Here is a 57,251-nt window from a genome sequence, read left to right as displayed (position 1 = left end):
TGCCATAGAAAGAAATAGTCTTTAATTTTTCCAGCAGCGGATAGGTGCGCTGGCATAATTCATTGCCTTTCGTCACTTCTTCGCCGATATTCAGCAGGCCGACCTGCGGCTTATCTATGCCCAGGATGTACTTGGCATAATGGGATCCCATGATAGCCGCTTCTACGAGATGTTTCGGCTTGCTGTTGGAATTGGCTCCCGAATCGAGCAGCACTGTAATTCCCTTTTTGGAAGGAATCGGCGTAGCGATACAGGGCCGTTCTATGCCGGCGATCCGCCCCAGTCCCAGAAGGGCTGCCGTGACAGCCGCCCCCGTACTACCCGGAGCTACGACGGCCTCACACTGTCCGTCCCGTACGAGTCGTGTCGCCACGACAATAGAGGCATCTTTCTTTTTACGGACTGCCTGCACGGGATGTTCTCCCATTTCGATTACTTCACTGGCATGGACAATAGACAGGCGGTCACTTTCTTTCGCGTCATATTGCTGCAGTACCCTCCGTATTTTCTGTTCATCCCCGACGAGTACTACATCGTATTTATATTCGCGTACGGCGTGAATTGCTCCCAGAACGATTTCTTCTGGCGCATAATCCCCGCCCATAGCGTCTACAGCTATTTTCATTACTCTATCTCCGTTATTCCAAAGACTCTACGATAAACTTTGCCCGGAATACTTCTTTGGCATTCTTGCGTATCTTCACCCATACATAATATTTCTGATCTCTCTGACGGATGACTTCAGCCCGTGCGACGAGCCGGTCCCCGACAGTTACGGGCTGCTTATATTTTAAGTTGGCAACGGCGATGATACAGACCGGAAGATTCAGGACGGCTTTTGTAAGGGAATCCGCCTGGGCATATAAATACCGTGACTGTACGACATGTGCTGCATCCACCATGTCTTCAGTAGCCATCATAATGGATATCGCATCTTTACCAACATTGCATTCAATCAGGTCCCCCATGACATCTGTTCGGTGTTGCTGGGCCTGTGCTGCTTCGGCGCGCTTTTTTATGCGCATGCGAAGCTCTGGTATCCCCAGGGCCATCCGGTCCAGCCGGATAGTCGCCACGCTGACAGAAAATTCTTCCGCCAGTTCCTCGTCATTGATGAAGGGATTTTCCTCAATGCGGCGGGACAGGAGAGCGTGTCTTTTTTCTCTGGCTATACGAACCATTCCATCACCTTTATGTAAATTATGACCAAGTATTAATAGTACATACAACAGAGATTATATAATGTTTCTTCTTCTTTTGCAAGCAAAATAAAAGTATGCTTTCGTCATTATCCGCACTGAATCTGAGAAAGCATACTTCACACCCCTTTAGTATTTATCAAAATCCATCTTATCCAGAATATTACGAAGTTCAATCAATTCGTCTTTTGTCAGGGTAATCCCTTTGGTCATGGCCTGATAATCAGGATCCCACGAGCGAAGGTCGAACTTGGGCGGCCGATTGTTCCAACTGATATAGGTCAGCTGTTTGTGCCAGCCATCCTTATTTTCTGATAAGGTCCCGCAAATATCTTCAATATTAAAATTCAATTGTGCCATTTCTCTGCCTCCTGTGCGAGAAGCTGTCCTGCATGCTTCTTATATTAATATAACTATATATGCAATTATTTTATATGATATAGCATCTGTTGTGTTTCGTCAACCAAAAGTGCCCCCCATAAACCGTTTTACTCATGGTTCTTTTTCCCTTTGAGCAGACCGCCCTGGGTCTCGCGTATATCAAATATCGTAATAAACGCCCGCGGATCTATCCGTTTTACCACGTCCTGCATTTTGGTGATTTCCAGACGGGAAACGACGCAGTACAGAATCAAGGTCTGCTTCCGCGTATACGCTCCTTCTCCGTGCAGGAGCGTTACAGCCCGTCCCATATCCTGGGTGATGACCCGGGCCACTTCGTCATGCTTTGCCGAAACGATGAACAGTCCCTTCATTTCATCGAGACCGTTCACAACGACATCGATCATCTTATAGGCAATGAAATAGGCTACCAGCGAATAGAGGGCACTGTCTACGCCAAAGACAAAGATAGCAGATCCTAAAATGAACAGGTTAAAAAACATGACGATTTCCCCGACGGAAAAGGGAGAAATCTTTTCAGTGATGATGGCCATGATTTCCGTGCCATCCAGAGAACCGCCCCAGCGGATGATCAGCCCTACGCCGAGCCCCATGATGATACCGCCGAAAATAGTCGATAAAAAGGGGTCATCCGTCATGGGGGACAGATGGAGGAAACTGCTCCACAGCGAGAGGCAGAAGACGGAATAGAGCGAAAAAAAGGTAAAGCGCAAACCGATTTTACGGTAACCGATGACGAAGAAGGGAATGTTCAGGGCGACGATAAACACACTGAAGGATATGCCCGTCACATGGGCTGCCATGAGGGCAATCCCGACGACGCCACCATCGATGACATTATTGGGTACCAGGAACACGTGAAGGCCGCAGTTATATACCAAGGCTCCAAAAGCCAGTCCTATAGCGCGTAGTACGTATTCAATCATGAAAGACCTCCCAGGGATTTTATATACCGCTGTCCGATGATCCAGGCCACAAAGTCATCGACCGGTTCCGGCGGATATTGCAGGGACAGAGGGACCAGACGGCGCCAGCCATGGCGGGGCGTATACTGCCAGTACAGCTTTCGCCCCTCTACAGTAGTAAACTTTTCGTCGATGAGGGAAAAGGTCACATCTGGTGCTTCTTTGCGTATCCATTCTTCGGCAACGGGCTGAAGATAACGGTGGTTCGTACCATTTCCCATGACAATATGCGTAAAAGCATACTTTTTATACATCTCCCGCAGATGACAGGAAAGGTCCCCGGTAGGTATGATCTGACGGCAGACCAGGCTGCCATCGGTGCCAAGGACCGCTGTCCCCGTCTTTTCTGATCCGGGATCGATTGCTAAAATCATGAATCCTGCTCCTCTCACGGTGTCCCATAGGACCGGACGGCTATGTCGATGTTCATCGGCCCCGCCGTGTAAATATCCGTACGGGCTACGGCCCGCAGGATGATATCGCCATCGCCACAGGATTTAATCCGCTGGATCGTATCGAACATTTCCGTTGCCGTCAGCGACCCCACGTTACCTGTCAGCGGGTCGGGCAGGATGCCCTTGCCGACGGCTTTCTGATTGACTTCATGGAGGAAGCGGAAGACGATGTATTCGGCACTGCCATTGACATCGGAAGAGCGGAAATGTTCTTCATAGACGATTTCATTTTTATGATAAATGAGCTGGTTATCGAAGGTTTCCAGATGGACCAGCGCCGGTTCCCCGAGGATGATATTGCCCGCAGCCGTAAGGCGGATCAATTTACTGCCCCTGGCGGCATGCAGCGTCTGGACCGTCTGGTCGATTTCATCCTGCGAAATATAGAGCACGACGGCATTTTCATTGGTGATGCCCAGTTGTTCCCGGATGCGGGTATTGGTCTGGGCCAGCATTTCTCCCAGAGAAGCCCGGATCTTACTTTCATCGGCATTGGCATCGACGACTTTGCTGGCCAGGACTTCACCGACGCGGAACAGTACCTGCCCTTCCCGTATATCGGTCATTTTATCGTTCAGTAATTTTATGCGTTCATCGAGCAGGCCGATGGTGTGATTCATGCGTGCCTGCGTCGCTTCCAGTTCTTTATTTTCTGTGTTAAGCTGCGTATTGCGGGCCATCATTTCATCGCGGGCCACCTGAACGATGGTCAGTTGACGGCTCACATCATCGCGGGCGGCCTGGGTCTGCTCCAGATCCAGCTGTGTCACCCGTATGCGGTCGTTGGCATCGGCCAGCTGCTGTTCCTGATGACGGAGCAGGTTTTCGTTGGCTGCCAGGAGATTGTTCTTTTCTTCCATTTCCAGTCCCAACTCCCGGGCCTGCTGCAGCAACCGGTCCCGCTGCTGTTCCAGTTCGGCCTTCTGCAGCTGCAGCTGGTGCATCCCGAACAGGGCGATGCGGACATTCTGCGAAAGGACCGACATGACGCCAAGGGTAACGGCGGCAATGCTGACGCCGGTAATAATTGTAATCAGGATAGATGAGTATTTCGGCCGCATGCCAAATAATTTTATTTTTCTTTTGCCTACGCGGGAGCCGATTTTATCACCCAGATAGGCTATGACACCGCCCATGACGGCTAAAATCAGCAACATAATCCATCCGTATTCCATTGGCACACCTCCATCCTGTTTTTTATATTATACCATGATATGAATTCTGTCATGGTATTTTGCATCATTTCTGCAGAAATATATAAAAAAAGGCAGAGTGACCGGCAGCCCCAAGGCATACCAATCACTCCGTCTGATTATCTGGATTTGCGGTATACTAAAAATATACCGGCAATGCCACAGACGATATCCGGTAAAAAAGCGGCAATATACGGAGGAATCTTGCCCCCGTTCCCCAGGGCATTCCCCAGAGTCATAATCGTGTAATAAATGAAAATGACGACGACGCTGATGCCAAAACCGATAGAAGAACTGCCCCGCTGTTTCTGCATGCCCAGCGGTGCGCCGACAATAGCGCAGACCAAGCTGGCCAGCGGCATGGCAAAGCGGTTGTACATTTCCACTTTCATCTTATTCGTATTGACCGAATTCTGGTCGAGGAGCGATATCTGTTCCCGCAGTTCCCGTATGGTCATTTCATCAGGCTTCTTCTGGGATGCACTGACTTTATTCGGTTTCTGGGAAATAGGAAGTTCCTGATTTTTGAAGGTCATCGTCCGGGTTACCGTTTCCCCCACCGAAACATCGTAAATACGGCCTTCATGCATGACCCATTTACTGCCGTTCCAGTCGGCATAATCAGCTTTTTCCACCCGTACGAGCGTATCATTTTCAAATTCCTGGACGGTGATGTCCTTGAATTGTTTGAGGTCTGAATCGTACTGCCGGGCGTACATCAGGCTGTTGATATCATGACCCTTGACATCTTTGAGAATGATATGGTCCTGCGTCTTGGGGGCCACCTGATGTTTGATTTCCTGATTGATAATCGTATTATAGGCATTGTTGGCTTTCGGCACGACAAATTCGTTGAACGCTGTCGTCCCCAGAGAAATGATCAGGGCAGCGATAAAAATCGGCATGGCCAGGCGGACAAAATTCTGTCCTCCTGAACGCATGACAATGAGCTCGCTGTTGCTGGACAGGCGTCCAAAGGCCATGAGTGAGCCGAGGAGCACCGACATGGGAAAGGTCACGACGATAATCGAGGGCAGGGCCAGGACGAGGACACGAAAGGCATCCCACAGGGAAGCTCCGTAGTTGTTGATTAAATTGGCTATCCGATAGAGCGTACCCGTACCAATGAAAACAGCCGTAAAGGCGCAGACACCGAACAGGAACGGGCTGATGAATTCCTTTAATATATACTTATCTAATATTCTCATCGTTTCCCCCTGTTACATGGTAAATTCTTCGCCTAAGTAGAATTTCTTGGCTACGGGATCGTTGGCAATCATCTGTGGACTTCCTTCCAGGAGGATCTGCCCCTCGTTGAGGATATACGCCTTATCGACGATGCTCAGCGTTTCCCGGACGTTATGGTCCGTAATGAGAACGCCAATTCCCCGGTCCTTCAGATGACTGATGATATCCTGGATATCATTGACAGCCAACGGGTCGATGCCGGCAAAGGGTTCGTCGAGGAGGATAAAGGCCGGATCCATGACCAGACAGCGGGCGATTTCCACACGCCGCCGTTCGCCGCCGGACAACTGTATGCCCAGGCGGTTGCGCAGCTTGGTAATGGTAAATTCTTCCATGAGCGCTTCGGCCTTTTCCTTCTGCTCTTTCCGCGACAAAGTCGTCGTTTCCAGCATGGCCAGCAGATTATCTTCTACGGTCAGCTTGCGGAAAATCGATGCTTCCTGAGGCAGATAGCCGATGCCATAGGCAGCCCGCTTATGGATAGGCAGCCCGGTGATATCGTGGTCATCGATGTAAATCGACCCGTCACTGGGATGCTCGATGCCGACTATCATATAAAATGTCGTCGTCTTGCCTGCCCCATTCGGTCCCAGAAGGCCGACAATCTGCCCCTGGTCTACATGAATGCTGACTCTGTTGACGACATTGCGTTCTTTATACGTTTTGATTAAATCATTGGTCTGGATGTACATCGTTTCCCCTATTCTTCACTGCCCGGTATGAATACAACGGTAGAACGGCCATTAGATTCTACAGAATTATCTGCCAGGTGCACTTCTACGTCATTACCGCTGAGCTGGTTACCCTTCTGGGTAGCATATACATTTCCGGTCATGTGGATGACGCCATTATTCTGTCCCGGCGTCTGTGTATACACGGCCTTATCGCCATAGGCAGTCAGTTCTTCCGCCGGCGATTCGATATGGACATTGCCCGTACCGACTGCCCGGATTTCCTTGAACCAGCCTTCGATATGGTCGGCCCACATCTGCGAGCCCTGTGCTTCCAGATATCCATGGCCCGTTACGATGCCATGGTCCTGGTCGAGATAATATTCTACCTGATCGCCATTTACCTTTTTATCGCCATACACGCCTTTGACATTGCCCGTGGCGATGAGGTAATTGCGGTTCGTCGAATGAAGTTTGTCGGCAGTCATGTGCATGTCCGGCTGCTGGGCCGTGACGTTGCCTTCCATATCGGCTTCTGCCGTTTTCAGATTATACGTAGCCACGTTCCCCGTGAGGGTTGCCTGGTCCCGTATGATAACGACATTGCCCGTCGCTTTGGCAATCTGTGTTTTGCCATTGTATTCCAGTTTATCTGCCGTCACCGATACAGAAGGGTTATCCGCGGCAATCGTAACGGCAGCGGGCAGGAGCATGGCGCTGACCATGACAGCTGCCAGGATTTTCATGCATCGTTTCTGTTTCATGCTCTACTCTCCCTTGGTTATCTTCGCATGGCCCTGCACCGTTACCTGATCCAGGGATGCGTTGGTTTCAAACGAATCACCGCTTACCGCCGTTTTATCATGGCGCGTCAGCAGCACTTTGCCGCCTTTGATAAGCCGTGTATCCATATTATAATACACACTGCCCTCAGTCTGCAATGTATCTCCTTTATCGGTCGAAGCTTCAATAGGCTGTTTCAGCTCAATGGTTTTCTTGGCCCGGTCTACGATGCCCAGTTTCGCTGTCACCGTAAGCTCAGTCCCGTCTTTTTCCCAGATTTCGGCTTTTGGGCTGGTAAAATACATTTTCTGTGTCTTGGGATCGACCTGGATTTTCTCTGATGACAGCCGCCATACCAGACGGTCCCCGTCTTTTTCTTCGATTTCCGAACCCTGGAATTCGACCAGGTCATCGCTGCGGGGCGTATCTTCTACCTGCGTCGGCGCCGATTTCATGAACCAGTATAACATGCCGGCAAATAAAATCAAAACGACTGCCACGAGAATGGCTATTTTATTTTGTATCAGTTTCTGCCGTATGTTCACTGTCCTTCACCGCTCCTTCTTTCTGCAGCGCAATGATATCTTCCGGTTCCGTGCTCCAGCGGTGCTGGAACCAGAGCCATTCCGTAGGATGTTCTTTAATGAATTTTTCCGTCAGTACTGCCATTTTTCGCGTCATGCTGGCAATATCTTCTTCCTTGTTCCCCGTATCTTCAAAATGCATGATTTCACCGATTGCCAGATGAGTGCGATGGTTTTCATCATGAATGGTAAAGACAGGGACGATGGGAGAATGAAATTTCTGGGCAAACATGGCCGGCCCTTTCGGCGTGGAACTCATTTTTCCCAGGAATGGCTGGGGCACGCCATGAAAGCCGCCGTCCTGATCGGCCAGGAACCCCAGCAGTTTCTTCCGCTTCAGCGCCCGGGCGGCAATGATCATTTCATTTCCCCCGCGGGCGAAGACTTCCAGGCCCATGCCTTCCCGGTTTTCATTCAGAAGACGCGTAATGGACGAGTTGGCCTGGTTCTTGACGATAGTCGAAGCCGGATAGCCATACATGGCCAGTGCTCCCAGCCATTCCCAGTTGCCGATATGACCGGTAAGGATGATGACGCCTTTATCTTCTTTCATGGCTTCATCGAGGCGTTCCGGATGATCGAGGGTGACGTATTCAGAAATATTGCCGGGATTCAGGTTGGGCGTATAGAGGATTTCCAATGCTGACTGGCCCAGATTGCAAAACAATTCATCTACGATGCGGCGGGCCTCTTCTTCACTGCATTCCAGTCCCCGCACAGCCTGAAAGATGGCTCTGTCATATTGCTTTTTCATAATCCGGCTGACTAAAGGACCCAGCCTGCGTCCTAATGAAATGACTGTCGGGTAGGACAGATGACGGATTCCTCTGCCAATGGCCCGCATTACGTAATACTGCCATTCCGAAAACACGATGCAGACGCTCCTTTCCTTACTGTTTAAATTCGGCAGTGCCGGTCAGAAAATGATTCACTATATCGTCCCAGACGCCCTGGTTTTTTAAAATATACTCTACCAGCTCACGCAGCGCGCCGTATCCGCCCCGGAAGTTGGAAACGAAGGCGGCTGCCTTGCAGGCTTCTTCACAACCGTCACAGGGAGCGGCACCGAAACCGACGTTGCGGATAAGAGAAATGTCATTCAGGTCATCGCCCATGTAGGATACTTCTTCCATGGCAATACCCGTTTCCCTGCACAGCTGGCGCAGGGCCTGAAGTTTATCCCGGGCATCCTGGATAACATAATCGATATGCAGGTCCTTGGCCCGCTGTTCTACCATAGGGGATCTGCGCCCTGTAATCAACGCCGTTTTCAGCCCGGCCATACGGGCCAGGGAAATTCCCATGCCATCGCGGGCAGAAAAGCCTTTCATGGCATCTCCCGCCGGGCTGTAGTAGATAATGCCGTCGGTCAGGACGCCATCGACATCGAGGGCCAGTAGTTTTATCTGTGTCAGGTATTTCATCAGACCACTCCCTGCCGCAGCAAATCGGTCAGATGGATCATCCCGACGGCCTTGTGGTCTTTATCTACTACGGGCAGTACCGTAATAGGCCGGGGCTGATTCTTTTCCATGATGTGCATGGCTTCGGCCGCCAGCTTGTCATTGGTAATGGTGCGCGGACTTTTGGTCATCATAGCATCGACGGGCCATTGCAGGAAATTGGAACCCGTTTCCAGCCCGCGCCGTACGTCGCCATCGGTCACGAGGCCGATAAGGACTCCATCTTCATCGACGACCGATACGGCACCGAGTCCTTTTTCGGTCATCATGAACAGGGCATCCTGGACGGTGCTGTCTTCGCTGATGACCGGATTATCTTCACCTTTATGCATGACGTTTTCTACGGTCAGGAGCAGCTTGCGGCCCAGAGATCCACCGGGATGGAAAATGGCAAACTGGTCTTTCGTAAAATGATGGCACGAAAGGAGGACGACTGCCAGGGCATCGCCCAGGGCCAGGGCCACGGTCGTGCTCGTCGTCGGAGCCAGTCCCAGCGGGCAGGCTTCTTTTTCTACGGAAGCGTCAAGGATGACGTCGGAATTCTTTGCCAGTGTCGAGTTGTGTTCGCCGACGATGGCGATAACCTTTGCACCGATGCGCTTCAGACTGGGCAGCATATTCAGTACTTCCCGCGTTTCACCGCTCTTGGAAATGGCCAGGACCACATCGTCGCCGGTCACCATCCCCAGATCGCCGTGAATGGCTTCACCGGGATGAAGGAAAATAGCCGGCGTACCCGTGCTGGCCATGGTGGCGGAAATCTTCCGGGCAATATGGCCGGATTTCCCCATGCCGGTTACGACGACGCGGCCTTTGGATTCCATAATCAGATTGATGGCATTGACAAAATTCTGGTCCAGTTTGGGAATCAGGTTTTCAATGCCTCTCGCTTCCTGCTGCAATACATCTTTTGCTTCTTGTAATATATCCATGTCTTTCACCTCTGTTATTATTTCATGGCCGTAGACGCGCTTTTATCGGCAACGGCCTTGATAGCCATCATATCGCGCAGCAGCCCTTCTACCTGTGTCAGATAGAGCATGTTAGGACCATCGCAAAGCGCTTCTTCCGGATTGTCATGTACTTCCATGAATACGCCGTCGATGCCGGAACCAGCCGCCGCTCTGGCCAGGTTGCCAATGAACTGGCGCTGGCCGGAAGAATGGGTACCGGCTCCGCCGGGCAGCTGGACGCTGTGGGTAGCATCAAAGACGACAGGATAGCCGAATTCACGCATGATGGGGAAGCTGCGCATATCTACGACGAGATTGTGATAGCCAAGGGATACGCCCCGTTCGGTCAGAATGATGTTTTCATTGCCTTCGTGACTGATTTTTTCTGCCACGTTTTTCATATCCGACGGCGCCATGAACTGCCCTTTTTTGACGTTGATACATTTTCCCGTGCGGGCCGCTGCCTGCAGCAAATCAGTCTGCCGGCAGAGGAAAGCCGGTATCTGCAGGATATCGAGGACTTCTGCCGCCGGTTCTGCCTGGCTGGCATCGTGGATGTCACTGACAACGGGTATCTGTAATTCTTCCTTGACGGCTTTGAGGATTTTCAGCCCTTCTGTAAGGCCCGGGCCGCGGAACGATTTCCAGCTCGAACGGTTAGCTTTATCAAAAGAAGCTTTGAATATATAGGGAAGGCCGAGACGGCTGCAGATGGCTTTCATTTCTCTGCCGATGCGCAGCACCCGTTCCGGGTCCTCTATGACGCAGGGACCGGCCATGACGAATAGTCTGCCGTCGCCGCCAATTTGCCTGTTTCCTACCTGTACTGCTTTCATGATTGGGACTCCTTTGCAAAATATTCACGGATATGTTCCAGATCTTCCGGCGTATCGATGCCGATAAATTCTTGCTCTGTCGTGATAACTTTTATCTTATAGCCATTTTCCAAAACGCGCAACTGTTCCAACGATTCTACTTCTTCTGCCGGTGTCGGTTCCATAGAAGCATACTGCAGCAGGAAATCCCGGCGGTATGCGTAAATGCCGATATGCTTGTACGGCCGTACGGCATCATGGAAGGGATGACGGGGATAAGGAATGAGGGAACGGGAAAAATACATGGCTTCGTTCCGCTTGTTCATGACGACTTTCACCGCGCTGGGATCGTCATACTCGTCTTCTTTGAGCGGCGTCGCCACCGTCGCCATCATGAGAGAATCGTCTTCTTCAAAGGTCTGGCACAGGGCATCGATGACTTCTGGCGTGATGAGTGGTTCATCCCCCTGAACGTTCACGATGACATCGGCGTCGGGGTAATGCCCCACCGCTTCTGCCAGTCGATCCGTACCGTTGGCATGGTCTTCCCGGGTCATGACGGCATGGCCGCCAAAGGTGACGACCGTATCATATACGCGGGGATTATCGACGGCCACTACGACGGAAGATACTTTCCCGGCCTTTGCGGCCTGTTCATATACGCGCTGGATCAGCGGTTTGCCAGCAATATCCGCCAGGGGTTTGCCCGGAAGACGCGTCGAAGCAAACCGTGCGGGAATGATGCAGATAAAGTTCATGTCGTTCCTCCTATATGATTGAGAATACAGGTCTGCAAAGCTTCTTCTCCTTTGCAGATCACTATTTCTATACCCAGTACCCATAGCGGGACTTGTCGTTCCAGTATATCCGATGCCGGCAGTTTGACGGCATCTTTTTCCGTCGTTACCAGTACGGATCCGCATTGGGCGGCCTTTTCTTCCATCATCCGTATATCCGCAGCGGTATAGGGATGGTGGTCATCATAGCGGATACGGTCACCCAGATGGTATCCGCAGGCGCAGACCGTCGCTTCAAAGGAGGCGGGATTTCCCAGGGCCGATACGGCAGTTACTGTCGCCCCCACCGTAAGCTGGCTGCAGCCATGCCGGTCTTTCCGGCCTTCATACCAGTCTTTGAAGGAAATACACCAGGCCGGCTGATGAACCGCTTCGGCTACAGGGGCCGTCTCGTTATATTTCCGCAGGGTCTGGCAGATTTTCTCTTTTTCCTCGCGGCTGCATAAATCTGATTTGGTCAGGATGAAGAACCCGGCCCGCCGGAGATGTTCCATCGGCTCCCGCAGGATTCCTCTGGGAAGGAGATGACCGTTACCAAAAGGATTGGTGCTGTCGATGAGGACGATATCCAGATTCCGGGCCAGCTGCCAGTGCTGAAAGGCGTCGTCGAGGAGCAGCACCTGCGCTCCCAGCATGCGGACTGCCATCTGGCCTGTACGGGCCCGTTCCCTTCCGACCAGGACGGGAACGCCGGGAAGGCTGCGGGCCATGAGCAGGGCCTCATCGCCGCCAGCACGGGCATTTAGCAGGATATGCTCACCGTCGGACATGACCGCCGCTCCTTTTTCAGCCTGAGAGCGGTATCCCCTGTTCAGAAGGGCCGGCTTATATCCCTTCCGGCACAGCCATCTGGCCAGGTAGCACGCCGTAGGTGTCTTTCCAGTCCCGCCGGCAGTGATATTCCCCAGACTGATGACCGGGACTGACAGATGGGCCTGCTTTTCCGGGTGAGATACATAAGCTTGGTACCGGCGCCGTACGCCCCAGCCATAGAGCACCGAAAGACCGGAAAGGATTGCCAGCACAGGGCCGTCTTTCCAGCTATGGGGGGTATCTGCCATGAGATATCCCATATAGGCTGCTATTTTACTGTAGATAGACATGACATCATCTCCAGGCGTGAAGGTCATCCAGTATTTTTTGCAGTTCCGCCAGATTGCGGCGCGTCGCCCCCTGATTTTCCTGTACGATTTCAATACAGTGACGTTTCATATTTTCGGCCATCTGCCGGTCATCGACGATGCGCACACAGGTTCTGATGAATTCTTCTTCATTTTTGACCATGATACAGGCGCCGCGGCTGCTCAGCAGGTCGTAAATTTCCACAAAATTGAACATATTGGGGCCGACGACGATCGGTTTGGCATGAGCTGCCGGTTCAAGTATATTATGTCCTCCTATATGGGCCAGGCTGCCGCCGACGAATACCAGATCGCCCAGGCTGTATACCCGCCCCAGTTCGCCAATGGTATCGAGAATGACGCCTTCATAGGGACCGTCCATCTTCTTTCCTGCTTTCATTTCACTGCGTTTGGCCATGGTGATGCCATATTTCCGTCCTTCTTCCCGCACCAGGTCAGACTGGTAAATGTAGCGGGGGGCGATGATCAGACGGGCCTTCGGATGTTTTTCCCGTATGGCAGAAAAGGCCTTGTAGACGGATCCCGTTTCTCCCTTGTGGGTACTGCCGGCAATCATAATAGGATAATCGCTTTCCGAAAATCCCAGCTCAGCCAGGAATTTCTTCTTTTCTTCCGGCGTCACGATGCCATAAGTCTGATCGTATTTCGTATTGCCTGTCACGATGACCTTATTGGGATCGGCTCCGATGTCGATGATATACTGGGCGTCAATCCGGCTCTGCATACAGAAAATACGGATGGACGACAAAACATGACGGGTAAAAAAGGTAATCAACCGGTACCGGGAAACACTGCGCTGACTGATACGGCCATTCATCATCATGATGGGGATTTTCTTGCGGTTGGCTATGCGCAGAAAATTCGGCCAGATTTCCGTTTCCACGAGAACGATGATTTTGGGGTTGACGATATTAAGGATACGGCCGGTCAGGTAAGGCAGATCCAGGGGAAAATACAGGATGCCGTCTGCCCCGTCTATGATCTGATGCGCCATGCGGAATCCCGTCGCCGTGACGACAGAAACGATGATGACTTCCTGGGGATGTTCTTTCCGCATTTCCCGCACAATCGGGCTGGCTGCCACGATTTCGCCGACCGAAGCCGCATGGACCCAGATGGCGTGCCGGTCTGATATTTTTTTCTTCAGCTCATCTGGCAGAAAACCGATGCTTTGTTTGATGCGCTGATAAAATCCTTCTTCATGTATGAGGCGGTAGATGAGCACAGGAATGAGAGACGCCCAATACATGAGAAGCAGGATATTATACAGCCAGTACATCGATTTGACACGCAGGCGATTTAACATAGTTTTCAACCTTCCGCTTTTTCTTTAAACTGCACGGCATACAAATGAGCGTACAGGCCGCCTCTGGCCAGTAACTCTGCATGCGTTCCTTCTTCAACGATTCGTCCGTGATCGATGACGACGATTTTGTCGGCATCGCGTACGGTGCTCAGGCGATGGGCAATGACGACGGACGTACGGCCCTGCATGAGCCGTTCCAGTGCCGCCTGGACAATTTTTTCTGATTCCGTATCAAGAGCCGATGTCGCTTCATCGAGGATGAGGATGCGCGGATCTTTCAAAATGGCACGGGCAATGGCGATACGCTGGCGCTGGCCACCGGAAAGGGCATTGCCGCGGTCACCGACGATAGTGTCATAGCCATCGGGCAGTCGTGAAATGAATTCGTGGGCATTAGCCGCTTTGGCAGCCCGGACGATTTCATCATCAGTCGCGTCGAGGCGGCCGTACAGGATATTTTCCCGGATGGTAGCGTTGAACAGCATCGTTTCCTGCGGGACCAGGCCAATCTGCTGCCGCAGAGATTGGAAGGTCACATCGCGTACATCCGTACCGTCGATAGTCAGAGAACCACCGGTCACATCGTAAAACCGTGGCAGGAGATTGGCCACCGTCGATTTGCCGGCCCCGCTGGGACCGACGAGGGCAACGATTTCGCCCGGCTGGATTTCCAGATTAAAATCCGTCAGGGCCGGATGATCCGCATCATAGGCAAAGTCCACGTGATGAAAGCAGACATGGCCCTCTACGCGCGGAAGTTCGACAGCATCGTCTTTTTCCTTAACTTCCGGTTCCGTATCGAGGGTTTCAAAGACACGGTCCGCAGCGGCCAGTGATTTCTGGATATCACCGTAAATTTCACTGATACGGCGTACGGGATTTGCCAGGTTGATGGCATAAATCAGGAAGGCGATGAGCGCGCCGGCCGTCATTTCTCCGTTGATGACGCTCATGCCGCCGTACCAGATGATACCGGTCACGGCGATGGCGGCAAAGAACTGGATAAAGGGCGTCAGCATAGCCGTCAGCCGCGTCGTCGCCATGAGAGCCCAGAAATTGCTGTCATTCTGTACGACAAAGCGCTTGATTTCAAACTCTTCCCGGTTAAAAGAGCGGATAATGCGGATGCCGGAAATCGCTTCTTCCAGAAGGGCCGTAATATCGGCCATTTTCCCCTGGACTTTATGCCCGGCCTGGCGCAGCCGCCCGCCAAAGAAACGGATGGTAAAGACAACGAGGGGAACGATAACCAGCGTCAGCAGGGTCAGCTTCCAATACAAGTACAGCATGGAAGCGAGGGAGCCTACGAGGATGACCGCTTCCTGAACAAAGGAAATGAGGTTGCCGGCAATGGCCGTCTGCAGTGCCGTGACGTCGTTGGTCAGATTGCTCATGATATTGCCGGTCTTGCGCTTGTCGAAATACGACAGGGACAGTGTCTGTAAATGGCGGTACAAGGCCTCACGGATATCGTTGACAATTTTCTGTCCGACAAAACTCATGAGGTATCGCTGGCCAAAATAGAAAAAGCCTCTGGCAAAGAACAGTGCCAGGATTCCGATGACGATGAGGTTAAGGGTAAATACATCTTTATTAGCCAGTACCTTATCGATGACGTCCTTGATCAGCCAGGGCACGACGACGTTGCTCAGGCCGGAAAAGGCCATGCAGATGACGGCTACAACCAGTCTTTTTTTATAGGGAAGTACGAAACGTAACAGTCTTTTATAGCTTTGCCAGCTATTATATTGCTTCATGCAGTAGAATTCTCCTTAACGAATTGTAAAATAGTAGCAGCCGTGCGACGGACGGCCCCGGGCTCTCCCATTTCCCTGCGCACAGCCAGCATGGCTTCATGACGCTTCTGCCATGCCTGTTCGTCCGTCAGCAGGTGAATCATGTCCCGGGCTATCGCTTCCGGCGTCACTTCATTCTGCCAGAGTTCCGGCATGATACGGTGTCCCATGATGATATTGGGCAGGCCGATGCTCTTAATGTGTACGAGTACTTTCGACAGCCAGTACGTCAGATTCCCCACACGGTAAATGAGCAGGGTCGGAAGCCCCATGAGAGCCGTCTCCAGCGTAGCCGTTCCCGACGCAGCCACGGCAGCCGTACTGATATGCATCATATCATAGACGCCTTCTGCCGCGATGTGGACAGCCGGCCCGTCCTGGGGAATCAGGCTTTCCAGAAGGCTCCGGTCTATAGTGGAAGCTTCCGGCAGCAGGAACTGCACGTCCGGTATTTGTTCTGCTATGATGGCAGCCGCATCGAGCATGACCGGCAGCAGGCTCCGAACTTCCTGAAGACGGCTGCCCGGCATGAGAAGGATAGTCCGTTTCGACTCATCCAGGCCAAAGATGCGGATGGCTTCTTCCCGCGTCATAGACGGATGCACCGTATCGATCAGCGGGTGACCGGCATAGGCCACATGAGTGCCGATTTGTTCATACAACCGCGCTTCAAAGGGAAACAGTGAAATAGCCAGATCGGTATTTTCGGCTATGACTTTTCCCCGGCTTTTATGCCAGGCCCAAATAGTCGGAAGAATATAATAGATAACACGAATGCCGGCTTCCCGCGCCTTCTTGATGAGGCGCATATTAAATCCGGGATAATCGATACAGACTAGTACATCGGGCTTTTCTTTCCTCATCGTTTCGAGAAGAAAGTCCCGCAGGCGGAAGAAAAAGGGAATCTTGCGGATAATTTCTCCCACGCCGATAAATCCCAGATTTTTAATATCGTATACAATGCGTACGCCGGCTTCTGCCATGCGGGATCCGCCCATGCCCAGCAGTTCCACTTCCGGATCCAGCTCCTTCAGTGCCCGGGCCAGGTTGGCACCGTGCATATCCCCCGATGCTTCACCGGCTGAAAACATAATTTTCATAGAGACTCCTGTCAATACGTCTTATCAACGGCACAAATGCATATGCCCCGCCGGTCTGCCTCCGCCAGGACCTGTTCCTGTTCGACAAACAGCGTACGCCCCGCCTCAATAGCCAGAACGGTACAACCGCTCTCTATCATGCTACGGAGCGTCGTCATCCCCACGGCCGGCACATCGAAGCGCAGGTCCTGATTGGGCTTGGCTACTTTGACGACGACGGCATGGCCCCGGCCCAGCGCACCTCCACGGAGGATGCAGGCATCGGTCCCTTCAATAGCTTCCACGGCCATGACGGCTTTGTGCTTTACGACTACCGTCTGTCCTATATCCATGCCGCCCATGGCTTTGGCCGTGACAAAGCCAAAGCGGATATCATCCGATTCTTCCTCCGTCGGCGGCCGTTTAGATAATACGCCGGCACAGGGCATAAGGGGCTTCAGATACTGCGTCTGATCAACGACTTCAATACCATCTCTGGCCAGTTCATCGACGATAGCCAGCATAATCGTATCGTCTTTCCGGTTGCGCAGGCGTCCCAGTAATTTCAACGCCCGCATGTCAGGCATCTTCAGCCCTTTGAAGAGGATTTCCTTTGTCACTTTCCCTATCATCGTGACTTTATCTACATCATGACTGCGCAGTGTCTTTATGATCTTATTGAGCTTGGCTACATTGATTTCGTAGTAAACATCGGCTTCTTTTGCCAGTTCCGGCGCTACATCAGGCACGACGGCAATGACGACTACGGCATGGCCGCTCTGCTGTGCAGCCCGCATAAACGCCACGGGAAGATTGCCGATTCCGGCCAGTAACCCTACTTTTTCCATGTATATCTCATCCTTATTCTACATAATCAAAACTCATCAGTATATTATACCAAAAAAACACGTATCCTGTCATCACGATGAAGAAACACCATAAAAAAAGGGCGGCAAGGCCGAGCCTTACCTGCCCTCATACATGTTCAATCTTTGGTTCCCCGCATAATACCCCGTTCGGCATTGCGCAGGAAGCGCAGCAGATGTTCCACTTCTTCGCAGCTATCCAGCTCTTGTTCCATCTCGGCAATCGCCTGTCCCAGATTCAGTCCGGAACGATAGAGGATGCGGAAAGCTTTTTTTAATTCACGCCGTACATCATCAGACATGCCAGCCCGGGAAAGGCCGACGCTGTTGAGCCCGATGACGCGGGCAGGCTGGCCATCAGCGATGACAAAAGGCGGAATATCCTGCACGACCTTTGCCAGACCGCCAATCATGCTGTTGCGGCCAACTTTGACGAACTGGTGGACACCAGCAATGCCGCCGATGACAACCCGGTCTTCTACAGTGACATGACCGGCCAGACCGGCACAGTTGCTCATGATGACATGATTTCCTACGACGCAGTTGTGAGCTACATGGGTACATGCCTGGAAAAGGCAGTCACTGCCGATGCGCGTTTCTTCGCCTTCGCCAGTCGCTGTGCTGACCGTTACAAATTCACGGAAAACAGACCGGTCACCGATGATCAGATAACTCTTTTCACCATGATATTTTAAATCCTGTGGTTCCGATCCAATAGAACAGCTCGGGAAGAAGCGGCAGTTTTCGCCTATAGTCGTCCAACCGTCAATGGTAACATGGGCCATGACCTCCGTACCAGCCCCGATTTTTACATGAGGGCCGATGACAGCATAAGGACCTATTTTCACGCCAGGACCGATTTCTGCTTGTGGATCTATAATAGCCGTTGGATGGATCATGCTCTGCGGCATGTTTTCTTTTTCCTCGGTCATTAGAGTCACTCCTTGCTACCCTGTCTGACAGACAGGTGCATAAAAAATTATAGTAATATAACATAAAATCTGTAAAGGCCATACAAAATGTAACCGTAAAAAAAGTATGATTATATCGTGTTATCTCTTCTATCCACTTTTTTTCTGCAAATTCTGCATTAATCCGGCCTATTTCTTATTTTCTCGGTTCCTGTCCCGGCATCAGGGCAAAGAGATATTCCCCTTCTGCGCACAGAATGTCCCCTACGTGGGACTGGGCCTTGACTTTTCCCATACGGCCCTTGATTTTTACGATATCCGCCCGCATGACGATCTGATCGCCGGGACGGACGGGATGGCGGAAACGGAGTTTATCAATCCCTGTAAAGAAAGGAATGAGCCCGCGGTTTTCTTCCGGATACAAGAGGGCTACGCCGCCTACCTGAGCCATGGCTTCTGCCAGAAGTACACCGGGCATGACCGGTTTTCCCGGAAAATGTCCCTGGAAAAACTGTTCGTCAAAGGTTGCATTTTTAATACCAATAGCGTACTTCATCGGTTCGAGTTCAATAATACGGTCAACGAGCAGCATCGGATAGCGGTGTGGTAATATTTCCATGATATCCGTTACTTCTAATGTTTTTTCGATTGCCATCTGTAAATTCCTCCCTTAATTCATTTCTTCACTGATCTGTCGCGCCAGCATATTATTCAATTTATGACTCGATTTGACAGCGATGATATGTCCTTTCAAAGGCCGGCCCAGGAGAGCCATGTCCCCGATGACATCCAGGACTTTGTGCCGGACCAGTTCATCGTCGCTCCGCAACACGGACAAGCACGCTGTATCATCATAAACAATCGTATTTTCCAGAGTACCGCCTTTTCCAAGTCCCAGCTTTTTCAGCATATCCAATTCTCTGGTAAAGGCAATAGTACGGGCAAAAGCTATATCGCGGATATAGTTTTCCTTGGTAATTTCTGTATCGCTGAACTGTACTCCCAGCATCGGATGAGGATTGATAGAAGTAAAGGTAATGCGGAATCCGTCATAGGGAAGAACGGCAATGAATTTATCTTCTTCCTGCACGAGATGCTGCCGGCGCACAGCCAGAACATGCCGCGGTGTATCCAGATTCCGTATACCGGCCTTTTCAATCAGTCTGACAAAGGTCATGCTGCTTCCGTCCGCTACAGGCGGTTCAACAGAATCCATTTCTACAATACAATTATCGACAGCCATGCCCTGCAATGCCGAAAGCAGATGTTCTACCGTAAATACTTTGGCTTCTCCCCGTTCCAGTGTCGTCGCCCTCATGGTATTGGTCACATAGGCTAACTGTGCAGGTACCGATGGCCTATCTGCCAGGTCTGTCCTGACAAATACAATCCCCGTGTCAGCCGGGGCCGGGCGCAATACCATGTGGACTTCATTGGCAGCATGCAGGCCGATACCACTGTATGAAACCGGCTGGGCCAGTGTCGTTTGTACCACATTAGTCATTCCTACGCCCCTCCTTTCTGGATGCAAAATGTTTCTTTTTTATTCATACTTATCTATTATACATTATTTCAGTCATAGTGACTAGTAAAAATTTCACCCGGCCGTCTTTTAAAAAGAATCCCGTTCCTGCCGCAGAAAACGAAAGACTGCCGTTCCCTGTTGAGGACGGCAGTCTTTCGTTGCTGTGTTTATTTGATTAACTCATAGACAGAGGAAACCACAGAATTCCATGATTGGAGCTGTCCTTCTTCTCCTGTTACGACGGCCTTTCCTGAAGCAATCTGACGGGCCACCGATTCCGGTGCCGTTCCGTTGTAGGTACGGCGCTGGGCCACACAGGTTTCGATATCGAGATAATGATGAATATCCTGTTCAAAGAGCGGGCTCATGGCCTGCAGTTCTTCCAGGCTGAGCTGCTGCAGCACCTTGCCGTGTTCAATGCAGTAATGCACGGCTTTGCCGACGACGGCATGGGCTTCGCGGAAGGGCAGTCCCTTCTTAGCCAGGTAATCGGCCATATCGGTTGCATTGGAAAAATCTTTTTCCAGGACATCCCGCATGTGTTTGCCATTGACAGTCATCTTATCGATCATCGCCGCATAGATAGTCAGGGCAAACTTCAGATTATCAATGGCATCAAAAACGCCTTCTTTATCTTCCTGCATATCCTTATCATAGGCCATGGGGATTCCCTTCATCATGGTCAGTACTGCCATGAGATGGCCATAGAATCGGCCCGTTTTGCCGCGGACGAGTTCACAGATATCGGGATTCTTCTTCTGCGGCATGATAGAAGAACCGGTGCAATGGGAATCGTCAAGTTCGATGAACTTGAATTCCGAGCTGGACCAGAGAATGAACTCTTCGGAAAGACGGCTCAGGTGCATCATGAGGACAGCGGCAAATTCCAGGAAAGCAATGATATAATCGCGGTCACTGACAGCATCCATACTGTTATCATACAATTTACCGAAATGGAGTACATCGGCAACATACGGCTGGTCCAGGGGATAGGTCGTCCCTGCCAGTGCCCCCGCCCCGAGAGGCATCCGGTCGGCCATGTTCCAGGCAAACTGCAGATGCTCAAAATCACGGGACAGCATGGAAAAATACGCCATGAGGTGATGACTGAACAAGATCGGCTGAGCCCGCTGCAAATGCGTGTACCCCGGCATGATGACATCGCTATATTTTTCCGCCGCTTTCACGATGGATTGCTGCAGCTGGATGAGCAGCCCTGCCACATCGGCAATTTCCCGGCGCAGGTACAGATGCGTATCGAGCGCTACCTGGTCATTGCGGCTGCGGCCGGTATGCAGGCGCTTGCCTGCTTCGCCGATGGCATCAGTCAGCCGCTTTTCTATATTCATGTGAATATCTTCCAGCTCAATGGAAAATTCGAATTCATCATGCTCAATCTGTTCAAATATCTGTTTCAGTCCGTTTACGATAGCATCTTTATCCGCATCAGAGATAATCCCCTGACGGGCCAGCATCGTCGCATGAGCGATGCTGCCGCAGATATCTTCTGCATACATACGGCAATCAAACTGAATGGATGCATTGAATGCTTCTACATTTTTATCCGTTGCCTTCGTAAACCGGCCACCCCATAACTTCATCAGAAAATCGCTCCTTATTTGTTCTTCTTTTCGTTCTTCTGCATCATCAGAGCACGCATGGTCAGCGGCAGACCAAAGAGGTTGATGAAGCCGCCGGCATCTTTCTGGTCGTATACATCGTCTTCACCGAAGGTGACATATTCTTCACTGTAGAGAGAATAGGGCGACGAAGAACCAGCACTGATGATATTGCCTTTATACAATTTCAATTTTACCGTGCCGCTGCAGGTCTTCTGCGTTTCATCGACGAACGCAGCCAGTGCTTCGCGGAGCGGGGAGAACCACATGCCGTCGTATACGAGTTCAGCGTATTTATTGGCAACGTGTTCTTTGAAGTGATACGTAGCTCTGTCCAGTGTCAGATATTCCAATTCTCTGTGGGCATACATGATGATGGCACCGCCCGGGTTTTCATAAATGCCACGGCTCTTCAGGCCTACGAGACGGTTTTCTACGAGGTCTACGATGCCGATGCCGTTCTTGGCACCGATGGCATTGAGGGTCGTGATCAGTTCGAGAGCATCCATCTTTTTGCCGTTGACGGCTACGGGAATCCCTTTTTCAAAAGTGAGTTCGACGTATTCCGGCGTATCCGGTGCTTTTTCCGGCTGTGTCGTGACCATGTATACCATATCTTTCGGGGCATTGGCCGGATTTTCCAGATCGTCGCCTTCATGGCTCAGATGCCAGATATTCCAGTCCATGCTGTACGGATAGGGATTTTCTTCCGATTTGTAATCGACAGGAACGTTATGTGCTTCTGCATATTTGATTTCGTCTTCCCGCGATTTGAGATCCCAGATTCTCCAGGGAGCAATCAGTTTGATTTCCGGAGCCAGAGCCTTGACGGTCAGTTCAAACCGTACCTGGTCGTTGCCTTTGCCGGTTGCACCATGGGCAATAGCGTCGGCGCCTTCTTTTTTAGCGATTTCGACGAGCTTCTTGGAAATAAGCGGCCGTGCAAAGGAGGTGCCCAGGAGATACTTTCCTTCATATACGGCATCAGCTTTGACGCAGGGCCATACATAGTCTTCCATAAACTCTTTCTTAATATCCATAATATAAGCTTTGGATGCGCCCGATTTGATGGCTTTCTTTTCAATAGCTTCAAAGTCGTCAGGCTGTCCTACATCGGCACAGGCTGCAATAACTTCCGCACCGGGATAATTTTCTTTCAGCCATGGAATAATGCAGGATGTATCCAAACCACCAGAATATGCTAACACGATTTTTTTAATTTCACTCATAATCGGTTCCTCCTCTAAACATCAGCAATTTGTGTCTTTCAACTGTCTACGTGTGATAGTATACAACCATTCGCAAAAATATGCAAGTATTTTGTATAAAAAATTTTCAATAAGTTTTTTCTGGCATCAGGCTGCAGGTAAAACAAGCCCGGACAGGCAATAAACTGGCATTTTCCCCTGTGGGTATGATACAATATGACTATATCAGGAGGCTCTATGAAAAAAAAATATCTTTTCATATTTATTATCGCCTTTATCATCTGTGCTGCCTGGAACATCATCGCCGACACGCCAAAGACAGCACAGCCGGCATCTGCCAGCAAAACTGAACAGCACAGCTTCGTATCCCTGCCTGACACGGGCATAACCGAAAAGCTGTATCCTTATCTGCATTTCCACGCTGCCATGGAAGAACACCGGAAAAAAATTCCCGTGTATGTCGCCAGCGCTGCCATGCCCAAAAGTCTGAAAGAAGCCGTCGTCGCTACAGAGGACCGGCGCTTTTATGAACACGGGGCCATCGACCCTATCGGTATCGCCCGGGCAGTCATAGTGAATTTCAACTCCGGCAGGACAATGGAAGGAGGCAGCTCCATTAGCCAGCAGGTCGTCAAAAACACGTTTCTCACACAGGAACGCACCCTGACCCGCAAGGCACAGGAACTGATTCTGTCCATCCTCCTGGAACGGAATTACAGCAAGGATGAAATACTGGAAATCTATCTGAACACAGCGTACTTCGGCGCAAATGCGACGGGAATCGAGCAGGCCAGTCGCATCTATTTCAATAAAAAACCGGAATACCTGACGCTGGCCCAGTCTTCCCTGCTGGCCGGTCTTCTCCAGGCACCGAGCTATTACAATCCCCTGGAAAATTACGAAGCGGCCCGCAACCGCCAGAAAATCGTTCTGACGCTGATGGCCGAACAAGGGTATATTACAGACCAGCAGGCGCAGAATGCGTTTAAAGAAAACCTGCGTCTGGAGCGATGACATAAAAAGAACCACGCATGAAGTTTTTTCTACCATCATGCGTGGTTCTTTTTACATAGTTTGCAGTACGGAGCTTGTAGTTTATAGAAGATGACTTTAATTTTTTAGTCATCCACTGCAAACTTAAAACGGATCTGGCCTTGTACGACAGATCCGTTTATGTATGCATAATTCCGTTATGCTCATTCCTGGGGCTTATTTGTCAGATAATAGGAAATCCGGCTCAGGCCGATGGATAAATCTTCTCGGAATACGAATATACGGTCCGGCACGTTCAGGCGCAGTGGGGCAAAGGAAAGGATGCCTTTGATGCCGGCAGCTACCATCTGATCCGCTACCTGCTGTGCCACAGCGGCAGGAGTCGTAATGATGCCGATCTGGATACCTTCCCGTCGTACGACTTCTTCCATTTCTGAAATAGGCGTGACTACGACACCGCCTACATTCTGACCGATAATGCGGTGGTCCACATCAAAGAGCCCCATCGTCCTAAATCCCAGACGGCCAAAGGTCTTGTAATTCGCCAGAGCCCAGCCCAGATGACCGATACCGGCAATACCGATTTTCCAATGCTGCTGCAGACCGATGATTTCCACAATCTGCTGACAGAGTTCGCTCACATAATAGCCGACACCTTTCTTGCCAAAGGCGCCAAAACAGGTCAGATCTTTCCGTATCTGTTCCGGTGTAATTCCCAGCCGTTCGCCAAGCTTTTCCGATGAAATGATATCTATACCGGCATCCTGCAGCAACAATAAATCCCGATAATACAACGGCAGCCGTTCGATGACTGCATCGGATATCGCCTTTTTCTGTCTCATGGGCAGAACCTCCCCACTCTCTATCTCGTTACACACTGATATAAAATCAGATGAATGTGCTAACACTTCACGTTTAATTATATCTTATTGTGAATTATTTCGCAAACTTTTTTTCTCTCTTTTCCCATATTCTTCACGCATATTTGAAAAGAGGCCCAAGAGGAACCAGAGAGTAAGTGATATCTGGGTACTAAATAAATCATAGTCACTGAAGCTGCTAATAGCTACAGCCAGGATGGACGCAGCCGTCATCAGGGCCATAGCCCGGTCCTGGGGCTGTACACCACGCTTGCGTAAAAAGCGGACCGCACAGACACCCGCCCCCAAAAAGAGCCAGCCAAACGCACAGAAACCGGCAATGCCTGTTTCTGCCAGAATATTCAGGTACATGTTGTGGGCATGGAAAATGGTAATACCCGCCTGCTGTATCAATTCATTGTATACAGGATAGACGAATTTAAATGCCCCCCAGCCGATTCCCAGCAACGGATGATCTGCCACCATCTGCAACGCCGCCAGCCACATGTCCATACGCATGGATACAGACGTATCGGCACTGCTGTGATAAAAAATAGACAAGAGCCTGTGGGTGATGCCGCCATGATAGAAGGCCAGGAGGAAGGGAATGCAAAGAAAGGATAGCCAGAGCCTTTTATCCCATACGAGGCCAAAGAAGAATACAAGAGCGCATGCACTCAGCCAGGCGCCGCGGGAATAGGTCAGGATCAGGCAGAGAGCCAGCGCCGCCAGCAGAACCAGCAGGGCTGCCATTTTCTTCGGAGCGCGTTTTCTCACGATGAGCAGGGAAAAGGCCGCACTGATTGCCATGAGCAGGAATTCCGAAAGAAGATTGGGATTGTATAAAGTGGAATACATGCGCCGCCGTAAGAGGGGAAAGGCCGAATTATCGACCCATTCTTCTTCATGGAGCGTCAGCATGTGGGCATACTGGTACAGGCCAAATAGAACGACGATGGCTGCACTGGCAAGAAAAACGAGCAGAAACAGGCGCCGTTCTTCTCTGCCGCGGACAAAGACGACTATGAGGTTATAAAAAATAAAATACTGCAGCACTGTAAACAGGTAAAAGGCAACGCCAAACAGCGGCCTGGGCGATCCGGCCAGAGATACAAAAGCCAGGATAGCAAACAGGGCTGCTGGTTTAAAAAGGGGCGTATCATGCCAGGAGGCTATAGGATATTTCCATACATACCGTGCTGCCAGAATCAGTGCCAGGATAAAACAGGCTTCCATGGCGATAATCTGAAGGGGCATAAAAAAAACAGTCCCCAAAAGCGCATACACTACATGTATGCGGGCTTTTTCCTGAGAACTGCTGGCTGTCGGCAATAGAGTCGTAAGTTTCATATGTCATATCCTCCCAATTTAATTATACGGAGTTGTCAGGGAAAAGTCCAGTACAGCCCCTGCCGGGCGCACGCAGAAACACCTCCGGCAGGCATACAACAGAAACAGCCCCGGCATTTTCGTTTCATGCCGGGGCTGTCTGCGGAAAGACTCCTATGACCCATTCAGGATATCATGTGCTTTTTATTTTTTTACTTTAACCCATACAGGGTTGGATACGGCATAATGGTCTTTGCCATCCTTTGCAATGACGTTGACCCAGGTGTCGTGTTCCGGTTTTACTTTGACTTGTACAGAAACGGGATCAGTCGTATTGTCGAATGCCTTCGTTTCCACCGGTTTTCCTTCGCTTACGACCTGTACTTCTTTCAGGCCGTTGACAGCCTGTACCTTTGTTTCAAAGGTATACGTGCCATCGGCCGCTGTCTGCTGGGTCGTGCCGAACATGGACTGTTCTGCCGGGGTGAAGATAGGCCCCATAGTAACATAAGCCTTGCCTTCTGCCATGGCATTGACAAACTTACGGCCTGTCAATTTGCCATCGACGTGGGAATACATGCGGATGATACCCGGATACAGATTGGATGTCGCATCATGCTGGTCCGATCCGGCACTCAGATATTTCTTGATGCCACGGTTCCAGTAACCTTCTGCCACATCGAGAGTCCGTTTATCCATATTCTTGGCATTGGACAAATCCATTGTCGATTGCAGTTCCAGGAATTCAAAGTTTTCCGCACTGGGGTCATCGCCACCCTTGACGCCAGCACGATTGGTCAGGAAACCATAGTCGGTGAAGGGATGATGCATGACGACCAGGGCATCCCGGTCATGCCCCTGCTGGATGATTTCACCCGGTGTCAGAGACGGATCCGGACAGGGCATCTTGTCATTGACCATCAGGAAGCCCCAGTGTCCCCATCCCGGAGAAACTTCGACGTTGGGAATGAAAGGCCTTTTGTACTGATTGGCCAGTTCCCGCATAGGCTTAATGTTACCGATGTAGTCGTGATCGAGTACGAGATTCAGGTCCAGGCCGGCTGCCAGCTGTGCGGCAAAGAGTTCCGGGACAGTCGTCGCGCCATCGCCATGGTCGGCATGTTGGTGATTGTCATTGCCATACCAGCCCGCCTTTTCAGGATGAATGAGCTGAGGAATGACGAACTGATGCTGAACTGTCTGGCCGCCTTTGACAAAGGTCTTGAATTCAACCGGTTTCGATGTATAATCGGCTCCATGATATGCCGTAAAGGTGAGTTCATTTTCCGGTGCCGATACGTCAAAATCCGCTTTGTGTGTCGCCGGGTCTGTAAAATATACCGAGCCTCCCAACCCTTTTACATCCGATTTGATACCGGTGACGACCACTTTAAAATCGACAGGTTTCCCGTTTTCATCAACAGCCGTCAGCGCCGCTCTGGCACCCGGTTTTACCTGGAAATCGGCCACAGTGTTGCCTTTCAGATCGACATGCTGCACGTCAGACGGTGTCGTTCCCTGGCTCTGTACATAAATGTCGTAGCTGTCCTGCGGCAGTGTAACTTTATACTTGCCATCTTTATCGGTAATCTTCCAGACGAAAGGCTGCATGATATCTTTCATGACCTGATCGACACCATCCGATTTTATCGTCTTTTTATAAGATCCTGGCTTATTGAAGATGACATAGGCATTGGGCAGCGGTTTGCCATTGGGATCGCGGACAACACCTTCAATGACGCCAGCCTTGATAGACGGATCTTTCTGTATCTTCCGCTCGATGACCGGAGCCGTTTCCCCATTGGGAATAACCAGGATTTCGCCCGTATACGTATACGACTGGCCCGGCATGATGTCGCGGTTCACATAGACATCTTTATAGCCCGATGAACCTTTGTAGGCATTGGCATGATCGGTATTAACAGCTACGGCGTAATTTTTCCCGTACGTAACGACGAAATCCCCGTATTTCGTATTGACTTCGGGATCTTCATTGATACGTATGCCCGTTCTCTTGACATCAGGATAGAAGCCAAAGGGGCCGAACATATTCACGGCAAGGGTACTGATAGAATAGCCACTGTTCATATTCAGATAGGCATCATTCCCTGCCGGATTTTCGACGACTGTCTTCATATCAATATAATTCTTGCCATCTTCCAACGTATACTGAATCGTCACGTTCAAAGGCAGTTTATGACCTTCTGTCCAATATCTCGTCTTCGCCGTTACAGTGACTTTTTTATCGCCTTCCAGCTTGTACGTAATATCTTTTACGGGCGTATGCAGCAGGTCTTCGCCATGCCACGAACCAGTAGCTGTCCAGTAATCGTTGAGGAATTCAATGTCATTGGTCAGATCCGTCCCAAATTTCCCATCTTTCATCATGGCAATGTCCAGGATGCTGCCCGTCGTCATATTCCAGTAGTTATTGGAACCTACGGCAAAGGAAGCAGCAATCTTGTCATTGTAGATAGTGAAATCCTCTGCCTTATTAGCCATACCCTGGTCAATAGGCGTCGGGCCCTGCACCACTCCTACAGCCGCCATCGCCGTTGCCGATATACCTGCCATCAGCGCAGACATAACTAACATTTTTAACACTTTCTTTTTCCCTGATTTCATATATCATTCTCCTTTCTATGATAAAGACGTACTGGTTAAACAGATACGCATTGGGCTGGAGCCAGAAAATAATGCAATTAATACCTCATTATGACATAGACTGTATCAGCAATTCGTAAAAGACTGGTAAAAAAGTGGTAATACCACAACTATATTAATCTCTAATAAAGGCGTTGATCATCTGCCGGCCGTAGTCATTTACTTTATAATAAACCTGTAACTGACCGGCATCATCCAGTTCAAACCGCGATTCATCGAGAAGCCCATTGGCCTTGGCCGTCATCAATGCTTCCTGTACGGCATCGGGTCGAAGCATTTTAAAACTTCCGTATTCTCCTTTCAGGGCATGGATGACATCCATATTAGATGCTTCTTCTACGGTCGTCATATATTTCATGATTGCGTAATAGAGCGGTTTCATACGATCAGGCCTCCTTTTTCCGGAATGCATGGAGCGGATTGAGATTTCCGACGAGAGCAATGCCGCAGATCATGACAATAGCAGCCGCCCACTGTACCGGTGTGAGCATCCAGCCTGGCTGTCCATCGAACATACCGACGATGATCATGCAGAAGAACGGCCCCCAGAAAGAATACGCTCCATTGCAGACCATCCCGAGTGCGGCACCGCACATCGAATTGCCCTTATACCAGAAGGAATATGCCGGCATGGCACAAAAGCCGGAAATGACAAAGAAGATGATCGACCAGTCGCTCCAGGCGCCGGAAAGAAGGCGTGGAGCCAGTCCGGCACTGCCATCAATCATGCACAACAGGGGCAGCATGATGAGCATATTGGAAAGGCCGGAAACGCACTGACGGATGGTAATGCCGATATTATAATCGATGAGGGTCGTGCCAAAGCCGGCAACGGCGCCTTCAATCCCCCAGCCCAGCGCGCAGAACAGGGCAATGCCGCAGGCCATCAGCGCCGTCGGTCCCACGTCTGAGAAGGATGTACCGCCGATGACACCGGCAGCGACAAGGCAGAGGAGGATACCGCAGACCATCCGTTTATTGATTTCCTGTTTGAATACAAAATGGCCGATGATGGCCCCAAAAGACGCATTGAGAGCACAAATAGGCACGATGATGGAACCGCCCATCTGCAGTGCTGCTACATAAGCTGTAGAAGCCAGCGGGCCGCCGATGAGGGCACAAACGATCATGACCAGGCCTGGCTTTGTTTTTAACGTGCGGAAAAAGTCTCCCAGTTCGCCTTTAATGGATACATTGATAAGGGACCAGATGCCGCTCATAGTATCATTGACGGCCGATCCCAGCGCTGCCAGGCAATAGGTGATGGCAAAGGCGCTCAGGCCGGACATATTGGCGCCATACCAGTCATTACCCCAGATTCCCTTGGACATGCCTAAGGTCAGAAAAGCCGTATAGAGACCGTAAAAAATCCCAGAAAAGATGGCAAAGGTAATCCCACGCCGCTTAAACCCTGCGTCTATCTTTAATTTGACTGCCAAGGCTCTGTTGTCCATTCGCACACACTTCCTTTACTTGATATATATATTTATTGTTATATATTTCACATGTATCAATAAAAAGAATGAATTCTTTTGTTTTTTCAAAGTTCTTTCGTACATAAACAAATATTTATTATATGAATTTTGCATGATACCGGATAAAATGCAGCGGGCTAAGGTGCTAATAGCCTTAGCCCGCCCTGTGATAGATTATTCTTTTACTGTGAGGTTGTCATGAGGGAGAATCATTTCCACATCAGTATGGGGACGTGGAATAACGTGCACGGAAATGAGTTCGCCAACGCGCTGTGCAGCAGCAGCACCAGCATCGGTAGCAGCCTTGACAGCGCCGACATCGCCGCGTACCATAACCGTTACGAGACCGCCGCCGACGAGAACTTTGCCAATGAGGTAAACGTTTGCCGCTTTTACCATTGCATCAGCTGCTTCAATAGAACCTACAAGACCTTTTGTTTCGATTAAACCTAAAGCTTCTGTTGTACTCATGTTATTTTCCTCCTAATAATATATAAGATTGAATTATTTAATAATTGTTATCCTGGAACCATTTTTAAGATTCATAGCATTAGCTTCTTCCATGTCGATATGGCATTCTAATGCCGATGTTGTTGTCACTCGGATAACAACATTACCGAAAGTACCGCCACGGTCGCCATCGATATTGATGGAAACGACCTGGCCATTCGTCACGCCAAAACGCTGCGCGTCTTCAGGAAGCATATGGATATGGCGTTTGGCAATGATGACACCGCGGGGAAGGCAGATACTGCCTTTTGGTCCGATGAGCGTCAGGCCCGGCGTACCTTCCAGTTCACCGGACATGCGCAGCGGCACCTTGATCCCCAATTTAAAACAATCGGACCGGAGTAATTCCACCTGGGATTCTTTGCGGACGGGACCGAGGATGCGGACTTTTTCCAGAACGCCCTTCGGCCCTGCCAGGGTTACCGTTTCCTTGCAGGCAAACTGTCCCGGCTGCGAAATATCTTTGATCTTTGTCAGCTGGCTGCCCGGTCCGAAAAGAGCATCCTGATCCGCCTGGGACAAATGGACATGCCGGTTGGATACTCCTACGGGAATCGTATCCGGCTGTAGATTCAAATGGCTGTCCCTGACGGCTTCTACCAGCAAATCGACTAAAGCATCATATTTCCCCATTAAAACTCACCTTTCTGTTTTAGCAGCTGGAGCACTTCATTGACGACAGCGATGAGCTGGTCATCACCAGAATCCGCTGCTCCGGCAGCCGTTCCACAGCTCGTTGCCTGGCCCGCATACGGTACGGACGGCTTGACTTCGCGGATACCATAGGCTACGCGTTTGATATTCATCAGATGCTGCGGCGTAACGTTATCAGCCGTAGCGCTTCCACCCCAGGTACCACATCCCAGTGTAAAGGCCGGTGCCAGTCCGGTGCTGATACCCGTGCCCCCCTGAGTAGCCGGTGTGTTAACAATGATGCGGAATACCGGTTTTTCATAGAACCGGCGGACAATTTCCGGATCTTCCGTATGAATCGACATGGTGTGGCCGAGACCACAATTCTTTAAAAGGCGGATACAGAGGTCGCACGCATCCTGCCAATCACGGACCGTATAGAAGCCGAGGACGCTGGTCAGTTTTTCATAGGAAAGAGGATAGCCGTTTCCTACGCCGTCCTGTTCCCCGATGAGGACCCTTGTACCGGCAGGGATTGTGATTCCTGCCGCATCGGCAATGACCTGGGGAGAACGGCCTACGAATTTGGCATTCATAGCGTGCCCGTTTTTGAAGAGAAGCTGGCAGACTTTATCTGTTTCTTCTTTCGTCATGAAGTAGCCGCCCTGGCGTTTAAACTCTTCCACAACCTGTGTCCGGTTGCATTCTTCGACGACGATAGACTGTTCAGAAGCGCAGATAGTGCCGTAGTCAAAGGTCTTGCTGAGCATAATATCTTCAACGGACTTTTTGACATCTGCCGTCCGTTCGATATAAGACGGGCCATTGCCGGGGCCTACGCCCAGAGCCGGTTTGCCGCAGCTGTAAGCTGCTTTTACCATGGCCGAACCGCCCGTAGCAATGATCATCTTAACTTCTTCACTGTGCATCAATTCATTAGTAGCACCCATGGATGGATGGATAATGGTGCTGATTGTCCCCAGCGGTGCACCAGCTGTTTCTGCCGCTTCTGCCATGAGGCGGGCCGCTTCTATCGTACATTTCAATGCTGCCGGATGGGGTGAAAATACGATGGTATTCCGTGCTTTTAGAGCAATCATGGCATTGTAGATGACCGTAGAGGTCGGGTTGGTAGAGGGGATAATTCCCAGTACGACGCCGACGGGTTCACCGATTTCCGTAATGCGGTTGACCGTATCTTCGTGAATGACACCGATAGTCTTCATATCCTTGATGTAATTGTATACATCGCGGGATGCTACCTGATTTTTGACGATTTTGTCTTCTACCTTGCCAAAGCCCGTTTCTTCAACGGCCATGCGGGCTAATTTGGCCGCGTTTTCTTCTGCCACGCGGACCATATTCTGCAAAATGCGGTCTACCTGTTCATTGGTAAACTTGCAGAATACATCTTCCGCTTTCTGCGCCTGCCGTGCCAGATTTCTGGCTTCCTGCACGGTCTGCAGATCATAATCAAATGTTTCCAAAAAGTATCTCCCCTTTCAGATTTCCTTTAAACCAGCTGCTTCCTGCTTTCGTTATAGTAATCTGCAAGCAGGCGGAGCAAAACAGCTTTCTTCGCCCGCGACACGGCACGGCCGGTCAGGCCGATATCCGTATATTCCCGGACGAGACGCCGCAAAGCTGGGACGGGCATCTTTCTGAACACCCCGTCAAGATTCACGCCGGGCTGTACGGCCAGTGCGTCAGCCTCAGCTTTGTGGAAATTTTTAAAATCTATGTCCTCAAAAGAAACCTCAGGGGCTTCTTCTTTCGGCGTAGTATCCGTCCCCTGCCATGTTTCAGGAGACACCGTATCAGCTGCACCAGTACCGGTTTCTGCGCCGGATGCATCGATACGTTCTTCTGCCAGCGCCAGCCCTTCTTTAGACGGAACCGGGTCTGGCGGATCTGGTTTATCCGGGCCATTTGAGGGAAGGATCCCGGCTATGGCCGCATCAGGACGGGGAATCACGTGACGTGAAATCAGAAGGTCTTTACCCAGATGAAGCACAGCCGCTTCTCCTGCATCGACGGAAGCTTTGACTGCTCCTACATCACCGCTGACACAGACCGTCACCAGTCCGCCACCAACGAGGGTCCTGCCACTCAGTACCACGTCTGCTGCCTTGAGCATCACATCGGCACATTCTATAGCGGCTACCAGTCCTCTGGTCTCTATCATTCCCAAGGCATCCATTGATTTCCACCTCCTTTAACGCTCATATCATCCTGCCCAGTCTGCCGGATAGGTCGAATAAAACAATTTTACATGATCTTCGGCATTCCACACGACGGTAGCATCTTTAGGAATGAAGAGCACATCTCCCTGGCTGGCGTAATAGGTCTTACCATTAATCGTAATGGAGAGACTTCCTTCCAGGATAATATCTGTTTCTTCATATCCCGTCAGTGTCCAGGTAAAGGAAGAGTGATCGATGGTCAGGAATCCTGAGCTCATATGAGATTCAGTTTTACTGATAACTTCCCTGTATCCGACTTTTGTTACGGGATTACCCGTATCGAAGACTTCATAGGTCACAGAATGACCACGTACTACTTTGAGGCCGCTGTCATCTTTTTCTTCCCTGTACGGCTGTGCAGCCTGGCCACGGGCTAAAAGCACCTGACGGACAATTTCCGCTACCAGACCTTTATCCAGACCTTTCACACTGCCTGCTGCCGGTTTGTGTACGTCCGGTGCGGCAGGAGCCGTCTGCTTGTCAACAAAGGCAATCCCTTTGTCACGGGCATAGTCGCTGGCCGCTGCCGTAATAATGGCTCCGGGCTCTACATACAGTTCATGCTTCCCGGCTGCAGCCGCTTCTTTTACGTGACTGACACAAATCAATGGTTTCAATGTATCACCTCCTGATTCCATCTGCATAATTTATAACAACGTATCCCATAACCGTTCTGCCGGAGACGGGATGACCTCGATATCTACCAGCAGTCCGCTGTCTCTCACCAGTGCTTTTCCTGCATCGGCAGCTGCTTCTACAGCAGCTACATCACCGGTGAAGGTAAAATACGCTTTGCCACCGAGGCCGCTGCCAAGTCGGAGTTCAATGCCCTGTATATCAGCCGCTTTGAGAGCCGCATCAGCAGAATGAATCATCGACGCCAGAGAGAACGATTCGATGATTCCCAGGGCCGCCCGCTGTTCCGGCAGGGTTGTAGAAGAAATAGCCGGGAAGATACCGGGATGAACATTGGGAATAATGAAATGATCGACAATATATTCTCCTGCCGACTGGATGCCGGCATCGACCGAACTTTCTACGGCAGCTACATCACCCTGGATCAGGACAATGTACTTGCCGGGACATACGGCAGTGCAGCTGACGGCTTCTACAGCAGCAGTCTTGATCATCCGGTCGGCCGTATAAATTCCCCTGGCGATGCTGCTCAACTCTACCATACCTATCGCATTATACATGGATCGACCCCACCTTTATCTTAATGACTGAATCGGTAACTTCTGTGACTACGCCGTCCATGCTCGTATGGACGGGAGCACCGAGGCTCCCTTCACGGATGGCTCCTACCATCTGACCGGCCGTAACCGCATCGCCGGCCTGTACGACCGGTTGTGCCGGAGCACCTACGTGCTGGCTGAGCAGGATACCGATTTCATCGATATTCCATTCCACTCCCGTAAGCGGCGCCGGACCATCAAAAGAGCTGAGGCCCAGCCGGGCAATAAGGCGTTTACTGGGAACGAGCCGGTAGGAACGGGCTTCGCGGGGCTTATAATCTCTTTCTGCCGGTGTATATTTAATGCCGGCTGTGCGCATCCGGTCCTTATACCAGCTGTTGATGTTACGCGGGCTGAGATGGGCCGGACAGGAAAAGAGTTCACACAGATTGCACTGGCTGCAGAGCTGTGCCGTAAGGGCACTTTGCAGATCATCGGGCATGTACTTCATAGTTCTCATGATTTTATGGGGCTGCATGTTGTGACCCAGGAGATAGCGGGGACACAAATCGGTACACATCCGGCACTGTTCGCAGGCCGTACGGCCAATAATGCGTGCCTGCTGCTCGTTCATGCTCTTTTTCCGGATGAGATAATGGTCTTTCTTCAATATGATGTAGCCCTTGTTCTTTTTCGAAACATAGCCATCGTAGGAATTCATGATCCGGCCCATCATGGGACCGCCATCAATGACGCCATAATCATCCAGGCTGGTAATCCCGCTTTTCATGAGGACTTCGCGGACCGGCATCCCTACCGGCACTTTAAGCGTCACCGGTCTGGGAATATCGCCCTGGAGCGTCACATACGTTTCTGTTACGCTTTTACCTTCTAGGGCACGGGCGATATTGAAAGCTGTTTCGGCATTGACGACGACACAGCCAACGGAAAGAGGAATAGAACATTCCGGTACGATACGGCCTGTCAGTTCGTAGACCAGTACTTGTTCATCACCAGCAGGATAGACATCCGGAAGGATATGAATCTGTACAAATGGAGAAAAGCCCAGGGCTTCGATACGCTTTTTTAAAATTTCGATGACCTCTTTATGCTTGCCCTTGATGCCGATAATGGCCCGCTTTGCCTGTACCTGATGGCCGGCAGCGGCAAAACCGGTAATAATGGCATCGGGATACAACGCCAGCAATTGCTGGTCCACTCTCAGAAGGGGCTCGCATTCAGCACCGTTCAGTAATATGTATTCCGCTGTCGCATTCAGCTTGGCATGAGTGGGAAATCCGGCACCACCGGCACCGATGACACCGGCCTCCCGCACTTGATTTAATACGTCCAAGCGGATTCACCTCCACAATTTAAAACGTACATTCTTCATCAATGATTCCAATAATTGCCGCATCAATGGGCAGTGTATCCGGTTGAAACATCTGCCGGGCAGCACTGCCCTGGCTGACGATGACATTTTCACCAATACCGGCATTGATCAGGTCGGCAGCAATAAAACGGCGTCCTGCATCTTTGCCATCGATGACTTCTACTATCATAAATTTGATTCCGACGAGGCAGTCTGCCTTGCGCGTGGACCAAATGTTGTCAATCACTCTGGCTGCTATCATAATGTCACCTGCCTATGTTCCTGAAAGACTCTGCATATATCGGAAATTGCCGCCTCTACAGCTGCCGTATCACCAAATATGGCTATCATAACGAGATTCTGCGGGCAGCTGCCCCGGATATCTTCGACGAAGACACCGGCCGCTTTTTCTGCAATATCGGCTGCTACGACCATATCGATGAGTCTTCCCTGTACGAGTCCCACGGCATCAAAATCGCTCATATCGTGCGAAGCCGGAGAACCCTTACGCCGCATAAGGATATCTATCGTTCCCGGTGAAGGGGACTTGATGATTTTCCATTCCATAGAACCGCCTCTATTCTTCCAGCTGTTTACAATTAAGGGCAATACCGAGCGGCGTTGCAAACATGGGATTCTGTGGCTTGCGCGTCGGAAGTCCCGTCCGCTTTTCAATGATGCTTTCAATTCCCGTCAGACAACACGTACCGCCTACGAGATAAATCTCTTTCACATCATAATCCTTGATGTGGCGGGTAATGATGGAAGATACTTTTTCAATGACTGGTTGCAATATCGGCAGAATTTCACGGTGGTTTTTCTGATCCCGCTTATATAATTCGGCTTCTTCAAACGGCATCTTGTAGGCTCCCGATACGACGAGGGAAAAATGTGTGCCCCCGGTCGGTTCATCGGCCACATGTACGACCTCGCCATCTTTAAAAATCGCAATTCCTGTCGTACCGCCGCCAATATCGACGATTGCGCCGTTTTTGATTTTCAGGACGGCATTAGCGGCCGTCGGTTCATCGAGCAGATTAGTCACTTCAAACCCGGCACCTTCTACGACGTGTTTGATAGCACCGGAATCGAGATCAAACGTCCCCGGCGGCAAGGCCGCAGCGGCATACTTTAGTTCTGTACCCAGTTTCTTTTCCAGGTTTTCTTTCATTTCCCGGACGATGCGGATAGCTCCCAGATAATCCACAATCATGCCATCTTTGACAACACTGGCATATCGGTACTCTCCGGCTATAGGGCGGAAATGTTCATCAAGGACGGCGACGACAATAAAGGCCGTGCCGAGATCGACACCTGTATAGTATACAGAAGACGGTTTGGTCACCGGCTTTCTGACCACATTTTCAAACTCTTTGATTATTTCATTGCAATAGGTAAAATCTGAATTTAAAGTACTCATACTGAACCTCTCATATATTTTCCCATCATGATACAAAGGACATTGGTCAGGCTATGGAGAATGTGTATCAGCCCTTCATATACTCCCGGGCCGGCATCACCATGGCGGCTCTGTGTTTCCAGAACGAGCGGTTCCAGCATCTGCAGATATGTGCGGAGGTGATTCAGCATGAGAAGTTTGGCGCGCAGCACTTCATCTTCCGGCAGTTTTTCCAGACTAAAGGGGATGACCGTATCATCTACTTTTTCACGAAGTTCGCCTTCCGTACAATTCCAGAAGGTAAGGGCTGGCGGTATTTCTCCTTGTTCACAGGCCAGCCGGGTCCGCTGCAGCGTCCTGGCCAGTGCGGTAAAATCTTCCGCTGCCAGATGTTCGCCATGGCGGGAAAACCATTCTGCCGTCACCATGATGAGTGATTCTGCATGCTCCAGTGTATGCCACAGTTTCATCAACTGCCACGACGGCGCAGGCTCCGTTTCTTCTGCAGCCGATACTGCATCAGCTTTTCTCTCCTGTCTTTCTCCCCATGCGGTTTCACAGGGAATGCGCCGGTCTGTCAGGAATTGTCTGGCCCCCGGTGTCAGGCGGTTGTCTGTTGCCAGGTAATACGTCGTAAACGGTTCTTCATGATACAAATCCCGTAAATCCATTTCCGTTATATATCGCAATGTATCACCTCCTCTTATGTATCTCGTCAGCCGGCATGGGTAGCAGCCAGCCGTCGTTCCAACGCCGCAAGGCCAGCTCCCGTCCTGAGGGAAATAGGAAGAATGACTTCTTGTATACCACAGCGCCGGAGCTGTCTTACACACATATCGTAATTTTCCGGATGTTCATCGCATTTCGTGATTATGCCCGTAACAGGACAGGTAAAAATACAGGCAAATCCGGGAGAATATACTTCAACAGGGCGGGACTGGTCTACCAGGATCAGTATATGGGACGCTCCCTGGGATAAGGCGATGATATATTTGTACATCCAGGTATTTTCTAAATACGCACCGGGTATATCAATGGTGCGTCTGCCATAAATGGCATCCTGTGTTTTGCGCAGCGGCCGGTCCGTCTGATTCAGCCAGTTGGCCAGTGTCGATTTGCCCGACTGTCCTGCGCCTATAATCATGATGCGCTTCTTCATGTCCGTGTAATCCTGGCAGGTGTGAATCCCAATAGTGTTTCCAGTGTCGTATTTATGGCCTTCATGGCCGTCTCCACACTGGCTACATCTCCGGAAATCACCAACGAGCCCGTGAAGCGGTCCAGAAAACCGATTTCCACATCCGACGCCTTAGTCGCTATATCGGCCGCAATAATCGCTGTCTCACAGGGAGTCAGTGTGGCAATACCGATAGCCCCTTTTCCTTCAATGCCCAGCCGCTCGTAAATATCTTCGACCGGAGAGGCAATCACGTGGGCCAGTGTTACCTGTTTTCCGGGGACATATTCCTGAATAATGCGCGTCTTATTTTCAAATTCATTAGTCATAGGCACGCCTCCATCTGGCATTAATGCCTGATGACATTGGCATCCATACCATACTCTGTAATCCAGCTTTCGATGCGGTCCAGATCTTCTTTGGTCATGGATACATCTTCTTCGATGCCATAGGGTTTGCCAAGCTGTTTATACTTGTTGACTCCCAGCTTATGATAGGGCAGGAGGTCTACACCGAGAAAATTCGGTCGTCCCTGGAAAGGTTTTAAAAACTCCATGGCCCGGCGGATGACATCTTCTGACGTGTTCAGCCCTTTTATCATAGGCATGCGGACTTTGACCCGGTAACCCCGGTTTATCAGTTCTGTCAGATTGTGGAGTATCCTTTCGTTCCGCACCCCGGTCAGCATCTCATGCTGGTCTGAATCAATATTTTTAATATCGTATAAGAATAAATCATTGAACCGGGCTATTTCCAGCAGAGCATCGAGCCCGGCATACCCGCAGGTTTCGATGGCCGTATTAATGCCCAGTTTTTTACATTCCATGAGAAGATTGGCCGCAAAGGCTGGCTGCATACATACTTCACCGCCGCTCAATGTAACACCGCCGCCAGAACTCCGGTAAAAGGCGGCATCCTGCTGAATAAAATCCAACACCTCCGTCAGAGTCAGATCCCGGCCCACTACGTTGAGAGCCTGTCTGGGACAAACGCTTTCACAAGTCCGGCAGCCTATACAGTCTATATCGCGGTGTAATTTATGCTCCGGCCTGTCACCCGATTCATCTAAATAATGAATCTGTACGGGGCAGCCGGGAACACATTTGCCGCAGTGAATGCACAATTCCTGTTGGAACATAACCTGGTACTTCCGCTCCAGTCCTTCCGGATTGGCACACCAGCGGCATCGCAGCGGGCAGCCTTTAAAAAATATGATGGTGCGTATGCCAGGTCCGTCATAGATGGAATATTTCTGCATGTTGAAGATTCTTGCTTTTCGTTCCAATCTCCGGAACTGTTGTAATCTCATACTCACACTTTCCCTTCAGGAATTATCGGCCATACATTCCGGAACCTGCGGCCCGGTCCAGAAAACCGGACCGCCAGTCTTCCGGTCGTAAGGTTTAGAAATGATCCAGCATGGTACGGCTGATAATTTCATCCTGTACTTCTTTACACAATTCGACGAAGTACGCACTGTAGCCGGCAACACGGATAATCAGATCCCGGTACTTGTCCGGTTCTTTCTGCGCCTTCTTGAGCACTTCATTATCGACATAACTAAACTGCATCTGTCCATTTCCGAGAATCGACGCCGTACGCAACAGCGTAATCAGGCCGTTTTCCCCTTCCGGCGTTTTCAGTATGCCTTTGAGAAGCTTGAAATTATGAACCATGCCGATGGTCATGGCGTCACAATTCATCTTGCTGACCGACTTGATGATAGCCGTCGGGCCCAGTTTATCGGCACCCTGGGTCGGACTGATACCGTCTGAAAGCGGTGTCCAGGCCAGGCGCCCGTTCGGCGTCGCACCGGTAAGCTCGCCAATAGGAGTGTTATTGGAAATAGACAATGTACCATGACTGAACTTGGCATAGAGCATATCGAATTTATTATGTTCATCTTCCGTCCAGTTGACAATATCGGCGGCGATAGAATCGACATAATTGTCGTCATTCCCGAACTTCGGTGCATTCATGCAGTCTGTCCTCAGCTGGTCAAAGCCCTCAAAGTTGGCATCCAGTGCTTCCTTGAATTGTTCCAGTGTATATTTTTTATCATCGTATACCAGCTTCTTGATGGCAGCCATAGAATCGGCGTACGTGCTGAGGCCGGAGAAAATGAGACCTGGGCCGCTGTTGACCATAGCGCCGCCTTCAGTAACATCCAGACCTTTTTCCATGCATCCTTCGACGAGGCTGGACATGAACGGCTTTGGCGCATAATCGCGGTGTACCCGCTGGCTGATGACCGTGCCGATAGCCGAAAGGCGGATAATATGCTGAATTTGTTTTTTTACGGCTTTATCGAAATCCTCATAGGTCTTGAACTGACTGAGATCGCCCAGGTCAAGGCCCTGCTTCGTACCATGCCATCTCATGACGCCGTGGTTAAATACGAATTCAATGGCAATGGGCCACTGGGTGTAGCCTGTCGAGGTCCACTGATAAATGCGGCCTGATTTCTGTGGTTCAACACATCCCATGAGGCAGTAATCGCGGGCGTCTTCCAGGGAGAACCCTTTTGCCAGCATCATCTTGATATGCGTATCATCAAAATGGCAGGCCGGGAAGCCCATGCCGGCGCGGACGACATCGACGATTTTCTTCATGTATTTCTGCGGCGACTGATTATGAATCCGGCAGGCCAGGGATGGCTGATACATCTTAATGAAGCGGACGGCATCCATGATGAGATAAGTCAGATTGTTGCAGGCATCTCCGCCAGTCCGTTTCTGACCACCTATGGTGCAGTTTACGAAAGGCTGATAACCGGCAAAATATTTTGCCGCTGCTTCGCTGGAAAGCCACATGACTTCCGAGCATTTGATGATGAAGCAGCATAACAGTTCAAAAGCTTCTTTTTTCGTAATGCGTCCGGCTTCACGATCCGCTTTGTAGACGGGATATAAGTACTGGTCGAGACGGCCCAGGGAAATACCCGTCTGGTTTTCAGCAATGTTGAACAGAGATTCCATGGTCCATACAGACTGGAGCCCTTCATGGAAGGTACGGGGCGGATTGGCCGGTACATGGGCCATAATATCCGACAGCTGGTATAATTCCTGGCGGCGCTGGGGATTGCTTTCCTGATCGCCAAGCTGCTTGGCATAATCAGAAAGGCGTTTAGCATAGGCAAGGACACCGTCACAGACCATGATTTCGGCTTTATAGAAGTAAATTTTATCAATGTCTTTCGGCCGGTCCATATTGAGCGTCTTCAGCTTTTCAACAGCTTCCTGCCGCACGCCGTTGACACCCTTTTTTACCAGGATGACATCATAACCCGGGCAGGTGTCGCCACCGCCATTTACCTGATGATAAGACAGATCGCTGACGAAGGATTCGCCGGAAAAAGACCATACGCCGGCATCTTCATATTGTTTCTGGCATATTTCATCGAGGCTGCGGCCTTCCCAGAAGGGAAATACTTTTTCCCGCAGCGTCCGTTTATCTTCCTCGCTGATCTGGAACGGATCCTGAGGCCGGGTAGACATGGTATCCAGTTCGTCGCGGATCCAGCGCCATGCAATTTCCGGAGAAACACTGCCGGCGCGGGGACGGCCACAGGGATGACCGATGATCAGTTCATCAGGCTGAATGAGAAGCGGTGCCGTTTCGCAGGCTTTTTTAAAAGCCAGGGCGCGAAGCATCTTCAGCGGCAGGCCGGCATTGTTCCGGTACACTTCCGTCGTAACGACAGCACGCTGTACGGAAACGCTGGGCTTTACTTTCAGATAGGCCGCTTTCAGCCTTTCCAGTCGTGGTGTCAGACCGGTAATTTCTTCATCGTCATCGACAGCATTATGGAACGTCTGTGTTGCCGGAGCCGTGACTGCCACACTGGCTTTGCCGCCTGAAAGCTGCGCAGAGATACCAGCAAACAATTTCATAACTGCTTTCTTTTCTTCGGGCGACAAATGGGCCGTCGCCTGTGCAAATTTACTGGAGAATTCTTTTTCGTCCAATGTATATTCCCTCACTTTCTCTCTTAATAAGCCGCTTTATAAATAGCTATAATATCTTCCTTTGCAGGTGTACGGGGATTCGACGGCGTGCAGCGGTCTGCCAGGGCCTGTTCCGCCATCTTCCCTGTCGCAGCCATGAATTCCTCTTCCTGAATCCCCGCCGCTTTGATAGACGCTGGAATATGCAAATCTCGTTTCAGCTGGCGTACAGCCTGCAGAAAGTTGACATACCCTTCGCGGGTCGTCCGGGCAGGAAGTCCCAGGATCCGTGCCAGCTGGCCGTACTTGGCCGCAACCTGCTGATCCGATGTATCTTTGAGATTGGCATTATATTCGATGACTTTCTCCATCAAAAGAGCATTGGAACGGCCGTGGGAGAGGTGGAATGTGCCGCCGAACGCGTGGGCCATACTGTGGGTAATTCCCAGATTGGCATTAGTAAAAGCCATACCGGCCAGACAGGATGCACGCTGGATGCATTCCCGTGCATCCTTATCTTCTGAATTACGATAAAAACGGACCAGGTTATGGCAGAGGATATAAACGGCCTTTTCAGCCAGAGCGTCCGTACAGTCCGTTGCTTTATTGGATACATACGCTTCTACTGCGTGAACCAGCGCATCCAGTCCCGTGTCGGCAATGACTTGTGGCGGCAGGCTTCTCGTGCAGGTGGAATCGAGGATGGCAATATCCGGTGCCATGAGATCATCAATCAATGCCGTCTTCTTTCCATTAATAGTAATAACGGAAAAATCCGTCACTTCCGATCCGGTACCGCTCGTCGTCGGAATGGCTATGAACTGAGGTTTATTAAAGGATTTACCGGTCTTGGACACGGCCTGATGGAGAAAATAAATCATAGCCTTGGCTGTATCCATGGCAGACCCGCCGCCGAGGGCGATGACCGTATGCCCCTGATGTACCATGTAATGTTCCAGCGAATCCATGACTGCCAACAAGTCCGGTTCCGGTTTGATATTGGTATATACATCACACTGGACACCGGCCGATTCAAGAAAATCAACAGCCTGCTTCAGATAGCCTAATTTTTCCATGATGCCATCAGACAGGATAAATGCATTCTTGCTCTTTACTTCGCGTAAATATTCGAGGGAGCCTTCGTCGAAATAGATTCTGGGCTTGATCTCAAATTCTTTCATTTATCTATCGCCTCCATATATCCCTTGTTTTTTCAATTCACTCACGATTTCTTCTATCAGGCCTGAAACGGCTGCTTTTTCCTGTTCATTCCTCATCCGGTCCATTATCTGGGCCGGGTTCGTCCGCTGCTGCATCTGGCCGGTTCCGGTAATATCCTGTACCAGTTCGCCCAGGTTACGGACACCATATCCAACCTTTCGGATATTAATCAGATTCATGGGCGATACGTTATCCGACGTTATGGTGCCGCCGGCCGCTCCCAGTCCTAAAGTAAAGGCAGGAAACAGATTAGTTGTCGCTCCCATGCCGCCGACCGTTGCCGGCGTATTGACCAGTACGCGGGAAACAGGTTTTTTCAGGGCAAATTCCCGGATGACTTCTTCATTCTGCGAATGAATGACCAACATATTGCCCAGCCCTTTATTGCACAGGAGTTCAATGCATTTTTCACAGGCATTTCTCCAATCTCTTTCTACATAAAATGCCAGGACAGGACACAATTTCTCCCGGGCATAGGGATTGCAGAGATCGGCGTACTTCTGCTCAGAAATGAGTACGGTCGTCCCGGCCGGTACGGCAATACCGTTCATACTGGCAATTTCCGCAGCCGGCCGTCCGACGTACTGCAGGTTGATACTGCCGTCGTGATGGAATAGTGCCTTGCCGATTGTTTCTGTTTCTTCTTCATTCAGAAAGTACGCCCCCTGATGTTTCAGTTCCTGACGTACGTCTTCTGCTATGCATTCTTCAGCGACGATGGATTGCTCTGCCGCTGAAATAATACCGTTATCAAAGGTGCGGCTGAATACGATGTCCCGGACTGCTTTTTTTACATCAGCCGTCTTTTCTATAAAGGCCGGTCCATTGCCGGGACCGCCGTAAATAGCCGGTTTTCCCGATGCATGTACCAGTGGGAGCAGTCTGGGAACACTGGTAATCAGGATCAGCGATGTATCTTTATGATAGATCATCTCTTTCGTACCGCTCAGGGTAACAGTCCTGAGGTATTCTACGGCACATTCGGGCATCCCCGCTTTGATTCCGGCATCTATGAGGATGTCCAGTGTCCGCCCGATTACTTTTTGTGCCCTCGGATGGGGTGAGAAAATAATGGCATTGCCCGATTTTATGGCAATGAGTGCATTATAGACTGTCGTAGAAACGGGGCTGGTGCACGGTGGCAGAGCGGTAATGACTCCAACGGGGATACCGATATCGAGTGTTTTCTTTTCTGCATCTTCAGCTATGATGCCAACGGCCTTCATTCCCTTCATATGACGGCAGACATAGCGGCTGGCGAATATGTCTTTAATGTATTTATCTTCCCAGCGGCCAAATCCCGTTTCTTCAGCTGACAGGAGGGCCAGTTCTTTGGCATGAGGATACACGGCCTCCGCCATGGCAGCGACGATGTCATCGAGCCGGTCCTGGGAAAAAGAAGCCAGCATACGCTGGGCATCACGGCCATTTTCAATGAGGATCCGCGCTTCCTGCATAGAACATAAATCATAGTCGAGTCTGTTCATTCCGTTCACCACTTTACTTCCTGTACTCACCAATCAAGCACATATTTAGAAACGATTTTTTCTACATCCGGATGCGGGCTCGGTATGACCACGTGGCTGTATACCTGGTCCTTACCTACCTCTTCTGCCCGTTTCACACCGGCATCGACAGCTGACTGGACAGCGCCGACATCTCCGCGGACGACGACAGAAATCAGTCCGGAAGCCGTATTTTCATATCCAATCAGTTCTACATCGGCCGCTTTGCACATGGCATCTGCCGCTTCCAGTACAGAAACCAGGCCGCATGTTTCAATGAATCCCAAAGCATCTCTTTTTCGTTCCATGTGTCCGGTTCTCCTTTACTGCGTATCTATATCATGTACAGAAACAATCGTTCCCACACGTCCCACCGGGCGGGGCATGACATTTTGTGCAGTCAGGGTGCCAATGCTGGCAGCAGCTTCTGCGCCCCGTTCTACGGCTGTCCGCACGGCAGCGACATCTCCTTTTACCAGAACCGTAACCAGGCCGGATCCTATATTTTCATACGATACAAGGACGACATCTGCCGATTTGCACATGACATCGAGGGCATATATGGCTGGCACCATACCCCTCGTTTCAACAAGGCCCAATGCTTCTTCTCCGTAATATTTCATAACCTTTTTGCTCCTCTTCGAGTTAAACTTAAAAAATGCAAAGGTCTTATTAATTTTTATATCATTATTACACCTCATATGTAATATGCGTTTTTGCGATGTGTCTATTCTAGCATGCCCGTATGATTTTTTATTGAAAAATCAGGAGCTGTCTATGTGATTTTTTTTACTTGTTATAATTGTTACTTTTGTGAAAATTGTACAAAGAAGACTTTTTATATTATTCATACTATTTATGCAAAAATGTATTAAAAAATCAGTATACTCACAGATTTTTTTGTATAATAGATAAGAAGAATTCCTGCAGAATCGTAACCAAACAAAAAATAGACACGGATTTACCGTGTCAGAAGGGATATTGTGATGAATATACCGTTAGATGAAAAAAATTTGTTACTGGAGCGCATTAGATGCAGCTTACGTAAATTAAACAATTTATTATCGCTTTCGAAAATTCCCCTGCAGCTGGTAACAGCAGATGGCAATACAATTGTTGAATTAAACCCGTCACCAGACTTCTGCAAAAAAATCTGCCAGCGTCGGCGGGATTATATATGTGAAGATTATCACAATCATTGTGTCGCACCAGATAACACGATTACCCGATTTACCTGCCACTGTGGATTGTATAATTTTGTCATTCCTATTCACACCGGTTCTGCCGGCCTCCAGTTATTCCTCCTTGGGGGCCAGATATATGAAGAACAATTTGTGTATCACAAGTATATGCTGAACGCCGGTCAGTTGGCGAAGTCAAAGAAAATAGAACCCCAGGAAGTAGCTAAAGCCATCGGCCGCATCCAAAGTATGGCCCAGGCGCAGATTACGACTTACGAACGCATGGCCCAGTACATTGCCCACAACCTGGCCGAAGACCTGAAAACGTCGGATACCCAGGCCGGACGGCTTTCTCTGGAAAAAGAACTGTTAGAGAGGAAAATCATCGATTTGGAAACAAAAAATAGTTTTCTCGTCGTCAATCCTCACTTTTTATTTAACACCCTGAATACCATTGCCCGCGTAGCTTATTACGAAAAGTCGCGGAAAACGGAAGAACTGATATACTGCCTTTCGGACCTGCTGCGCTATAATTTAAAGCAGGACAACGAACTCCATCCTCTTTCAGAAGAGCTGGAAAACATCAAGAAATACCTTTACATCCAGAAAATACGATTTAAAGACCGCCTCGAATATGAAATCAACATTCCCGATGAGATGCAGCAGTACCAGATTCCCAACATGATTCTCCAGCCCCTCGTGGAAAATGCCCTGCTTCATGGTGTCACGCCCAAATGCAATGGCGGGAACATACGCATCACGGCCCGTAAACAGGGAGAGGATTTCACCTTATTCGTCAACGACAACGGATACGGCTTTCCTCCGGAAATATTAAGCCTCATAGCCGATGGCGATTATTCCCGCATCAAGACTCATGCTAAATCAGGAATCGGCCTGCTCAGTACGCACAACCGCATCCGTCATTATTTCGGCACGCCTTACGGCCTTACGGTCAGACAATCCGATTTCAGTGGAACGACCATTGCCATTTATCTCCCCATCAGGCAATAAGGGGTGAGCCTATGCATACTATTTTAATCGTAGAAGATGAAATACTGGAACAACAGTTCCTGAAAGAAATCGTTGAAGAAGAGATGCGGGGACAGTGCCATATCATAACGTGTACTACTGGGACGCAGGCCATCGAAGCCGCCAGGGAAACAAAGCCCGATATCATCCTGATGGACGTGTGGCTGCCTGAATTAGATGGCATGAAAGCCCTGACGGTTATACGCCAGTTTTGTCCCCAGGCAGCGGTCATCATACTATCCGCCTGTTCAGATTTTTCCTATGCCCAGCAGGCAATCCGCCTCCAGGTACGGGAATATCTGCTCAAGCCCATCCGGCCTTCAGAAATACGTCAGTCCATCCAGACGATTCTGGCTGCCAGCACAGTCATGCCCGCCGGCAGCAATCCGGTGGAACTGACGACGCCGGTCATCCCCCTGCCGAAGGATTCGGCTCACATGGAAGTCATTGATAAATCCATCCATTATATCCAGGACAATTTTAAGAGAAAATTATCGTTAAAAGATGTATCAGAACACGTCTACATGAATCCCCAGTACCTGAGCCGCATTTTTAAAAAAGAAGTAGGCATCAGCTGCATCGATTATATCAACCGCCTGAAAATCGAGTATGCCTGTAAACTGCTGACGACCACCGATGAATCGATCTGCCACATCTCATCACTGTGCGGATATTCCGATCAATCGTATTTTAACCGCGTGTTTATTAATCAGATGAAAATTACGCCAAAAACGTTTCGTCAGAAGAATAAGGACAAGTAGTCCCTCATACCGTTTATTCCCATTACAGCATCCGAGGAGTATACCATGCAAATAGAAGAACTCATACAGCTCACGCTGCGGCGCTTCTTTCATGACGAAACGCTGCGCTTTGACAAATCACGGTTCGCCGGCGGCCTGACAAATTACAATTACATCATGAATATCCACGGCAAGGACTATGTCATACGCCAGCCCGGCGGCATGACAGAACGGATAATCGACCGCCAGACGGAACTGGAAAACAATATCCAGGCTTCCCAGGCCGGTATCAACTGCCCGTGCCTGTATTTTGATGCCAAAAGCGGTATCAAAATCACGACCTACGTGCCGGGCAGCCGTAACCTCTCCCAGACGGGACCGCAGCTGAAAGAAAATATACAAATTGTCGTCTCACTCATGAAACAAGTCCATCAATTGACAAATCCCTTTCCCAACCGTTTTGACTGGCTGTCAGAACTATCGAAATACGAAGAAATCATAAAGGAACAGCACGGTGAATTATTTACCGATCACAATGTCATTAAAGAACAGTTATTCACCTGGCAGGATACGTACGACGCCTCTCCTGTCCTCGTCCCCTGTCATAATGATACGGTCCCGGAAAATTTTCTCGTCAGCATGACGACGGGAGATGCCTATCTCATCGACTGGGAATATGCCGGCATGAACAGTCTGTACTGGGATATCGCCGGTTATATACTGGAGTCCCGACTCCCTGCTTTCGCTATAGACTATCTGCTGCAGCACTATTTCCAGCGTCCTGTCTCCGATGACGAACTGATGAAAATTAAGATTTCCATGCTGGAACAGGATTTCCTATGGACAAACTGGGCCCTCATACGCCACTATAATGGCGATGATTTTCTCGATTACTGTGCGTTCCGGTATGAACGGCTGCGAAAGAATATGGACCTGCTCAAAGAAGACATGCATGCTGATTTAAAAAATCTTGTCCTATGACAAAAGAGGCATCTCCTCGCGTTCAAGACGTAATGAGATGCCTCTTTATCTTGCTATGTTTATTCTTCTATATGGATGACTTTATCGGGGTTTAAGATATCGTTGGGGTCGAGTGCCCGTTTAATGGTTTTCATCAGTTCCAGTTCAACCGGATCGGCACATCGTTCCAGATAGGGCATCCGCTTGTATCCGATGCCATGTTCCCCTGAAAGGCGTCCCCCCAGTTTATAGACATAGGGATAGGCAAAGTCACGGAAAGCGGCTACTTGTTTTTTCCATTCTTCGTCGCTCATATCGCGCTTCATAATCTGGAAGTGAAGGTTTCCATCACCGGCATGAGCCAGACAGAACAGAAGGAAATCGTATTTTTTACTTTCTGCCACTAAGGTCTGGATGCACTCTGCAATTTTAGGCACCGGCACGACCAGATCTTCGGACGTAGCCACTTTCGACAACGCCCGCGTACTTTCCAAGCAATTGCGGCGTACTTTCCAGACACGGTCATCGGCTTCCACCACGTCCGTAGCACCTGCTTTTTCACAGATAGATGCCAGTATATCCATCTTGGCATCGAGTTCTGCTTCACTGAACGTTTCGATAGAAATAATATCATAGAACCCGTCTTCATAATGGGGCAGGCGCAATTCACTATAATCACTGGCCCGGCGGACGAAGTTGTTATCCATAAATTCTACAGACGTCGGATTGAGTCCGGCCTTTACCAGTTTCGGCACCAGGGCCGTCGCCTTGGCAAGATCCGTAAAGACAGCCAGCACGTCCAGCTTGTACGGGCAGAGCGGCACCAGCTTGAGTGTGACCTGGGTAATGATGCCCAGCGTACCTTCCGACCCGATAATCAGCTGGTCCAGGCAATACCCGGTTGAGCATTTTTTTAAGGGTGCTCCCAGATGTGTGATTTTACCGTTGGGTAAAACGACTTCAATGGCATAGACCTGATGTCGTGTCGTTCCATAGCGGACGGCCTTATTTCCGCCGGCATTAGTAGCCAGATTGCCTCCGATGAGACAGCTGTCTGCACTGCACGGGTCCCCGGCATACATCAGTCCTCTGGCCTTGGCTGCATTTTGTATGTCTAACGTGCGGGCCCCGGCCTGGGCGACGAGATACATGCCGTCTTCGTTAATTTCCAGGATGCGGTTCATCCGTTCCATCAGAAGGACGATGCCTCCACAGACGGGAACGGCCCCGCAGCTGACACTGGTCCCGGCACTGCGCGGAGTGACGGGTATCTTGTATTGGTTCGCCACCTCCATGATACGCGCGACTTCTTCCGTGCTTCCCGGCGCTACGACGACTTCCGGCAGATGCCACATATCGGGAGCCAGGCTTTCATCAGACTGATAGGCCGCCAGTACATCCGGATCGGTCTTGACATATTTTTCTCCGGTGATCTGCTGCAGTGCCTGTATCACATCGCCGGTTACGGGATTATATTTCATAAGTGTATATCCTTTCTATTACGTATCAATATTACATAGCACAGGAAGTGTAGCCGCCGCATGACTCATGATGGTAACGCCATAATCACGGCATCCCTCCTCTTCCAAGACGGTCCGGGCCATCTGCCAGGCCTCTTCCAGCGTAGCCGCCGGAATCTGGCCGCTTCGCCGGATGACATCAAAATTTTCTTTCCGTGTCACGACGTATACGGCCTTCATCGACTGAATGATGCAGCGTGCCTTAAAGGCAACGAATCCGGGCATGAGGAACTGATTACGCAGTTCGCATTCGCACACATCCAGGTCATTGCGGAAAAACCAGTCCGTAAAAATAGCCGGTTCCTGAATGTCAGGACATTCCAGTGTAAAGATGAGTATTCCTCCCGGTCTAGTCGCCAGGACGGCATTCATGTGCGCCTTCACAGACTGATACAAATTCAGGTCCTTGGGATATCCGCCGGCAGACGCTATAGTCACATCAGCCAGTTTCTGTATCGGTACACTCCCTATACGAAGCAAATCACGGCATCCTTTTTCCCATGCTGTATTCCAGTGACCGGCTACGACTTCATATAAATCCCCGTCAGGTGTAAATACGGTATTGATGAGAAAGTCGGGCCGGACCATGGCACAGGCTTCCTTCATATCTTCATGGAAGGGATTTCCCTCTAGAGCTCCGGCATGACAACCGGGATGACAGCCACCGCCCGGAACCTCTGAAAGAGCCAGGGAGTGATTGCGCATAATCGTATCAAAGCCGGCAATCCCTGGCAATACGGCTTTCCTCCCGCCGCCAAATCCGGCCATGGGATGGAAGGAAACGGCTCCCGTCAGGATCAGTTTATCGGCCTTTGCCGCCAGGGAATTGATATAGACATCATTACCAAAGCTCGTACGGCCCACGCAGGTCAGGGCACTGGCATCATGGCAGTCATGCTGGACTATGTGCAGGCGGCGCACCATATCGCTGCCGCAGACTATTTCATTTTCTTGTTCCGTGTGAGCCCGGTGGGTTCCCTGGGAAACGAGGACCGTGATCTGATGGTCCTGTACGCCAATACGGTTCAATTCCTGCACCAGTACGAGCAGCATGCGGTCCGTATGAACCAGCCGGGTTATATCACTGACGACGATGCAGACCGTATCGGACGGCTGTATGATATCATCCAGAGGCTGGCAGTCAATGGGATGACGCAGGGCCTCCCGTACAGCCTGTTCTTCGTCCTCAACGGCTTCCGCATGAGGGCCATGCAAATCATATAATACATGGTCTTCCGGTATATCTGCCTTTTGATTTCCTTTTCCATAGGGCAATACATATGTCTTCATTCAAATAACCCCCAATGTCCCATATATATGGCCACCAGGACCCGGACAAATAACAATACAAACAGCATAAATGCCAGAATAAAGAGAAATTCTTCAAAATCGTCATCGCGGTCAAACTTATGCCGGAATGTTTTCAAACAATGAGTCAACTGATGCATGAGCGTCACACCTGCCTGTTACGAATGCTCTTCAGGAGAATGAGGAAACAGTTCGTGTACCCAGCGGGCCGATTCCTCATCCTTGCTGATGCCTTTGAGCAGTGTTTTTTCAGAATTTTCCATATGTTTTTTCGCAATTTTACGCGCCTGTGCACTATTGTGGTTGGCTATATTTTCCACGAGCTGCCGGTGTTCTTCCCAGGTTGCTGCCAGGCGTCCCGGATAGTGCATGGAAATAGAACGGAAACGCAGCATCTGTTCCCTGAGGTTATTCAGTATATCGACGAGCCGGTTATTGCGGCTGGCATGGTACAGAACGTCGTGGAATCGGATGTCGGCATCGACGATCTTATCGAAATCATCATTGGCAATATACTCGTTAATTTCTACGAGTATCCGTTCCAGGTCCTCCAGTTCATCGGGTGTAATCCGTTCTGCCGCCAGCCCCGCCGACAATTCTTCGAGAGCACTGCGGATTTCAAAGACCTGGGCAATATCCTTGAGAGAAATATCAGCCACATAGGTACCGCGTCTCGGCACCATGACGACAAACCCTTCCAGCTCCAGTTTGCGGATGGCTTCCCGGATAGGCGTGCGGCTGACCCCCAGTTCATCGGCCAGTTGGATTTCCATGAGCCGTTCGCCCGGTTTTAAAACACCATCTTTAATCGCTTTGCGCAATGACTCACTGACGACTTCGCGCAGTGGTTTATACGCATCTAATTTAATCGGTTCCAGCTTTGTATGTCTTGTATTCGTTTCCATCGTATTCAATCCCCCGTAACTAATGTACTGGTAAAGATATCGGCATCACCTGCCAGCTGCCGCAGCCGTCCCGCAACCTCATGATGTTTCAGAGAAGGCGGAACGAGTGCAAAGAGAGTCGGGCCACTGCCTGACATGAGCGGTTTCAGTCCTTCTTTGCGCAATAACTGTTTGAACCGGCTGATTTCCGGCACGTCGGGAATGACCAGTTCTTCAAAGGTATTTCCCAGTGCCGACGTAACCCGTTCCAACAGGCCGGCCCGTACGGCTTCTTCCTGGGCATTGATATCGACCGGAGAACGTACAGGCTGGGAATCAAACAGGCTGTACGCTCTACCCGTATGAACGGCAATATGTGGATGGACGATGAGTACAGGCCAGTCTGGCAGCGAAGGCAGTTTTTTCAGTATTTCCCCAATGCCCGTACCGCGGGCCGTACCACCGCGGATACAAAAGGGAACGTCTGCACCGAGACGTGCGCCGATATGACACAAACGGTCGTAGGAAAGACCCAGGTGCCAGAGCCGGTTCAGGCCACGCAGAACAGCGGCACAATCGGTACTGCCACCGGCCAATCCGGCAGCGATAGGGATTTTCTTGATAATATGGATACGGACGCCTGCCCTGCCCTTGCAATACGGCCTCAGCGCTTCATACGCCTTGTAGGCCAGGTTAGACTGGTCACAGGGAAGAGCTGGTTCAGAGCAGGAAATTTCCAAAGAATCCGCTTGTTCCAGCTGAATCGTGTCACACAGGCCGATAGACTGGAATACCGTGTCAATGTCATGGTATCCATCTTCACGTCTGCCCGTAATCTGCAGCGCCAGATTGATTTTTCCATATGCTTTTTCTTCTATCATGTTATATCTCCTGTTCTCTGTCCATGATACGCCGTATTTTTCTATTGGGATTTACATTTTTTTGTGTTGAATTAAAACTTACGTATGCTATAATGATGAGACAGCCGGATATCCATGTGACAGGCCGTGTACCGGCGGGCATACGTATACATACAATGCCTGTATTGTAATCTTCATTATAATGTTTTTTTTCGCATTTTACAACGTACTTTCAACTATTCAGATCAGGGAGGCATCATGAAAGTAAAAGAAGATTTCAATTTGAAAGAGTTTCTGATTCCGTACATCGCCACCATCATTGGAAGCTTTATCGCCGCAGCGGGGGTCACGGCATTTTTCATTCCCCACCATCTCCTGAGCGGAGGAATTGGCGGTATTTCCATTCTCATTTATTACCTGACAGGTCTTCCCATCGGTATCGGCATGTTCATCCTGAATATACCAATCATGGCAGCCTGTTACAAGTTCATGGGCCGTCAGTATACGATACTCAGTATTGTCGGAACGATTGTTATTTCCATTGCCTTCGATGCCACGGCCTTTCTGACCGACCTGATGCTTGTCAAGGACCCGATTATTTCCGCCATTACCGGCGGCGCCGTAAACGGTCTCGGCATGGGAATCATTTACAAGTACAACGGAAACAGCGGCGGCCTGGATGTCGTCGGAGCCATCGTGAAAAAATATTATTCCCTGGAAATGGGGAATGTCGTCATGATTCTCAACGGCTTCATCCTCATTTTTGCAGCTTACTTATTCACGCTGGAACTGGCTGTCCTGACCTTCGTCGGAGTCTATATTTCTGCCTTTGTCACCAACAAAGTCGTCGTCGGGCTCAAACAGCGCAAATCGGTCGTCATCATTTCAAACCGGGCCAGCATGATTGCCCAGGTCCTGATGCGCTATACCGGTCATGGCGCCACGTATCTCCATGGTCAGGGTGCTTATACGATGCAGGATAAGCAGATTGTCTATGCCATCATTAAACTGACGGAAGTATCTAAGGTAAAAGAACTGGTAAACAAACTGGATCCCCAGGCATTCATGATCATCAGCGACGCATCAGAAGTCGTAGGACAGGGTTTTACCCGCCCGGCTGCCAAAGATGATGATATACAGAAATCGTCCATGGGAATTCCCCACACAAAAAACACACTGCCACCGGAATATTAATCGGATTACATCAAAAGGGCTGTCACACGAAGCAGAATTGTTTCGTGTGACAGCCCTTCTTACGGTATAAAACAAACGAAATACTATATGCGCAGTTCGTTCGTATCGCGGTATATGAGCCATTCGGCAATGTTGTTGGCATGGTCGGCCATGCGTTCAATATATTTCACCACCAGGACGATGGCGATATAATCACGGGAGTTTTCCGGATGGGCTGTAATTTCTTTAGAGATTTCTGCCATGATAGAATTAAATGCCATATCGACAATATCATCCTTGTCACGCATCATCCCGGCACGGCCAGCTGATCCTTTTTCTTTATAAAAATCGATGACATCGCTGACCATAGACGACATGACGCCATACATTTCTCTGAGACCTGCCGGCAGGGGTACATTATGGTGCGTTTTTTCCAGATGGATGACATAATGGCTGATATCGGCACAGTGATCAGCTATCCGTTCCAGATCGGAAAGGATTTTCAATGTAGCCATCAGAGCGCGGTAATCGGCTGCAACAGGGCCCTGCATCATGCTGATCGTCAGGTCTTTTTTCATGCAGTCCCTGACCATCGTATCGATTTCATCATCGCCGTTATAAATCCGGTTAGCCAGTTCGATGTCTTTCTGTTCCAGTGCTTTCCAGGCATTATCGACGGCCTGCTCCACTTTTATGCCTAATTCGATCATTTCATTGCGCAGTTCCGTCACGGATTTCTCGTAAACTTCTAACATAATGTATAGACGCTCCCCTCTTAGCCGAACCGGCCTGTAATGTATTCTTCCGTCTTCGGATTGGACGGATTGGTGAACATATCCAGCGTATTATTGAATTCAATCAGTTCCCCCAAAAGGAAAAACGCTGTCTTATCGGATATACGACGTGCCTGCTGCATGCTGTGCGTTACGATGACGATGGTATAATTTTCTTTTAATTCCAGTGCCAGATCTTCGATTTTCTGTGTGGAAATCGGGTCCAGTGCCGACGTCGGTTCGTCCATGAGAATGACCGACGGGTCAGCTGCCAGCGTGCGGGCAATGCACAGACGCTGCTGCTGGCCGCCGGAAAGTCCAAGGGCACTCTTCTGGAGACGGTCCTTCATTTCATCCCAGCAGGCTGCCTGACGCAGGCTCTTTTCTACGATTTCATCGAGTTTCTTTTTATCTTTGATACCCTGGATACGAGGGCCATAAGCAATGTTTTCATAGATGCTCTTCGGGAACGGTGTCGGCTGTTGGAAGACCATGCCAACCCGATAGCGCAGAGCCAGAGGATCGACTTCCTTGAAGATATCCTTGCCTTCAAAGAGAATTTTACCGGTGACACGACATCCCTCCACCCAGTCATTCATGCGATTCAGTGTTTTCAAAAACGTCGATTTTCCGCAGCCGGAAGGTCCGATGAGGGCAGTGATTTCATGTTTTTTTATTTTCATACTGATACTATTCAGCGCCTGGAAATCACCATAGAACAAATCCATATCGGTAACGTCAAATGTATATTCCGCTGTGCCAGCAGCTTCCTGTGCTACAGCTTGTTCCTGTGCCCGTACTGCTCCCTGTTTTTTTTCAATTTCCGCAGCGGCGAAGCCGGTCAGTGTTTTCGTCATTTCTGCCATTATTTATTTCCTCCCATTTTTTTGTCGATACGGTAGCTCAGATACCGGGCTGCCAGGCTGAAAGACAGGACCATGATCATCAAGATTGCCGACGAAGCCGCCGCCTGCTGGGCAGCATCGACCTGAAGTGCTTCCGTACGCAGGGCCCAGATATTCAGGGCCAGTGTTTCACCGGGCCGGAACGGATTCAGGGGGCATGATGTAGAAGTAATATCCCAGTTCGTCCAGTTGATATCCGTAGACATACCGGCTGTAAACATCAGTGCAGCCGCTTCCCCGAAGCCACGGCCGGCAGCCATGATGAGCCCCGTCATAATGCGTGGGAAACAAGCCGGTAGCAGGACCCGCCAGATAGTCTGCCAATGGGAAGCCCCCAGTCCCAGGCTGCCGTTACGGTAACTGGACGGCAGATTGCGCAGCGCATCTTCCGTAACCGATGTGACCAGCGGCAATGTCAGGATAGAAACGGCCAGT

Annotated in this window: 61 protein-coding genes and 1 pseudogene (2 of these 62 cut by a window edge); 5 read left to right on the top strand and 57 right to left on the bottom strand. The window is 50.1% G+C overall.

Annotation, left to right across the window (positions count from 1 at the left end):
• The 25 genes from plsX to B4H10_RS01540 all read right to left on the bottom strand — a co-directional run.
• Positions 1-625: the 5' portion of a phosphate acyltransferase PlsX gene (plsX, locus tag B4H10_RS01660; RefSeq protein WP_059076789.1), read on the bottom strand. Its footprint begins 401 nt before the window's first position; only the first 625 of its 1,026 coding nucleotides appear in the window; the start codon lies at positions 623-625; its stop codon lies off the left edge, out of view.
• 13 nt (positions 626-638) lie between these two features.
• The gene (gene fapR / locus B4H10_RS01655; RefSeq protein WP_059076788.1) at positions 639-1,181 is read right to left on the bottom strand and encodes a transcription factor FapR; all 543 of its coding nucleotides are present in this window, start codon (positions 1,179-1,181) and stop codon (positions 639-641) included.
• A gap of 147 nt (positions 1,182-1,328) precedes the next feature.
• Positions 1,329-1,559, bottom strand: a complete 231-nt coding sequence (locus tag B4H10_RS01650; RefSeq protein ID WP_059076787.1) for a YdbC family protein — start codon at positions 1,557-1,559, stop codon at positions 1,329-1,331.
• Positions 1,560-1,687: 128 nt separating this feature from the next.
• Entirely contained in the window at positions 1,688-2,527 is an 840-nt protein-coding gene (locus B4H10_RS01645; RefSeq protein ID WP_292017627.1) for a YitT family protein, read from the bottom strand.
• On the bottom strand, positions 2,524-2,940 hold the full coding sequence (locus B4H10_RS01640) for a hypothetical protein (protein ID WP_292018047.1): 417 nt from the start codon (positions 2,938-2,940) through the stop codon (positions 2,524-2,526). The genes B4H10_RS01645 and B4H10_RS01640 overlap by 4 nt, the downstream gene beginning before the upstream one ends.
• A gap of 14 nt (positions 2,941-2,954) precedes the next feature.
• On the bottom strand, positions 2,955-4,196 hold the full coding sequence (locus B4H10_RS01635) for a DUF3084 domain-containing protein (RefSeq protein WP_075582016.1): 1,242 nt from the start codon (positions 4,194-4,196) through the stop codon (positions 2,955-2,957).
• A 137-nt stretch (positions 4,197-4,333) separates the two neighbouring features.
• Positions 4,334-5,422, bottom strand: a complete 1,089-nt coding sequence (gene lptG / locus B4H10_RS01630) for an LPS export ABC transporter permease LptG (RefSeq protein ID WP_059076783.1) — start codon at positions 5,420-5,422, stop codon at positions 4,334-4,336.
• A 12-nt stretch (positions 5,423-5,434) separates the two neighbouring features.
• Positions 5,435-6,154, bottom strand: a complete 720-nt coding sequence (gene lptB, locus B4H10_RS01625) for an LPS export ABC transporter ATP-binding protein (RefSeq protein WP_059076782.1) — start codon at positions 6,152-6,154, stop codon at positions 5,435-5,437.
• Positions 6,155-6,162: 8 nt separating this feature from the next.
• Entirely contained in the window at positions 6,163-6,897 is a 735-nt protein-coding gene (locus B4H10_RS01620; RefSeq protein ID WP_059076781.1) for an LptA/OstA family protein, read from the bottom strand.
• A gap of 3 nt (positions 6,898-6,900) precedes the next feature.
• Entirely contained in the window at positions 6,901-7,461 is a 561-nt protein-coding gene (gene lptC / locus B4H10_RS01615) for an LPS export ABC transporter periplasmic protein LptC (RefSeq protein ID WP_234995341.1), read from the bottom strand.
• Positions 7,430-8,371, bottom strand: coding sequence for a lysophospholipid acyltransferase family protein (locus B4H10_RS01610; RefSeq protein WP_072235730.1), 942 nt, complete (start codon positions 8,369-8,371; stop codon positions 7,430-7,432). Before B4H10_RS01610 ends, lptC begins: the two co-directional genes overlap by 32 nt.
• A gap of 19 nt (positions 8,372-8,390) precedes the next feature.
• Positions 8,391-8,924 (bottom strand): KdsC family phosphatase, encoded by a 534-nt coding sequence (locus B4H10_RS01605; protein WP_059076780.1) that lies wholly within the window; start codon positions 8,922-8,924, stop codon positions 8,391-8,393.
• Positions 8,924-9,895 (bottom strand): KpsF/GutQ family sugar-phosphate isomerase, encoded by a 972-nt coding sequence (locus B4H10_RS01600; RefSeq protein ID WP_059076779.1) that lies wholly within the window; start codon positions 9,893-9,895, stop codon positions 8,924-8,926. The genes B4H10_RS01605 and B4H10_RS01600 overlap by 1 nt, the downstream gene beginning before the upstream one ends.
• 17 nt (positions 9,896-9,912) lie before the next feature.
• The gene (gene kdsA, locus B4H10_RS01595) at positions 9,913-10,752 is read right to left on the bottom strand and encodes a 3-deoxy-8-phosphooctulonate synthase (RefSeq protein WP_292018046.1); all 840 of its coding nucleotides are present in this window, start codon (positions 10,750-10,752) and stop codon (positions 9,913-9,915) included.
• Positions 10,749-11,489: a 3-deoxy-manno-octulosonate cytidylyltransferase gene (gene kdsB, locus B4H10_RS01590; RefSeq protein ID WP_059076777.1), complete on the bottom strand. Its 741-nt coding sequence runs from the start codon at positions 11,487-11,489 to the stop codon at positions 10,749-10,751. Before kdsB ends, kdsA begins: the two co-directional genes overlap by 4 nt.
• A complete protein-coding gene (gene lpxK, locus B4H10_RS01585) occupies positions 11,486-12,631 on the bottom strand; it encodes a tetraacyldisaccharide 4'-kinase (protein ID WP_292018045.1) in 1,146 nt (381 codons plus the stop codon). The genes kdsB and lpxK overlap by 4 nt, the downstream gene beginning before the upstream one ends.
• 4 nt (positions 12,632-12,635) lie before the next feature.
• Positions 12,636-13,949 carry a 3-deoxy-D-manno-octulosonic acid transferase gene (locus tag B4H10_RS01580; protein ID WP_059076808.1) on the bottom strand — a complete coding sequence of 438 codons (1,314 nt, stop codon included), beginning with the start codon at positions 13,947-13,949 and terminating at the stop codon, positions 12,636-12,638.
• Positions 13,950-13,981: 32 nt separating this feature from the next.
• Positions 13,982-15,733, bottom strand: a complete 1,752-nt coding sequence (gene msbA, locus B4H10_RS01575) for a lipid A export permease/ATP-binding protein MsbA (protein ID WP_059076775.1) — start codon at positions 15,731-15,733, stop codon at positions 13,982-13,984.
• Positions 15,730-16,872, bottom strand: coding sequence for a lipid-A-disaccharide synthase (gene lpxB / locus B4H10_RS01570; RefSeq protein WP_059076774.1), 1,143 nt, complete (start codon positions 16,870-16,872; stop codon positions 15,730-15,732). Before lpxB ends, msbA begins: the two co-directional genes overlap by 4 nt.
• An 11-nt stretch (positions 16,873-16,883) precedes the next feature.
• Complete coding sequence (locus tag B4H10_RS01565) at positions 16,884-17,699, bottom strand: LpxI family protein (protein ID WP_113855461.1); 816 nt, start codon at positions 17,697-17,699, stop codon at positions 16,884-16,886.
• Positions 17,700-17,836: 137 nt separating this feature from the next.
• Positions 17,837-18,649, bottom strand: coding sequence for an acyl-ACP--UDP-N-acetylglucosamine O-acyltransferase (gene lpxA, locus B4H10_RS01560; protein ID WP_059076772.1), 813 nt, complete (start codon positions 18,647-18,649; stop codon positions 17,837-17,839).
• Between the two features lie 175 nt (positions 18,650-18,824).
• A complete protein-coding gene (gene fabZ / locus B4H10_RS01555) occupies positions 18,825-19,283 on the bottom strand; it encodes a 3-hydroxyacyl-ACP dehydratase FabZ (protein ID WP_059076771.1) in 459 nt (152 codons plus the stop codon).
• A 15-nt stretch (positions 19,284-19,298) separates the two neighbouring features.
• Positions 19,299-20,132, bottom strand: coding sequence for a UDP-3-O-acyl-N-acetylglucosamine deacetylase (lpxC, locus tag B4H10_RS01550; RefSeq protein WP_292017623.1), 834 nt, complete (start codon positions 20,130-20,132; stop codon positions 19,299-19,301).
• Positions 20,133-20,320: 188 nt separating this feature from the next.
• Positions 20,321-21,754: an argininosuccinate lyase gene (gene argH, locus B4H10_RS01545; RefSeq protein ID WP_059076769.1), complete on the bottom strand. Its 1,434-nt coding sequence runs from the start codon at positions 21,752-21,754 to the stop codon at positions 20,321-20,323.
• A gap of 14 nt (positions 21,755-21,768) precedes the next feature.
• Positions 21,769-23,001 carry an argininosuccinate synthase gene (locus tag B4H10_RS01540; protein ID WP_059076768.1) on the bottom strand — a complete coding sequence of 411 codons (1,233 nt, stop codon included), beginning with the start codon at positions 22,999-23,001 and terminating at the stop codon, positions 21,769-21,771.
• A gap of 216 nt (positions 23,002-23,217) precedes the next feature.
• On the opposite strand from B4H10_RS01540, the gene B4H10_RS01535 reads away from it, so the two are divergent.
• A complete protein-coding gene (locus B4H10_RS01535; RefSeq protein ID WP_059076767.1) occupies positions 23,218-23,994 on the top strand; it encodes a transglycosylase domain-containing protein in 777 nt (258 codons plus the stop codon).
• A gap of 182 nt (positions 23,995-24,176) precedes the next feature.
• Here B4H10_RS01535 and B4H10_RS01530 read toward each other — a convergent pair whose 3' ends face one another.
• The 24 genes and pseudogenes from B4H10_RS01530 to B4H10_RS01415 all read right to left on the bottom strand — a co-directional run bounded on the left by B4H10_RS01530 (position 24,177) and on the right by B4H10_RS01415 (position 46,106).
• The gene (locus B4H10_RS01530; protein WP_059076766.1) at positions 24,177-24,815 is read right to left on the bottom strand and encodes a redox-sensing transcriptional repressor Rex; all 639 of its coding nucleotides are present in this window, start codon (positions 24,813-24,815) and stop codon (positions 24,177-24,179) included.
• 84 nt (positions 24,816-24,899) lie between these two features.
• On the bottom strand, positions 24,900-26,183 hold the full coding sequence (locus B4H10_RS01525; protein WP_292018044.1) for an O-antigen ligase family protein: 1,284 nt from the start codon (positions 26,181-26,183) through the stop codon (positions 24,900-24,902).
• 183 nt (positions 26,184-26,366) lie between these two features.
• The gene (locus B4H10_RS01520) at positions 26,367-28,787 is read right to left on the bottom strand and encodes a CehA/McbA family metallohydrolase (protein ID WP_170087617.1); all 2,421 of its coding nucleotides are present in this window, start codon (positions 28,785-28,787) and stop codon (positions 26,367-26,369) included.
• Positions 28,788-28,941: 154 nt separating this feature from the next.
• Positions 28,942-29,208, bottom strand: coding sequence for a hypothetical protein (locus tag B4H10_RS01515; protein WP_059076763.1), 267 nt, complete (start codon positions 29,206-29,208; stop codon positions 28,942-28,944).
• A gap of 4 nt (positions 29,209-29,212) precedes the next feature.
• Positions 29,213-30,280, bottom strand: a complete 1,068-nt coding sequence (locus tag B4H10_RS01510; protein WP_059076762.1) for a hypothetical protein — start codon at positions 30,278-30,280, stop codon at positions 29,213-29,215.
• A gap of 195 nt (positions 30,281-30,475) precedes the next feature.
• The gene (gene eutM, locus B4H10_RS01505) at positions 30,476-30,772 is read right to left on the bottom strand and encodes an ethanolamine utilization microcompartment protein EutM (protein ID WP_059076761.1); all 297 of its coding nucleotides are present in this window, start codon (positions 30,770-30,772) and stop codon (positions 30,476-30,478) included.
• A gap of 33 nt (positions 30,773-30,805) precedes the next feature.
• Complete coding sequence (locus B4H10_RS01500) at positions 30,806-31,444, bottom strand: phosphate propanoyltransferase (RefSeq protein WP_059076760.1); 639 nt, start codon at positions 31,442-31,444, stop codon at positions 30,806-30,808.
• Positions 31,444-32,931 (bottom strand): acetaldehyde dehydrogenase (acetylating), encoded by a 1,488-nt coding sequence (locus tag B4H10_RS01495; RefSeq protein WP_059076759.1) that lies wholly within the window; start codon positions 32,929-32,931, stop codon positions 31,444-31,446. Before B4H10_RS01495 ends, B4H10_RS01500 begins: the two co-directional genes overlap by 1 nt.
• Before the next feature lie 446 nt (positions 32,932-33,377).
• Positions 33,378-33,644 (bottom strand): annotated as a pseudogene (locus B4H10_RS01490) (BMC domain-containing protein); the annotation flags it as partial.
• Positions 33,645-33,671: 27 nt separating this feature from the next.
• Complete coding sequence (locus tag B4H10_RS01485; protein ID WP_059076757.1) at positions 33,672-34,304, bottom strand: cupin domain-containing protein; 633 nt, start codon at positions 34,302-34,304, stop codon at positions 33,672-33,674.
• A gap of 30 nt (positions 34,305-34,334) precedes the next feature.
• On the bottom strand, positions 34,335-34,883 hold the full coding sequence (locus tag B4H10_RS01480) for a BMC domain-containing protein (RefSeq protein WP_059076756.1): 549 nt from the start codon (positions 34,881-34,883) through the stop codon (positions 34,335-34,337).
• Positions 34,876-36,216: a 4Fe-4S dicluster domain-containing protein gene (locus tag B4H10_RS01475; RefSeq protein WP_075582006.1), complete on the bottom strand. Its 1,341-nt coding sequence runs from the start codon at positions 36,214-36,216 to the stop codon at positions 34,876-34,878. The genes B4H10_RS01480 and B4H10_RS01475 overlap by 8 nt, the downstream gene beginning before the upstream one ends.
• Positions 36,217-36,235: 19 nt before the next feature.
• Positions 36,236-36,496, bottom strand: a complete 261-nt coding sequence (locus B4H10_RS01470; RefSeq protein ID WP_059076754.1) for a EutN/CcmL family microcompartment protein — start codon at positions 36,494-36,496, stop codon at positions 36,236-36,238.
• On the bottom strand, positions 36,493-36,801 hold the full coding sequence (locus tag B4H10_RS01465) for a BMC domain-containing protein (RefSeq protein WP_059076753.1): 309 nt from the start codon (positions 36,799-36,801) through the stop codon (positions 36,493-36,495). Before B4H10_RS01465 ends, B4H10_RS01470 begins: the two co-directional genes overlap by 4 nt.
• A 10-nt stretch (positions 36,802-36,811) precedes the next feature.
• Positions 36,812-37,654 (bottom strand): ethanolamine utilization protein EutJ, encoded by an 843-nt coding sequence (gene eutJ / locus B4H10_RS01460; protein WP_059076752.1) that lies wholly within the window; start codon positions 37,652-37,654, stop codon positions 36,812-36,814.
• Positions 37,651-38,322 (bottom strand): hypothetical protein, encoded by a 672-nt coding sequence (locus tag B4H10_RS01455; protein WP_292018043.1) that lies wholly within the window; start codon positions 38,320-38,322, stop codon positions 37,651-37,653. The genes eutJ and B4H10_RS01455 overlap by 4 nt, the downstream gene beginning before the upstream one ends.
• Positions 38,323-38,348: 26 nt before the next feature.
• Positions 38,349-38,792 carry a EutP/PduV family microcompartment system protein gene (locus tag B4H10_RS01450; protein ID WP_059076750.1) on the bottom strand — a complete coding sequence of 148 codons (444 nt, stop codon included), beginning with the start codon at positions 38,790-38,792 and terminating at the stop codon, positions 38,349-38,351.
• The gene (gene eutS, locus B4H10_RS01445; RefSeq protein WP_059076749.1) at positions 38,789-39,139 is read right to left on the bottom strand and encodes an ethanolamine utilization microcompartment protein EutS; all 351 of its coding nucleotides are present in this window, start codon (positions 39,137-39,139) and stop codon (positions 38,789-38,791) included. The genes B4H10_RS01450 and eutS overlap by 4 nt, the downstream gene beginning before the upstream one ends.
• Before the next feature lie 20 nt (positions 39,140-39,159).
• On the bottom strand, positions 39,160-40,119 hold the full coding sequence (gene cutD / locus B4H10_RS01440; protein ID WP_059076748.1) for a choline TMA-lyase-activating enzyme: 960 nt from the start codon (positions 40,117-40,119) through the stop codon (positions 39,160-39,162).
• Positions 40,120-40,213: 94 nt separating this feature from the next.
• Positions 40,214-42,778, bottom strand: a complete 2,565-nt coding sequence (gene cutC, locus B4H10_RS01435) for a choline trimethylamine-lyase (protein WP_292018042.1) — start codon at positions 42,776-42,778, stop codon at positions 40,214-40,216.
• A gap of 23 nt (positions 42,779-42,801) precedes the next feature.
• Entirely contained in the window at positions 42,802-43,938 is a 1,137-nt protein-coding gene (locus B4H10_RS01430) for a 1-propanol dehydrogenase PduQ (protein ID WP_292018041.1), read from the bottom strand.
• Positions 43,939-45,465 (bottom strand): aldehyde dehydrogenase family protein, encoded by a 1,527-nt coding sequence (locus B4H10_RS01425; RefSeq protein ID WP_072235732.1) that lies wholly within the window; start codon positions 45,463-45,465, stop codon positions 43,939-43,941. It lies immediately after the preceding gene.
• Between the two features lie 26 nt (positions 45,466-45,491).
• Complete coding sequence (locus B4H10_RS01420; RefSeq protein WP_059076745.1) at positions 45,492-45,791, bottom strand: BMC domain-containing protein; 300 nt, start codon at positions 45,789-45,791, stop codon at positions 45,492-45,494.
• Positions 45,792-45,806: 15 nt separating this feature from the next.
• On the bottom strand, positions 45,807-46,106 hold the full coding sequence (locus B4H10_RS01415) for a BMC domain-containing protein (protein WP_059076744.1): 300 nt from the start codon (positions 46,104-46,106) through the stop codon (positions 45,807-45,809).
• A gap of 363 nt (positions 46,107-46,469) precedes the next feature.
• Between B4H10_RS01415 and B4H10_RS01410 the strand changes: the two genes are divergently transcribed.
• Genes B4H10_RS01410 through B4H10_RS01400 form a run of 3 tightly spaced genes read left to right on the top strand, consistent with a single transcriptional unit; the run spans position 46,470 to position 49,414 of the window.
• Entirely contained in the window at positions 46,470-47,675 is a 1,206-nt protein-coding gene (locus tag B4H10_RS01410; protein ID WP_075582001.1) for a histidine kinase, read from the top strand.
• Between the two features lie 11 nt (positions 47,676-47,686).
• Complete coding sequence (locus B4H10_RS01405) at positions 47,687-48,454, top strand: response regulator transcription factor (protein WP_059076742.1); 768 nt, start codon at positions 47,687-47,689, stop codon at positions 48,452-48,454.
• A gap of 45 nt (positions 48,455-48,499) precedes the next feature.
• Positions 48,500-49,414 carry a phosphotransferase gene (locus B4H10_RS01400; protein ID WP_292017616.1) on the top strand — a complete coding sequence of 305 codons (915 nt, stop codon included), beginning with the start codon at positions 48,500-48,502 and terminating at the stop codon, positions 49,412-49,414.
• 59 nt (positions 49,415-49,473) lie between these two features.
• Here B4H10_RS01400 and B4H10_RS01395 read toward each other — a convergent pair whose 3' ends face one another.
• From B4H10_RS01395 to ispE, 5 genes are read right to left on the bottom strand one after another with little or no spacing between them, the layout of a single operon-like run.
• On the bottom strand, positions 49,474-50,874 hold the full coding sequence (locus B4H10_RS01395; protein ID WP_170087612.1) for an FAD-binding oxidoreductase: 1,401 nt from the start codon (positions 50,872-50,874) through the stop codon (positions 49,474-49,476).
• Between the two features lie 18 nt (positions 50,875-50,892).
• Positions 50,893-52,203 carry a nickel-dependent lactate racemase gene (larA, locus tag B4H10_RS01390; protein WP_292018040.1) on the bottom strand — a complete coding sequence of 437 codons (1,311 nt, stop codon included), beginning with the start codon at positions 52,201-52,203 and terminating at the stop codon, positions 50,893-50,895.
• Positions 52,200-52,361 (bottom strand): hypothetical protein, encoded by a 162-nt coding sequence (locus B4H10_RS01385; RefSeq protein ID WP_170087610.1) that lies wholly within the window; start codon positions 52,359-52,361, stop codon positions 52,200-52,202. The genes larA and B4H10_RS01385 overlap by 4 nt, the downstream gene beginning before the upstream one ends.
• Positions 52,362-52,379: 18 nt before the next feature.
• Positions 52,380-53,126: a GntR family transcriptional regulator gene (locus B4H10_RS01380; RefSeq protein WP_113855443.1), complete on the bottom strand. Its 747-nt coding sequence runs from the start codon at positions 53,124-53,126 to the stop codon at positions 52,380-52,382.
• 5 nt (positions 53,127-53,131) lie between these two features.
• The gene (ispE, locus tag B4H10_RS01375) at positions 53,132-53,986 is read right to left on the bottom strand and encodes a 4-(cytidine 5'-diphospho)-2-C-methyl-D-erythritol kinase (protein WP_150824738.1); all 855 of its coding nucleotides are present in this window, start codon (positions 53,984-53,986) and stop codon (positions 53,132-53,134) included.
• Positions 53,987-54,223: 237 nt separating this feature from the next.
• Here ispE and B4H10_RS01370 point away from each other — a divergent pair, with 237 nt between their 5' ends.
• Positions 54,224-55,159 carry a YitT family protein gene (locus B4H10_RS01370; protein ID WP_292018039.1) on the top strand — a complete coding sequence of 312 codons (936 nt, stop codon included), beginning with the start codon at positions 54,224-54,226 and terminating at the stop codon, positions 55,157-55,159.
• Between the two features lie 83 nt (positions 55,160-55,242).
• On the opposite strand, the gene phoU is transcribed toward B4H10_RS01370, so the two are convergent.
• The 3 genes in view from phoU to pstA are tightly spaced (at most 20 nt apart) and all read right to left on the bottom strand, a layout consistent with a single transcriptional unit that may run on beyond the window.
• Positions 55,243-55,893, bottom strand: a complete 651-nt coding sequence (phoU, locus tag B4H10_RS01365) for a phosphate signaling complex protein PhoU (RefSeq protein WP_292017613.1) — start codon at positions 55,891-55,893, stop codon at positions 55,243-55,245.
• A 20-nt stretch (positions 55,894-55,913) separates the two neighbouring features.
• The gene (gene pstB, locus B4H10_RS01360; RefSeq protein ID WP_075581995.1) at positions 55,914-56,777 is read right to left on the bottom strand and encodes a phosphate ABC transporter ATP-binding protein PstB; all 864 of its coding nucleotides are present in this window, start codon (positions 56,775-56,777) and stop codon (positions 55,914-55,916) included.
• Positions 56,777-57,251 carry the 3' portion of a phosphate ABC transporter permease PstA gene (pstA, locus tag B4H10_RS01355; protein WP_292018038.1) on the bottom strand. It continues 404 nt past the right edge of the window, so 475 of the gene's 879 nt are visible here — the last part of the coding sequence; the start codon falls outside the window, past its right edge; its stop codon occupies positions 56,777-56,779. The genes pstB and pstA overlap by 1 nt, the downstream gene beginning before the upstream one ends.

Source organism: Megasphaera sp. UBA4382 (assembly GCF_002391155.1).
GTDB classification, from domain to species: domain Bacteria; phylum Bacillota; class Negativicutes; order Veillonellales; family Megasphaeraceae; genus Megasphaera; species Megasphaera hexanoica.
The sequence above is the reverse complement of the archived record's forward strand: the minus strand, read 5'-3'. Positions and strand labels throughout refer to the sequence as shown.

What these genes read in the sequence shown, in the direction of transcription:
- B4H10_RS01425 (WP_072235732.1), bottom strand. Translation starts at nt 45,465, where the DNA reads ATGAACAGACTCGACTATGATTTATGTTCTATGCAGGAAGCGCGGATC.
- B4H10_RS01480 (WP_059076756.1), bottom strand. Translation starts at nt 34,883, where the DNA reads ATGTATAATGCGATAGGTATGGTAGAGTTGAGCAGCATCGCCAGGGGA.
- lpxB (WP_059076774.1), bottom strand. Translation starts at nt 16,872, where the DNA reads ATGAAAATTATGTTTTCAGCCGGTGAAGCATCGGGGGATATGCACGGT.
- argH (WP_059076769.1), bottom strand. Translation starts at nt 21,754, where the DNA reads ATGAAGTTATGGGGTGGCCGGTTTACGAAGGCAACGGATAAAAATGTA.
- B4H10_RS01500 (WP_059076760.1), bottom strand. Translation starts at nt 31,444, where the DNA reads ATGGGGAAATATGATGCTTTAGTCGATTTGCTGGTAGAAGCCGTCAGG.
- B4H10_RS01645 (WP_292017627.1), bottom strand. Translation starts at nt 2,527, where the DNA reads ATGATTGAATACGTACTACGCGCTATAGGACTGGCTTTTGGAGCCTTG.
- B4H10_RS01515 (WP_059076763.1), bottom strand. Translation starts at nt 29,208, where the DNA reads ATGAAACCGCTCTATTACGCAATCATGAAATATATGACGACCGTAGAA.
- fabZ (WP_059076771.1), bottom strand. Translation starts at nt 19,283, where the DNA reads ATGGCAATCGAAAAAACATTAGAAGTAACGGATATCATGGAAATATTA.
- lptB (WP_059076782.1), bottom strand. Translation starts at nt 6,154, where the DNA reads ATGTACATCCAGACCAATGATTTAATCAAAACGTATAAAGAACGCAAT.
- B4H10_RS01620 (WP_059076781.1), bottom strand. Translation starts at nt 6,897, where the DNA reads ATGAAACAGAAACGATGCATGAAAATCCTGGCAGCTGTCATGGTCAGC.
- B4H10_RS01370 (WP_292018039.1), top strand. Translation starts at nt 54,224, where the DNA reads ATGAAAGTAAAAGAAGATTTCAATTTGAAAGAGTTTCTGATTCCGTAC.
- B4H10_RS01605 (WP_059076780.1), bottom strand. Translation starts at nt 8,924, where the DNA reads ATGAAATACCTGACACAGATAAAACTACTGGCCCTCGATGTCGATGGC.
- B4H10_RS01525 (WP_292018044.1), bottom strand. Translation starts at nt 26,183, where the DNA reads ATGAAACTTACGACTCTATTGCCGACAGCCAGCAGTTCTCAGGAAAAA.
- B4H10_RS01600 (WP_059076779.1), bottom strand. Translation starts at nt 9,895, where the DNA reads ATGGATATATTACAAGAAGCAAAAGATGTATTGCAGCAGGAAGCGAGA.
- B4H10_RS01415 (WP_059076744.1), bottom strand. Translation starts at nt 46,106, where the DNA reads ATGAAATATTACGGAGAAGAAGCATTGGGCCTTGTTGAAACGAGGGGT.
- B4H10_RS01635 (WP_075582016.1), bottom strand. Translation starts at nt 4,196, where the DNA reads ATGGAATACGGATGGATTATGTTGCTGATTTTAGCCGTCATGGGCGGT.
- eutJ (WP_059076752.1), bottom strand. Translation starts at nt 37,654, where the DNA reads ATGAGTACTTTAAATTCAGATTTTACCTATTGCAATGAAATAATCAAA.
- kdsA (WP_292018046.1), bottom strand. Translation starts at nt 10,752, where the DNA reads ATGAAAGCAGTACAGGTAGGAAACAGGCAAATTGGCGGCGACGGCAGA.
- B4H10_RS01430 (WP_292018041.1), bottom strand. Translation starts at nt 43,938, where the DNA reads ATGAAAGAATTTGAGATCAAGCCCAGAATCTATTTCGACGAAGGCTCC.
- pstB (WP_075581995.1), bottom strand. Translation starts at nt 56,777, where the DNA reads ATGGCAGAAATGACGAAAACACTGACCGGCTTCGCCGCTGCGGAAATT.
- kdsB (WP_059076777.1), bottom strand. Translation starts at nt 11,489, where the DNA reads ATGAACTTTATCTGCATCATTCCCGCACGGTTTGCTTCGACGCGTCTT.
- eutM (WP_059076761.1), bottom strand. Translation starts at nt 30,772, where the DNA reads ATGAGTACAACAGAAGCTTTAGGTTTAATCGAAACAAAAGGTCTTGTA.
- B4H10_RS01470 (WP_059076754.1), bottom strand. Translation starts at nt 36,496, where the DNA reads ATGATAGCAGCCAGAGTGATTGACAACATTTGGTCCACGCGCAAGGCA.
- B4H10_RS01385 (WP_170087610.1), bottom strand. Translation starts at nt 52,361, where the DNA reads ATGCATCAGTTGACTCATTGTTTGAAAACATTCCGGCATAAGTTTGAC.
- B4H10_RS01405 (WP_059076742.1), top strand. Translation starts at nt 47,687, where the DNA reads ATGCATACTATTTTAATCGTAGAAGATGAAATACTGGAACAACAGTTC.
- B4H10_RS01540 (WP_059076768.1), bottom strand. Translation starts at nt 23,001, where the DNA reads ATGAGTGAAATTAAAAAAATCGTGTTAGCATATTCTGGTGGTTTGGAT.
- B4H10_RS01535 (WP_059076767.1), top strand. Translation starts at nt 23,218, where the DNA reads ATGAAAAAAAAATATCTTTTCATATTTATTATCGCCTTTATCATCTGT.
- B4H10_RS01640 (WP_292018047.1), bottom strand. Translation starts at nt 2,940, where the DNA reads ATGATTTTAGCAATCGATCCCGGATCAGAAAAGACGGGGACAGCGGTC.
- lpxK (WP_292018045.1), bottom strand. Translation starts at nt 12,631, where the DNA reads ATGTCTATCTACAGTAAAATAGCAGCCTATATGGGATATCTCATGGCA.
- B4H10_RS01650 (WP_059076787.1), bottom strand. Translation starts at nt 1,559, where the DNA reads ATGGCACAATTGAATTTTAATATTGAAGATATTTGCGGGACCTTATCA.
- B4H10_RS01510 (WP_059076762.1), bottom strand. Translation starts at nt 30,280, where the DNA reads ATGGACAACAGAGCCTTGGCAGTCAAATTAAAGATAGACGCAGGGTTT.
- B4H10_RS01465 (WP_059076753.1), bottom strand. Translation starts at nt 36,801, where the DNA reads ATGGAATGGAAAATCATCAAGTCCCCTTCACCGGGAACGATAGATATC.
- B4H10_RS01380 (WP_113855443.1), bottom strand. Translation starts at nt 53,126, where the DNA reads ATGGAAACGAATACAAGACATACAAAGCTGGAACCGATTAAATTAGAT.
- larA (WP_292018040.1), bottom strand. Translation starts at nt 52,203, where the DNA reads ATGAAGACATATGTATTGCCCTATGGAAAAGGAAATCAAAAGGCAGAT.
- cutD (WP_059076748.1), bottom strand. Translation starts at nt 40,119, where the DNA reads ATGAGATTACAACAGTTCCGGAGATTGGAACGAAAAGCAAGAATCTTC.
- fapR (WP_059076788.1), bottom strand. Translation starts at nt 1,181, where the DNA reads ATGGTTCGTATAGCCAGAGAAAAAAGACACGCTCTCCTGTCCCGCCGC.
- lpxC (WP_292017623.1), bottom strand. Translation starts at nt 20,132, where the DNA reads ATGACTAATGTGGTACAAACGACACTGGCCCAGCCGGTTTCATACAGT.
- phoU (WP_292017613.1), bottom strand. Translation starts at nt 55,893, where the DNA reads ATGTTAGAAGTTTACGAGAAATCCGTGACGGAACTGCGCAATGAAATG.
- lpxA (WP_059076772.1), bottom strand. Translation starts at nt 18,649, where the DNA reads ATGACCGAGGAAAAAGAAAACATGCCGCAGAGCATGATCCATCCAACG.
- B4H10_RS01410 (WP_075582001.1), top strand. Translation starts at nt 46,470, where the DNA reads ATGAATATACCGTTAGATGAAAAAAATTTGTTACTGGAGCGCATTAGA.
- B4H10_RS01450 (WP_059076750.1), bottom strand. Translation starts at nt 38,792, where the DNA reads ATGAAGAAGCGCATCATGATTATAGGCGCAGGACAGTCGGGCAAATCG.
- B4H10_RS01520 (WP_170087617.1), bottom strand. Translation starts at nt 28,787, where the DNA reads ATGAAATCAGGGAAAAAGAAAGTGTTAAAAATGTTAGTTATGTCTGCG.
- B4H10_RS01395 (WP_170087612.1), bottom strand. Translation starts at nt 50,874, where the DNA reads ATGAAATATAATCCCGTAACCGGCGATGTGATACAGGCACTGCAGCAG.
- msbA (WP_059076775.1), bottom strand. Translation starts at nt 15,733, where the DNA reads ATGAAGCAATATAATAGCTGGCAAAGCTATAAAAGACTGTTACGTTTC.
- eutS (WP_059076749.1), bottom strand. Translation starts at nt 39,139, where the DNA reads ATGACTAATGAATTTGAAAATAAGACGCGCATTATTCAGGAATATGTC.
- B4H10_RS01565 (WP_113855461.1), bottom strand. Translation starts at nt 17,699, where the DNA reads ATGGAAAAAGTAGGGTTACTGGCCGGAATCGGCAATCTTCCCGTGGCG.
- B4H10_RS01400 (WP_292017616.1), top strand. Translation starts at nt 48,500, where the DNA reads ATGCAAATAGAAGAACTCATACAGCTCACGCTGCGGCGCTTCTTTCAT.
- B4H10_RS01580 (WP_059076808.1), bottom strand. Translation starts at nt 13,949, where the DNA reads ATGTACTGGCTGTATAATATCCTGCTTCTCATGTATTGGGCGTCTCTC.
- lptG (WP_059076783.1), bottom strand. Translation starts at nt 5,422, where the DNA reads ATGAGAATATTAGATAAGTATATATTAAAGGAATTCATCAGCCCGTTC.
- B4H10_RS01420 (WP_059076745.1), bottom strand. Translation starts at nt 45,791, where the DNA reads ATGGAACGAAAAAGAGATGCTTTGGGATTCATTGAAACATGCGGCCTG.
- B4H10_RS01530 (WP_059076766.1), bottom strand. Translation starts at nt 24,815, where the DNA reads ATGAGACAGAAAAAGGCGATATCCGATGCAGTCATCGAACGGCTGCCG.
- ispE (WP_150824738.1), bottom strand. Translation starts at nt 53,986, where the DNA reads ATGATAGAAGAAAAAGCATATGGAAAAATCAATCTGGCGCTGCAGATT.